58 protein-coding genes and 2 pseudogenes (1 of these 60 running past the window's edge) are annotated in these 57,110 nt (G+C 57.6%); 43 read left to right on the top strand and 17 right to left on the bottom strand.

Annotated features, from left to right (window positions below):
* A protein-coding gene (locus BN1135_RS17550) for a DUF4760 domain-containing protein (protein WP_042023284.1) crosses the window boundary here: on the top strand, positions 1-15 show its 3' portion. The gene continues 621 nt to the left of window position 1, outside the view; the window shows 15 of its 636 coding nt (coding positions 622-636); the start codon falls outside the window, past its left edge; it ends in the stop codon at positions 13-15.
* 112 nt (positions 16-127) lie between these two features.
* Here BN1135_RS17550 and BN1135_RS22500 read toward each other — a convergent pair.
* The 4 genes and pseudogenes from BN1135_RS22500 to BN1135_RS17535 form a co-directional block, all read right to left on the bottom strand.
* Positions 128-321 (bottom strand): annotated as a pseudogene (locus tag BN1135_RS22500) (hypothetical protein); the annotation flags it as partial.
* A gap of 362 nt (positions 322-683) precedes the next feature.
* Entirely contained in the window at positions 684-992 is a 309-nt protein-coding gene (locus BN1135_RS17545; RefSeq protein ID WP_042023281.1) for a helix-turn-helix domain-containing protein, read from the bottom strand.
* Between the two features lie 213 nt (positions 993-1,205).
* On the bottom strand, positions 1,206-2,213 hold the full coding sequence (locus tag BN1135_RS17540) for a phage portal protein (protein ID WP_042023279.1): 1,008 nt from the start codon (positions 2,211-2,213) through the stop codon (positions 1,206-1,208).
* On the bottom strand, positions 2,213-3,979 hold the full coding sequence (locus BN1135_RS17535) for a terminase ATPase subunit family protein (RefSeq protein ID WP_042023277.1): 1,767 nt from the start codon (positions 3,977-3,979) through the stop codon (positions 2,213-2,215). Before BN1135_RS17535 ends, BN1135_RS17540 begins: the two co-directional genes overlap by 1 nt.
* A 149-nt stretch (positions 3,980-4,128) precedes the next feature.
* Between BN1135_RS17535 and BN1135_RS17530 the strand changes: the two genes are divergently transcribed.
* The 29 genes from BN1135_RS17530 (at position 4,129) to BN1135_RS17405 (ending at position 24,660) form a co-directional block, all read left to right on the top strand.
* A complete protein-coding gene (locus tag BN1135_RS17530) occupies positions 4,129-4,953 on the top strand; it encodes a GPO family capsid scaffolding protein (RefSeq protein ID WP_042023274.1) in 825 nt (274 codons plus the stop codon).
* A gap of 12 nt (positions 4,954-4,965) precedes the next feature.
* Positions 4,966-6,000 (top strand): phage major capsid protein, P2 family, encoded by a 1,035-nt coding sequence (locus tag BN1135_RS17525; RefSeq protein ID WP_042023272.1) that lies wholly within the window; start codon positions 4,966-4,968, stop codon positions 5,998-6,000.
* A gap of 9 nt (positions 6,001-6,009) precedes the next feature.
* A complete protein-coding gene (gene gpM / locus BN1135_RS17520) occupies positions 6,010-6,795 on the top strand; it encodes a phage terminase small subunit (protein WP_042023270.1) in 786 nt (261 codons plus the stop codon).
* 109 nt (positions 6,796-6,904) lie between these two features.
* Positions 6,905-7,381 carry a head completion/stabilization protein gene (locus tag BN1135_RS17515; RefSeq protein ID WP_042023268.1) on the top strand — a complete coding sequence of 159 codons (477 nt, stop codon included), beginning with the start codon at positions 6,905-6,907 and terminating at the stop codon, positions 7,379-7,381.
* Entirely contained in the window at positions 7,381-7,584 is a 204-nt protein-coding gene (locus BN1135_RS17510) for a tail protein X (protein ID WP_042023266.1), read from the top strand. The genes BN1135_RS17515 and BN1135_RS17510 overlap by 1 nt, the downstream gene beginning before the upstream one ends.
* Before the next feature lie 28 nt (positions 7,585-7,612).
* Positions 7,613-7,843 (top strand): TraR/DksA C4-type zinc finger protein, encoded by a 231-nt coding sequence (locus BN1135_RS17505; RefSeq protein ID WP_042023264.1) that lies wholly within the window; start codon positions 7,613-7,615, stop codon positions 7,841-7,843.
* 9 nt (positions 7,844-7,852) lie between these two features.
* The gene (locus tag BN1135_RS17500; RefSeq protein WP_042023263.1) at positions 7,853-8,224 is read left to right on the top strand and encodes a putative holin; all 372 of its coding nucleotides are present in this window, start codon (positions 7,853-7,855) and stop codon (positions 8,222-8,224) included.
* Positions 8,221-8,580: a phage holin family protein gene (locus BN1135_RS17495; RefSeq protein ID WP_223290156.1), complete on the top strand. Its 360-nt coding sequence runs from the start codon at positions 8,221-8,223 to the stop codon at positions 8,578-8,580. The genes BN1135_RS17500 and BN1135_RS17495 overlap by 4 nt, the downstream gene beginning before the upstream one ends.
* Positions 8,577-9,398 (top strand): N-acetylmuramidase domain-containing protein, encoded by an 822-nt coding sequence (locus BN1135_RS17490; RefSeq protein ID WP_042023261.1) that lies wholly within the window; start codon positions 8,577-8,579, stop codon positions 9,396-9,398. Before BN1135_RS17495 ends, BN1135_RS17490 begins: the two co-directional genes overlap by 4 nt.
* Positions 9,388-9,873 carry an Rz-like lysis system protein LysB gene (gene lysB, locus BN1135_RS17485; protein ID WP_042023257.1) on the top strand — a complete coding sequence of 162 codons (486 nt, stop codon included), beginning with the start codon at positions 9,388-9,390 and terminating at the stop codon, positions 9,871-9,873. Before BN1135_RS17490 ends, lysB begins: the two co-directional genes overlap by 11 nt.
* Positions 9,758-10,012, top strand: a complete 255-nt coding sequence (gene lysC, locus BN1135_RS22495; protein ID WP_223290159.1) for an Rz1-like lysis system protein LysC — start codon at positions 9,758-9,760, stop codon at positions 10,010-10,012. The genes lysB and lysC overlap by 116 nt, the downstream gene beginning before the upstream one ends.
* Positions 9,987-10,457, top strand: a complete 471-nt coding sequence (locus BN1135_RS17480; RefSeq protein WP_042023256.1) for a phage tail protein — start codon at positions 9,987-9,989, stop codon at positions 10,455-10,457. The genes lysC and BN1135_RS17480 overlap by 26 nt, the downstream gene beginning before the upstream one ends.
* Entirely contained in the window at positions 10,439-10,906 is a 468-nt protein-coding gene (locus tag BN1135_RS17475) for a phage virion morphogenesis protein (protein ID WP_042023253.1), read from the top strand. The genes BN1135_RS17480 and BN1135_RS17475 overlap by 19 nt, the downstream gene beginning before the upstream one ends.
* A 54-nt stretch (positions 10,907-10,960) precedes the next feature.
* On the top strand, positions 10,961-11,746 hold the full coding sequence (locus tag BN1135_RS22240; RefSeq protein ID WP_139245197.1) for a hypothetical protein: 786 nt from the start codon (positions 10,961-10,963) through the stop codon (positions 11,744-11,746).
* A 68-nt stretch (positions 11,747-11,814) separates the two neighbouring features.
* Positions 11,815-12,738: a DUF2971 domain-containing protein gene (locus BN1135_RS21780; protein WP_175479113.1), complete on the top strand. Its 924-nt coding sequence runs from the start codon at positions 11,815-11,817 to the stop codon at positions 12,736-12,738.
* 131 nt (positions 12,739-12,869) lie between these two features.
* Positions 12,870-13,442, top strand: coding sequence for a phage baseplate assembly protein V (locus tag BN1135_RS17470; RefSeq protein WP_042023250.1), 573 nt, complete (start codon positions 12,870-12,872; stop codon positions 13,440-13,442).
* Entirely contained in the window at positions 13,439-13,810 is a 372-nt protein-coding gene (locus tag BN1135_RS17465; RefSeq protein WP_042023247.1) for a GPW/gp25 family protein, read from the top strand. The genes BN1135_RS17470 and BN1135_RS17465 overlap by 4 nt, the downstream gene beginning before the upstream one ends.
* On the top strand, positions 13,807-14,688 hold the full coding sequence (locus BN1135_RS17460) for a baseplate assembly protein (RefSeq protein WP_042023245.1): 882 nt from the start codon (positions 13,807-13,809) through the stop codon (positions 14,686-14,688). Before BN1135_RS17465 ends, BN1135_RS17460 begins: the two co-directional genes overlap by 4 nt.
* A 10-nt stretch (positions 14,689-14,698) precedes the next feature.
* Positions 14,699-15,100 (top strand): hypothetical protein, encoded by a 402-nt coding sequence (locus BN1135_RS17455; protein WP_042023243.1) that lies wholly within the window; start codon positions 14,699-14,701, stop codon positions 15,098-15,100.
* Positions 15,100-16,515, top strand: coding sequence for a phage tail protein I (locus BN1135_RS21230; protein ID WP_052443856.1), 1,416 nt, complete (start codon positions 15,100-15,102; stop codon positions 16,513-16,515). The genes BN1135_RS17455 and BN1135_RS21230 overlap by 1 nt, the downstream gene beginning before the upstream one ends.
* A 1-nt stretch (position 16,516) precedes the next feature.
* Positions 16,517-17,728 (top strand): gp53-like domain-containing protein, encoded by a 1,212-nt coding sequence (locus BN1135_RS17445; RefSeq protein ID WP_223290155.1) that lies wholly within the window; start codon positions 16,517-16,519, stop codon positions 17,726-17,728.
* Between the two features lie 12 nt (positions 17,729-17,740).
* Complete coding sequence (locus BN1135_RS17440) at positions 17,741-18,145, top strand: tail fiber assembly protein (RefSeq protein ID WP_042023242.1); 405 nt, start codon at positions 17,741-17,743, stop codon at positions 18,143-18,145.
* 200 nt (positions 18,146-18,345) lie between these two features.
* Positions 18,346-19,524, top strand: a complete 1,179-nt coding sequence (locus BN1135_RS17435) for a phage tail sheath protein (RefSeq protein WP_042023240.1) — start codon at positions 18,346-18,348, stop codon at positions 19,522-19,524.
* A 9-nt stretch (positions 19,525-19,533) separates the two neighbouring features.
* Positions 19,534-20,052, top strand: coding sequence for a phage major tail tube protein (locus tag BN1135_RS17430; RefSeq protein WP_042023238.1), 519 nt, complete (start codon positions 19,534-19,536; stop codon positions 20,050-20,052).
* Positions 20,053-20,115: 63 nt separating this feature from the next.
* A complete protein-coding gene (locus BN1135_RS17425; RefSeq protein ID WP_042023237.1) occupies positions 20,116-20,400 on the top strand; it encodes a phage tail assembly protein in 285 nt (94 codons plus the stop codon).
* 8 nt (positions 20,401-20,408) lie between these two features.
* On the top strand, positions 20,409-20,540 hold the full coding sequence (locus BN1135_RS21775) for a GpE family phage tail protein (RefSeq protein WP_042023236.1): 132 nt from the start codon (positions 20,409-20,411) through the stop codon (positions 20,538-20,540).
* Positions 20,537-22,996 (top strand): phage tail tape measure protein, encoded by a 2,460-nt coding sequence (locus tag BN1135_RS17415; protein WP_042023235.1) that lies wholly within the window; start codon positions 20,537-20,539, stop codon positions 22,994-22,996. The genes BN1135_RS21775 and BN1135_RS17415 overlap by 4 nt, the downstream gene beginning before the upstream one ends.
* A 12-nt stretch (positions 22,997-23,008) precedes the next feature.
* A complete protein-coding gene (locus BN1135_RS17410) occupies positions 23,009-23,500 on the top strand; it encodes a phage tail protein (protein ID WP_042023233.1) in 492 nt (163 codons plus the stop codon).
* A complete protein-coding gene (locus BN1135_RS17405) occupies positions 23,500-24,660 on the top strand; it encodes a phage late control D family protein (protein WP_042023230.1) in 1,161 nt (386 codons plus the stop codon). Before BN1135_RS17410 ends, BN1135_RS17405 begins: the two co-directional genes overlap by 1 nt.
* Positions 24,661-24,784: 124 nt before the next feature.
* Here the strand turns inward: BN1135_RS17405 and rplT are convergent, their stop codons facing one another.
* The 8 genes and pseudogenes from rplT to apbC form a co-directional block, all read right to left on the bottom strand.
* A complete protein-coding gene (gene rplT, locus BN1135_RS17400; protein ID WP_005300683.1) occupies positions 24,785-25,141 on the bottom strand; it encodes a 50S ribosomal protein L20 in 357 nt (118 codons plus the stop codon).
* A gap of 15 nt (positions 25,142-25,156) precedes the next feature.
* The gene (rpmI, locus tag BN1135_RS17395) at positions 25,157-25,354 is read right to left on the bottom strand and encodes a 50S ribosomal protein L35 (protein ID WP_005315535.1); all 198 of its coding nucleotides are present in this window, start codon (positions 25,352-25,354) and stop codon (positions 25,157-25,159) included.
* An 84-nt stretch (positions 25,355-25,438) separates the two neighbouring features.
* Positions 25,439-25,969, bottom strand: a complete 531-nt coding sequence (gene infC / locus BN1135_RS17390; RefSeq protein WP_244830660.1) for a translation initiation factor IF-3 — start codon at positions 25,967-25,969, stop codon at positions 25,439-25,441.
* 21 nt (positions 25,970-25,990) lie between these two features.
* Positions 25,991-27,919 (bottom strand): threonine--tRNA ligase, encoded by a 1,929-nt coding sequence (thrS, locus tag BN1135_RS17385; protein ID WP_042023223.1) that lies wholly within the window; start codon positions 27,917-27,919, stop codon positions 25,991-25,993.
* A 550-nt stretch (positions 27,920-28,469) separates the two neighbouring features.
* Positions 28,470-29,939: an inorganic phosphate transporter gene (locus BN1135_RS17380; protein WP_042023222.1), complete on the bottom strand. Its 1,470-nt coding sequence runs from the start codon at positions 29,937-29,939 to the stop codon at positions 28,470-28,472.
* 377 nt (positions 29,940-30,316) lie between these two features.
* On the bottom strand, positions 30,317-30,898 hold the full coding sequence (gene dcd, locus BN1135_RS17375) for a dCTP deaminase (RefSeq protein WP_042023221.1): 582 nt from the start codon (positions 30,896-30,898) through the stop codon (positions 30,317-30,319).
* 63 nt (positions 30,899-30,961) lie between these two features.
* Positions 30,962-31,606, bottom strand: coding sequence for a uridine kinase (gene udk / locus BN1135_RS17370; RefSeq protein ID WP_005352133.1), 645 nt, complete (start codon positions 31,604-31,606; stop codon positions 30,962-30,964).
* Between the two features lie 110 nt (positions 31,607-31,716).
* Positions 31,717-32,805 (bottom strand): annotated as a pseudogene (gene apbC, locus BN1135_RS17365) (iron-sulfur cluster carrier protein ApbC); the annotation flags it as partial.
* Between the two features lie 181 nt (positions 32,806-32,986).
* Between apbC and metG the strand changes: the two are divergent.
* Positions 32,987-35,017, top strand: a complete 2,031-nt coding sequence (gene metG, locus BN1135_RS17360) for a methionine--tRNA ligase (protein ID WP_042023216.1) — start codon at positions 32,987-32,989, stop codon at positions 35,015-35,017.
* A 124-nt stretch (positions 35,018-35,141) separates the two neighbouring features.
* Here metG and BN1135_RS17355 read toward each other — a convergent pair whose 3' ends face one another.
* Together BN1135_RS17355 and BN1135_RS17350 are read right to left on the bottom strand one after the other, a co-directional pair.
* On the bottom strand, positions 35,142-35,414 hold the full coding sequence (locus BN1135_RS17355) for an acylphosphatase (protein WP_042023214.1): 273 nt from the start codon (positions 35,412-35,414) through the stop codon (positions 35,142-35,144).
* A gap of 366 nt (positions 35,415-35,780) precedes the next feature.
* Positions 35,781-37,349: a flagellin N-terminal helical domain-containing protein gene (locus BN1135_RS17350; RefSeq protein ID WP_042023212.1), complete on the bottom strand. Its 1,569-nt coding sequence runs from the start codon at positions 37,347-37,349 to the stop codon at positions 35,781-35,783.
* 293 nt (positions 37,350-37,642) lie between these two features.
* Between BN1135_RS17350 and BN1135_RS17345 the strand changes: the two genes are divergently transcribed.
* Both BN1135_RS17345 and BN1135_RS17340 read left to right on the top strand, forming a co-directional pair.
* On the top strand, positions 37,643-38,836 hold the full coding sequence (locus BN1135_RS17345; RefSeq protein ID WP_042023211.1) for a class I SAM-dependent methyltransferase: 1,194 nt from the start codon (positions 37,643-37,645) through the stop codon (positions 38,834-38,836).
* 378 nt (positions 38,837-39,214) lie between these two features.
* Complete coding sequence (locus BN1135_RS17340) at positions 39,215-40,399, top strand: acyltransferase family protein (protein WP_042023209.1); 1,185 nt, start codon at positions 39,215-39,217, stop codon at positions 40,397-40,399.
* Between the two features lie 34 nt (positions 40,400-40,433).
* On the opposite strand, the gene BN1135_RS17335 is transcribed toward BN1135_RS17340, so the two are convergent.
* The gene (locus tag BN1135_RS17335) at positions 40,434-40,862 is read right to left on the bottom strand and encodes a GNAT family N-acetyltransferase (RefSeq protein WP_042023208.1); all 429 of its coding nucleotides are present in this window, start codon (positions 40,860-40,862) and stop codon (positions 40,434-40,436) included.
* Between the two features lie 395 nt (positions 40,863-41,257).
* On the opposite strand from BN1135_RS17335, the gene selD reads away from it, so the two are divergent.
* The 3 genes from selD to BN1135_RS17320 are packed head-to-tail and all read left to right on the top strand — an operon-like array spanning position 41,258 to position 44,100.
* Positions 41,258-42,295 (top strand): selenide, water dikinase SelD, encoded by a 1,038-nt coding sequence (gene selD, locus BN1135_RS17330; protein ID WP_042023206.1) that lies wholly within the window; start codon positions 41,258-41,260, stop codon positions 42,293-42,295.
* 13 nt (positions 42,296-42,308) lie between these two features.
* The gene (gene mnmH, locus BN1135_RS17325) at positions 42,309-43,424 is read left to right on the top strand and encodes a tRNA 2-selenouridine(34) synthase MnmH (RefSeq protein WP_042023204.1); all 1,116 of its coding nucleotides are present in this window, start codon (positions 42,309-42,311) and stop codon (positions 43,422-43,424) included.
* Positions 43,425-43,455: 31 nt separating this feature from the next.
* The gene (locus tag BN1135_RS17320; RefSeq protein WP_042023202.1) at positions 43,456-44,100 is read left to right on the top strand and encodes an MBL fold metallo-hydrolase; all 645 of its coding nucleotides are present in this window, start codon (positions 43,456-43,458) and stop codon (positions 44,098-44,100) included.
* A 97-nt stretch (positions 44,101-44,197) separates the two neighbouring features.
* On the opposite strand, the gene BN1135_RS17315 is transcribed toward BN1135_RS17320, so the two are convergent.
* Entirely contained in the window at positions 44,198-44,794 is a 597-nt protein-coding gene (locus BN1135_RS17315) for a tetratricopeptide repeat protein (protein WP_042023200.1), read from the bottom strand.
* Positions 44,795-44,968: 174 nt separating this feature from the next.
* Here BN1135_RS17315 and BN1135_RS17310 point away from each other — a divergent pair, with 174 nt between their 5' ends.
* Complete coding sequence (locus BN1135_RS17310; protein ID WP_042023198.1) at positions 44,969-46,024, top strand: PA0069 family radical SAM protein; 1,056 nt, start codon at positions 44,969-44,971, stop codon at positions 46,022-46,024.
* A gap of 559 nt (positions 46,025-46,583) precedes the next feature.
* Complete coding sequence (locus tag BN1135_RS17305; protein ID WP_042023195.1) at positions 46,584-47,981, top strand: alpha-amylase family protein; 1,398 nt, start codon at positions 46,584-46,586, stop codon at positions 47,979-47,981.
* A 119-nt stretch (positions 47,982-48,100) separates the two neighbouring features.
* Here BN1135_RS17305 and gyrA read toward each other — a convergent pair whose 3' ends face one another.
* On the bottom strand, positions 48,101-50,884 hold the full coding sequence (gene gyrA, locus BN1135_RS17300; protein WP_042023193.1) for a DNA topoisomerase (ATP-hydrolyzing) subunit A: 2,784 nt from the start codon (positions 50,882-50,884) through the stop codon (positions 48,101-48,103).
* Between the two features lie 200 nt (positions 50,885-51,084).
* Between gyrA and ubiG the strand changes: the two genes are divergently transcribed.
* The 5 genes from ubiG to yfaE all read left to right on the top strand — a co-directional run bounded on the left by ubiG (position 51,085) and on the right by yfaE (position 57,019).
* Positions 51,085-51,801: a bifunctional 2-polyprenyl-6-hydroxyphenol methylase/3-demethylubiquinol 3-O-methyltransferase UbiG gene (gene ubiG, locus BN1135_RS17295; RefSeq protein WP_042023190.1), complete on the top strand. Its 717-nt coding sequence runs from the start codon at positions 51,085-51,087 to the stop codon at positions 51,799-51,801.
* Complete coding sequence (locus BN1135_RS17290) at positions 51,801-52,496, top strand: HAD family hydrolase (RefSeq protein WP_042023189.1); 696 nt, start codon at positions 51,801-51,803, stop codon at positions 52,494-52,496. Before ubiG ends, BN1135_RS17290 begins: the two co-directional genes overlap by 1 nt.
* Before the next feature lie 645 nt (positions 52,497-53,141).
* Complete coding sequence (gene nrdA, locus BN1135_RS17285; RefSeq protein ID WP_042023186.1) at positions 53,142-55,409, top strand: class 1a ribonucleoside-diphosphate reductase subunit alpha; 2,268 nt, start codon at positions 53,142-53,144, stop codon at positions 55,407-55,409.
* A gap of 82 nt (positions 55,410-55,491) precedes the next feature.
* On the top strand, positions 55,492-56,625 hold the full coding sequence (nrdB, locus tag BN1135_RS17280) for a class Ia ribonucleoside-diphosphate reductase subunit beta (protein WP_042023182.1): 1,134 nt from the start codon (positions 55,492-55,494) through the stop codon (positions 56,623-56,625).
* A gap of 73 nt (positions 56,626-56,698) precedes the next feature.
* Positions 56,699-57,019, top strand: coding sequence for a class I ribonucleotide reductase maintenance protein YfaE (gene yfaE, locus BN1135_RS17275; protein ID WP_042023181.1), 321 nt, complete (start codon positions 56,699-56,701; stop codon positions 57,017-57,019).
* The last annotated feature ends 91 nt before the right edge of the window (positions 57,020-57,110 follow it).

Genomic DNA, 57,110 nt, shown 5'->3' with positions numbered 1-57,110 from the left:
CCGATTGGAGTGTAAGGTTACATAACAAGGCCATTAAGTCGGATTCGTACCAGTTGGCTCGGTTCCGCTTCGCTATACTACACATGTTAGCCAACTGCTACTCACCGCTTATGGCGGCGTTAGGTCTCTACGAAATCACACGAGCAATGTATGACGATGTCGAGTGAATAGGGAAAACAACTGGGGGCGCGATTGCGCCCCCAAACTGCCGCCCCTCTGGCGTCAGCGATCCCATCAAACTGAGCACCAGTTGGTTCGCCGTCTTGGCTGACGGCTCAGTGTGTGGGCAAACGACAAGACGGCCACCCCGCTATTACCACACCTAACTGTGTTCTCCCCTTCGCGCCTGAAAGGATCTGACGGAAAGTGAAGGATCGCAGAAAGGATCCAGCGTCCCGCGTGCGGCCAGTGCTGGCGCGGGGAGCCGATACCCTCCCCCAGTCTTTCACCTGCATGGTTTTCAACACATAAAGCGCGCAGGCGAGGCGGGGTCCCGATTGCGCGCTGTGGATGCTGGCAGGGGTCGGCAGGCTGCGCCTGCTGCTCTGGGTGAGCGTGAAAGGATCTGCGAAGGGGTCAGCGTGGCTCGCGTCGTCAACGTAACAGCGGGCCGCCGATGCGCTTATACGAGGGCAACAAAAAGCCCGCACGGGGCGGGCTGATTGTTCATATCGCAGTTGGTACTAGAGAACGGCGGCAATGCCATTGCGGTCGATAAGCTTGAGCAGCCTCAACGCAGCGCCATGGGGCTGTGATTTACCTTGCTCCCACTTCTTCACGCTTTCCGCGCTCATGTTGAGGGCCACGGCCAGCACTCCCTGGCTGATCCCCTGCTTGGCCCGCAGCTCTTTGATCTGTCTAGCACTCATGACCTCAAGCTGATCTTGCATGGCGAGGGCATCTATCTTGCGCATGGTGAGCACATCAACAGTGCCAGTCTCATGGAGTCGCTGTGCCATCTTCTGCATCTTCTGAAGTCGGGGGTCACTCATCTTTCACCTCTCTTAACAAACCACGCTTGATATCGATGCTTCGCTGCGCTGCATTGGCAGCCAAAAAACTCTGGCCTAGCAAACTTATGAAGTCATCAAAATCATCCGTCACAAACACATGCATCAGCTGAGGTGTAGTGGTCTAATAATCCCACAGTTTGGTGAGTGATCTAAATGACTTCCGCCAGGCAGCAAACAAAACTCGTGGGCAGGCTAAGGCTGGGATTCGGTACCGGCGGCCAGCTTGTAGGGATTGAAGCGAATGATCTCCTCACCCGCCCACTCGTTAAACTGCAGCAACCCTGCCTTGAGGCTGTCCACCTCGTTCACATCAAACACCTGGGCCGCCTTGGTGGCATCCCCAAACCCGCCAGTGTTGTTCGGTACCACCCCCATCAGTTGCGGCGGTACCCGATGGGCCGCCAGCTGATCATCCCGGCTTACCCCCTTGATGGAAAGAAAATCATCCTTGGCCGCAATCTCGGCCACTGGGATCAGCTTCACCGAATCCGCCTTGCCGCCTGGGGTGTAGAGCAGCAGGTTGCGGAAGTTGCCCGGCCCCTTGCTGTTTTGTAGCGCCGTCTTGAGCGCGGTGATGTCGCCCTCGTTCTGTAGGGCATCGCTAATATGCAGGATGAACCCCGCATGACTGCCATTCTCGTAGTAGCGACGGCGAAACAGGGTGGCCGACTCGTTGAGCAGCGCCGAGTTCAGGCTGGCCACATAGTCGGGGATGCCGTAAATCTCCTGATTAACGTCCGCCTCCATCACATGGCCCACCTCACCGGCGGGCAACTCCACCTCATGCCCTAGCCTCGGCACCCACCAATAGCGATCCAGGTCGAGGGATCTGTGGGTGTACTTGGCAGGCATCTGGTCATAGCGCAGGGAGCCGCCCAACCGGTTGCGCACCCGCTGCAGGTGGGCGTTGCCGAAGATCTCGTAGTCCATCACCAGTCCGGTGAAGGCCGCCAGGCTCAATTTCGGATGGGGGATGAAGCAGCCGCGCAAGATGTTGCGCTTCACCTGGATGGCCGAGGCGTGATGCACCGCCGCCCGATAGACCCGCGCCAGCCCGTGCAGGCTCAGGGGATGCTCATACCAGCGGCCGTTGTGCATCGACTCCAGATAATCGAATACCTCCCGCTGGGACAACACCGGGATCGCATCTCCAAATGTAAACGCCTGCACATCGGCAGGCGAATTGATCTGCTCACTCATCAGTAAATCTCCATAAAGCCGGAATTGGTGCCGGTCTGCCCCTCAAGGGGCTCGTGTAACAGAGCTTGCATGGTTGCCCAGGCAATATCGGCGTGGCTGGTCTCATCAGAGCGGCTGGCCTCGAAGGTGGGCAGCTTGCCGCTGTAGGTCACGGCGCGGCGGATGCTCATAAACGCCTGGGCCAAGTCGGTCCAGCCGCTGTCAAACTCCAGCCGCCCCTTGTTCATCACATCTTGCGCCTTCATCACCATCCGCATCTTCACGTTGGGGTTGTACTGGATGGCGGTGACTGCAGGGAAAAACTGCTTCACCAGCTGATAAACCCCCTCCCCGATCCCGGTGGTGTCGATGCCGATATAGGCCACGTTGTAGCGATCGCAGATAGCGCGGATAGACTTGGCCTGGGCATCAAAGTCCATCCCCTGCCAGCGGTGGCGTTCCAGAATGCGAAACTTGCCGCCGCGTACCAGTGGCGGGGCCAGCACCGCGCAACCTGCGCTGTCGCCCTTGCCGCCCTTGGCCGGGTCATAGCCGACCCACACCGCCCGGTTGGCCAGCGGCCGCAAGGTGTGGGGCTTGTAGTCCTCCCACACCAGCCAGCTGTCGACCATGCAACGCTGCAGCGTCGCCAGCGGGAACAGGCTCTCGGTGTCATCCATGAACTCGCACATCAACAGGTTGCGAAAATCATCCTCGGAATACTCACCGCGCAGCTGATCCAGGTCGAACAGATTGCAGCCGCCGCGTACCGCATCTTCCACGGTGACGATCTGCCGCCATTGACCATCGGCGCACAGCTTGCCGGCAGACAAATTGGCGTGGCTCAGGTCAATCTCGACCCGGTCGGCCTTGGCCTTGCCACGGTTAAAGTGGGCACCAGACCAGAAGTCATAGGCGGGATGGGTCAGGCTGGAAGGTGTGGAGATGTAGGTCTGGCGCCACTTCTTGTGCATCGCCATGCCGGACGCCACCTTGCGAAACTCCGGGAAGCCGTGGATCCAGAAATACTCGTCCATGTAGATATTGCCGTGATAACTCTGGGCTGTGCGGGCGTTGGTACCGAGAAAGTAAAGGTGCGCCCCGTTCGGCAGCACCATGGGGTCACCTTTGAGCTCAACCCCCTCCTCCTTGGCAAACTGGATGATGTACTGCTTGAACATGTGGGCCTGCGCCTTGCTGGCCGACAGGAAAATCTGGTTTCGCCCGGTCACCAGGGCATCAATGAAGGCCTCGAAGGCAAAGAAGTAGGTCGCCCCGATCTGGCGCGACTTGAGCAGGTCGCGGATCCGGTACTCCTGCCCGGCCTGATACCAGACCCGCTGGTAATCGAACATGGTCGACTCGAACCGCTCGATGAGCCGTTCTTGCTGCTCGGGCTCCACCACGTTGCGCTCGGGGGCCTTCTTCGGTCCCTTGTTGCGGTTGGCCACTTTCGGGTTGAGGTCAGCCTCGTTACCACCGTTGCTGTACTTGTTGACCCGGGCGATCCGCTCCAGTTGGCGGCCCAGCAGGTCAATCTCCTTAAAATCGCCGCCGCTCTTGGTCTCCTTCATCACCAGCTGGATCATGCGCGCCTCGATGGCGCTGTCCACCCGGTCTATCGGTTTGATGTCCTCCCAGCCGTCACGCTTCTTCCAGGTCGAGACGGTACCCTCCGGCGTTTGCAGCAACTCGGCAATGGTGCGCAGCGGGTAGCCCTGAAAGAACAGGTGCATGGCCTGCCGTCTGGGGTCGATGTGGGGAAAAACTAAGGGTGCTGTTGTCATGGCGCCAGTCTACCCAGCCGCTGCCACCCCAAACGCCCCGCCGCCAGTGTGTAGCGCTGCTACACACTGGCCCCAGATTGCACGATCCCGCCGCTCGCCCAGACCATAACCGCGACATCACTACCCAATCATCAAAGGGATCCCAGCACATGCCTAAGTCCAAATTTTTCCGTGTTGCGGTTGAGGGGGGCACCACCGACGGCCGCGCCATCACCCGCGACTGGATTGAAACCATGGCCCTGCGCTACAACCAGGCCACCTATGGCGCACGGGTCAATATGGAGCATATCCGGGGCATCGACCCCAACGGCCTGTTCAAGATGTACGGCGACATCACCGCCGCCAAGACCGAAGAGGTCACCATCGAGGGGGAGCAGCGGCTGGCCCTGTTCGTGCAGATTGACCCGACGCCTGAGCTGATCGCGCTGAACAAAAAGCGCCAGAAGGTTTACACCTCCATCGAGATCCACCCCAACCTGAACGAAAAAGGGGCCTACATGATGGGGCTGGCCGTGACAGACAGCCCGGCAAGCCTTGGCACCGAAATGCTGCAGTTCTGCAGCAAGGCCACAGTCAACCCGCTGGCCGACCGCAAATACCATCCGGAGTGCCTGTTTACCGAAGCCCTCGAAACCATCATCGAATTTGAAGATGAGCAGGAGAAAGGCCCGGGCCTGCTTGAACGCATCACCTCCCTGTTCACCAACCACAAACAGCAAGCCAACGCCGATTTCAGCGATGTGCATCAGGCCGTTGAGGCCGTGGCCAAAGAGGTGACCAGCATCGATGCCGCCTTGCAGGAAAAGCTGAACCAGCAGGAAACCACCCTCACCGAGCTGACCGGCAAGCTGAATGCCACCGCCAAAGCCCTGGCCGACCTGACCACCCAGCTCGAACGCCAGGAAGATTTCAGCCACAAGCGCGATCCCGCCACCGGTGGCGATGGCACCACCACTGACTCCACCGACTGCTAAGGACCCGACCCCATGCGTAACGACACCCGATTGAAGTTCAATCTCTTCACCCAGAAAATCCGCGAGCTCAACGGCATCCCGGATGAAACCAAGAAATTCACCGTCACCGCCTCGGTTGAGCAAACCCTGGAAACCCGCGTGCAGGAGTCCAGCGCCTTCCTGTCGATGATCAATGTGGTCGGCGTGCCAGAGCAGGAAGGGGAAAAACTGGGGCTTGGTATCAACACCACCATCGCCGGTACCACTGACACCACCAAGGGGGATCGCCAAGCTGTCGATCCGACCGACCTGACCGGCAACAGCTACCGCTGCGAACAGACCAACTTCGATACCGTGCTGCGCTACGCCAAGATCGATGCCTGGGCCAAGTTCAAGGACTTCCAGACCCGTATCCGCGACGCCATCCTGCATCGTCAGGCCCTCGACCGCATCATGATCGGCTTTAATGGGGTCAGCCGCGCCGCCACCTCCAACCGGGTGACCAACCCGCTGTTGCAAGACGTCAACAAGGGCTGGCTGCAGAAGATCCGTGAAGACAAGCCGGAGAACGTGCTCGATGAGGTCAAGGCTGGCTCCGGCGTCGTCAAGGTTGGCTCCGGCATCACCACCGCTGAGGGATACAACAACCTCGATGCCCTGGTGATGGATATGACCGAGCTACTGGGCCCGACCTACCGCGACGACACCGAACTGGTGGCCATCGTCGGTCGCAAGTTGCTGCACGATAAATACTTCCCCATGGTCAACAAAGACCAGGTACCGAGCGAGAAGATGGCCGCCGATGTCATCATCAGCCAGAAACGGATGGGCGGCTTGCCTGCCGTACGCGTGCCGAGCTTCCCAGACAACGCCATCCTGATCACCCGGCTGGATAACCTCTCCATCTACTGGCAGGAGGGCACCCGCCGCCGCACCATCCTCGACAACGCCAAGCGCGACCAGATCGAGAACTACGAATCGGTGAATGAAGCGTACGTGGTCGAAGACTACGAAGGCGCCGCGCTGGCCGAACACATCCAGCTGGTTGAACCGGCTGCGGCCGCATAAGGGGGAAACATGACAAGCCCCGCACTGCACAACAAGCAACGCAAACTGGCCGCCCAGCAAGGGGCGGCCAATCCCGAGCAGGATCGCGCCGCCGCCAACCAGTACGAACTCCAGCTGATGCAGCTGGCCGAGCACCGCCGCACCCTCAAGGGCATTCAGAGCATCGAACGCAAGATCGACGCCAAGCGCAACATGCTGGCCGTCTATAAACCGTGGATTGATGGCCTGCTGGCCGCTGATCGCGGCGGTCAAGACGATGTGATGGTAACCATCATGCTCTGGCACCTCGACACCGGCGATCTGGCAGGCGCCCTTCCGATGGCTGACTACGTGATCCGCCACGGCCTCAATACCCCGGACCAGTACGAACGCACCGCCCCTACCCTCATCGCCGAAGAAGTGGCCGAGACCGCCATCAAGCTGCAAGAGGCAGGCAATGGCCCGACCCTGCAACTGCTCAGCAGCTACATGAACATGCTGGCTGACTGCGACATCTTCGACCAGGTGCGCGCCAAGCTGCACAAGGCGGTGGGCCGCGCCTGTTACGCCGAAGGACTCAAGGAGCAAGCGGCTGATCATTACCGCCGGGCCATCGAATTGCACGACAAGGTGGGCATCAAGCGAGAGCTGGAAGATCTGGCACGCGAAATCAAAAAGGAGAACGCAGCCAAAACCGCCGCCGGCCAGCCCAACAACGAACCGGCACCGCCGTCGGGTCCTGAACCCACGCCCGAACCAGAACTAAAGCCATCCATCCCCGAACAGCCAGCCCCCGCCGACGGCGAGGCCAGCTAACAGAGCGTACCCCGCACCCTGGGCGGCTCGGGCCTGACGAATGCCACCGGCATACCAGACGGCCCGACCACCGCCCAACAAGCGGCCCCACCTCAAAGTCAGGAGCACCATGAGCACCGGATTTTTAGCCACCAACCCGACCCCGCCCGCCGCAGAAGAAGGCGATATCACCAGCGCCCCCTTCTGGCCCGCGATCTCGCTGGCCGACTTGCGCGAGACCGTCCGGCTTGATGGCACAGTCACAACTGCCCGCCTCACCCATGCGGTGATCGATGCCATCACCAGCGTCAACCAGGATCTGGCCCTGTGGCGCACCGCCAGAGAAAGCGAAGGCCACGCCACCCTGGCCGCAGTTCCTGCAGAGCCCATCAATGGCGGATCGGTATACCTGCACAGCTACCGCCGCGCCATCTACGCCATGACCCGCGCCAACCTGCTCGAGCGCTACGCCGACTACAGCGCTACCGGCGATGGGGTCAAAGGGGCCGAGGCCAAAATCATCAGCTCTGATGACCTCTACCGCGACGCCCGCTTTGCCATTCGCGACATTCTCGGCACCACCCACACCACGGTGGAGCTGATCTGATGCAACTGCGCAGCCAACAGGGCGACACCCTCGATCTCATCCTGTTTCGGCACTACGGCTACACCGCAGGCATCACCGAGCAAGTGCTCAACCTCAACCCCGGTCTGGCGGCGCTCGGCCCCATCCTGCCAACCGGTACCTTCATCCACATGCCAGCGGCCCCGACTCAGGCCGAACAGCCGCTGATCCAGCTATGGGACTGACCGTAATGCGAGAAAAGAGAACACCGACATGAGCCGACTCGACGACGAACTCGAACGACTGGCCGAGATCAGCGATCAACAAATCGCTGCCCGCATCCACGCCGCCCGTATTAGCGGCACGGGCCCCCACTACTGCACCGACTGCGACGACCCGATCCCGCAGGAACGCCGCGAAGCGATCCGGGGCTGCGAACGCTGCGCCGACTGCCAGACCATTCACGAATTCCAGACCTCCCGCCACTACGGCAGCAAACGATAGGAGCGCACGATGCCAGAACCGATATCGACCTTCACTGCAACCAGCACCCTTGCCGGGCTGGCTATGTTGTTTACCTTGCCTGGCTTGGATCCCGCCATGGTTCTCGGTGCATTTACCGGGGCCATCGTGTTTGCCGCCACCGCAGAAGAAAAGGGGGTCCTGCGCAATATCACCCTTCTCATTGCCTCATTTATTACCGGCCTACTGCTGACCGATATGGCTGCAGATCTCTTGGCCAACATCCTGCCTGTCAGCATCAACGTCAGCAAAGCCGTGGGGGCGCTGATCGCTTCATCAATGACGGTGCGCCTGCTGCAAACCGTTATCCGCAATCAAGACCGTCTCTTGGACGGCCTGTTCAACAAGAGGAACAAGCCATGAACTTGATACCAACTGACCCCACCTACGCCCTTATCTACACCTGTTTTTACGCCCTGATCTGCACCGCCATCTTCCTGCGTGTGATGTTCTTTAACCGTCGAGGTGGCGAATATAAAGCACTGCCCGCCTGGTTGGCTTGGGTGCTCTGCGTGGCCTCCGGCTCAGTGCCATTGCGCTTGCTCGTCGGCGGCGTGCCGATCCCTGATCTATCCAGCGTCGTGCTGGCCGTCTTCTTACTCAGCGCCCTCATCAAAACCCGTGGCTCGGTCTTTCACCTGCTGCCACATCGCAAGTCCGCTGCAGCGGCGACCAAAGCGATCAGCACCCGTGACCTATGCAGGAGATTTCAACCATGACCCTGAAAAAAGGTGATACCGGCACCGCCGTGGCCGACCTGCAACGCCGCCTCACCGCCAGCGGTTATCCGGTCGCGGTCGATGGCTGGTTTGGCGATGCCACCGAACGGGCGCTGATCAACTTCCAGCGGGATTACATGATCACCGCCATCGGTCAGGCTGGCCCCCGCACCCTCGCCGCCCTGCTCGGCAGCGAGCGTGGTAACCAGCTGACCGTCAACCACATGCAGGCAGGGGCTGATCTGCTCGCCGTGCCGCTGGCCACCATGGCCACCGTCGCCCAGGTCGAAAGCATCGGCGAAGGCTTCACCCAGGCTCAGCGCCCTGTGGTGCTGTTCGAGCGGCATGTGTTCTACAAGCAGCTCACCAAACACCTGAGCAAGGCGAAGGCAGACCAGCTGGCCGCCAATTACCCCAACCTGGTCAACCCCAAACGTGGCGGCTATACGGGCGGCGCTGCCGAGTGGGAACGGCTGCAACTGGCCATCAGCCTGCATCGGGATGCCGCCATCGAGTCGGCCAGCTGGGGCATGTTCCAGATCATGGGCTACCACTGGCAGCCGCTGGGTTTTGCCTCGGCGTGCGACTGGCAGGCAGCCATGCAGCGCAGCGAGGTCGAGCACCTCACCGCCTTGTGCCGCTTCATCCAGCAAGACCCAGCCATGCACAAGGCCATGCAGGGTCGGAAATGGGCCGACTTCGCCCGCAGCTACAACGGCCCAGCCTACAAAGACAACGACTACGACACCAAGCTGGCCAAGGCATACGACCACTTTGCCAAGGTTTACCCAGTGCAGGAGGTAGCAAGTGCTGCTTAATCTACTGCGCTCCCCCCTCAGCTGGTTACTGCTGGCCTTGGCCATCGCCTGTACTGTCGCAATGGCGGGCTGGGGCTGGGCGGCTACCTCGGCAGCAACCGCCAAGGGTAAGGTCACCACCCTGCAAAGTGACCTCAAGGCCGCAGATGACAAGGCCAAAGAGGCCGCGCGGCGGGAACAGGGCAAAGACAGCACGATCAACACCCTGAAAACCGAACTGGATACCCAGGCAACCGCCGCGGCCAAACTGCAGGGCCAGCTCGACCAGCTGGCTCAGTCAGCCGCCACCCGTGCCGACACCATCAAGAGGCTCAAACGTGAAAATGCTGAACTTCGGATGTGGGCTGATCGCCCTCTGCCTGATCCTGTTATCAGGCTGCTCCAGCGCCCCGCCATCACCGGTGCCGCAGACTATCAGGCTTATCTGTCAGGGCCTGACCCCCTGCCAGCTACCGGCGGCCAGCCCAACCAATAACGGCGACTTGCTCGACCAGCTAACCCAAGCCGAAACAGCCTGGGCCAGTTGCGCCGCCAAGGTCGATAGCCTCATCACCTGCCAGCAAAGGCATCAACAACAAGGGAGCCAAGATGGAAAAGCCAAAACAGATCCGTGAGGTGCTGACCAACTGCGTCCAACACCTCAAGACCAACCCGGACAAACTGCACCTCTTCATCGCCCCGGGTAACGTCGAAAGCACCGGTGCCAGTTCACTCTCGTTCGAGTGGCAATACCCGCTGACTATCGGTGTCGAAGACTTTGCTGGCCACCCGGATCAGATCATGGTGCCGCTGCTGGCATGGCTGCGCCAACACCAGCCTGAGCTGATGACCAACGATGAAAAGCGCAAAGATGGCATCACTTTCGAGGCCGAATACCTCGCCAACGACCTGATCGACCTCATCATCACCGTCAAGCTGACTGAGCGGGTCCGGGTGTGGCAAAACGAGCAGGGTATTGGCTGGGAGCACCTGCCAGAGCCGCCGGAAGACCCTTATGACGGCATCACCTGGGAATTGTTCATCAACGGAGAATATCAGCCATGGCCACCGACGAACTGAGCCGCCTGACCAGCTGGGCCGATGGCCTGCTGGCCAGCATGACACCGGCCGCCCGCCGCCAACTGATGGGGGAAATTGCCCGGAACCTGCGTGCAAGTCAGAGCAAACGGATCAGGGCCAACATCCAGCCAGATGGCAGCCCCATGACCCCGCGCAAGCCGCTCAAGAAGCTGGCGAAAAAGCGCGGCACTACCCGCCGCAAGATGTTTCAGCATCTGGTAAGCCCCCGTTGGCTCAAGGCAACCAGCACCGAACATCAAGCCGTGGTCGAGTTTGTCGGCTCGGCCAACCGCCTCGCCACCATTCACCAATACGGCCTCAAAGACCGCATCAAGGGCCGTGAAATCAGCTATCCAGCGCGGGAACTGTTGGGGCTGGAAACCAAGGAGCTCGAGAAGATGGAAGAGATTCTGCTGGAGTTCATGCTCCCAAGTTTTCATTCGCCATAGTATCGGTACAATAGCGGACAAGTTTGAAGCTTGATTGTTCTAACGTAGGGATACATGAAAAAGAAAAAAGAGATCAACTGGGTACGCTGGCGCTGGTTAAGGCAACACCTGAAACAGGCGCGTAAGTCACCCATGCCTGACGAGCCCAAAACTAACATCACTAATTTTTTGACCACTACATTCTCAGCCATTCCACTTATCACAGCGGCAATATACCTATCAGGCATGGCATATCACTATGGTGAATGTCTTGTTTATGGATTGGATATTGTCGAGTTTCCATGGCCTGCCGATATTACCCTTTCTATGGGTTATTTACAGTTAATGAAGGCCTTTCAGTGCTATATTCACCTCATACTAAGTCTGTTTTTTGGTAGTTTGATACTGATTGTTGTGCTATTTGTTAGCGTACGTCTAAGGCTCCGATGCTCTTGGTTTTGGCACGGGGTAAAATCAAAACATTTTCCAAAAATGCGACGACATTTACGTGTCATAGCACATGTACCCGCTCCAAGATTATTTTTAGCATTAGCATGGCTGAAACTTATTTATGACCGTTTTGCTATTCTAGCGGTACCAACTTTGATAGTTCTGCTACCCGTATTGTTCAGCTTTCAACAGGGAATGAATTTCGCAGAGAAAAAAGTAGGCCTGTTAGAAAATGGCCAATTGACGTTAGAACAAGGCTATACACTCTCACCACTACTAGGGGATACACCACATATTCGTTTGATGTGTAACACAGTCTATTGTGCTTATCGACTCAAAGGAAATAAAGTCAAGCTTGTCCGTCATGAGCAATCTGAACTAGTGCAATGGCTTGTTCCAAGCGAGCCATAAAAATATTCGACCTTAACAATAAAAACAACAAAAATTTGTTATCACATCAATCTTCTGGAAAACTTACAATGACAAAACTATATAAATATTTATCTCCTGACATTTTAGAGCATGCGACATCACGCAAAGATCATGTCAGTGTAAAGTGCTCATACCCCAAGGATTATAATGACCCATATGAATTATCACTTGCCATAGACATAGAAGAAGACTCTAGCCTTCTTGCTTTTTATTTGGATACAGTAGAACAAATATCTCAGCGACCTACATCATGTTTTTCTAAGTCGCCAATTGTCACCCCTATGTGGGCACACTATGCAAATAATGCATCAGGGTTTGTTATAGAGTTTGATGAAACTAAACTTAAAGAAACCATTGCCGACTTAGCTATTGATGACATCCAGTACATGGATACCCCATCACCTGATATTTCTAGCTGGCTGCATATGGCTTTTGGTACATGCAAACCAAGACACGCAATGCAGTTTTATAATTGCGTTAATTACTACGCATACTTTTCTAAACAATCTTGCTGGGCATATGAACAAGAGCGACGAATGGTTTTAGAGGAGAGCCACATTACGTCTATTGCAGGCAACATGCTTCTATTTATACCCAAAGAATGTGTAAGCGCAATAATATTAGGACCTAAAGCAGAACCAAACCTGATAAAGAAATGCTTGGAAATAACAAAAGATTTGGGTTGCAATATTTATAGAATGGTCATAGGAAAAAGTGCTGTGACTCCATTCTTTATGGACGAAAGAGAAAACACATTCATTTTTGATGGGAAAGAAATAACGACTAGTGAGAACACATGTGAAAATTGCCTTGCGCCAATATCAATAGAACAAGAAAAATGCTCTTGGTGTAAAATTGACAGAGATGATTTTCATGAGGCAGCCAGGAGAAATCCATTAAGAATGCTCGCAAGCATGGGTGCATTAGGTGATTATATAGAATCATTTGGCAGAATTGGAAAAAACAAGTAGTAATGCGATTCCAGATTTTAACCAATCTCTATTGGTATTTTTTGTAGCCAAATAAAATAATGTTAGTGTGCTAAACCACAGCACACTTCCACTCCCTAGCCTTTTATGCCATTGCCCAAAACAATGGCCCCATGCAACCGACCCCAACCGAACTCAAACGCCTGATCGACAACCTGATCCGCATTGGCACCGTCACCGCCGTGCGCTCAGGGGAATGTCGCGTCAAAACCGGCGACATCACCACCAACTGGCGGCCCTACACCACAGACAGGGCCGGGGCTAACCGCACCCGCCACCGCCTGAGCTTGGGCGAACAGGTGATTTTGCTCTCGGTCAGCGGCGATACGCGCAATGCCTATATCGTCGGCCGCCTCAATGCTGACCAGTTCCCCGAGCCGCTGGCCGAGGATGACAACCCGGATCTCGACCGCACCGAATACGCCGATGGCGCCGTCATCGAGTACAACCCAAAAACCGGGGCGCTCAACACCACCGGCATCAAGTCCGCCACTATCTCGGCCTCGGTCACCGTCAAGCTGATCACCCCGCTGGTCGAATGCACCAAGGCGCTCAAGGTTGGTACCACTATCAGCGCGGGGGGCAAGATTACCGCCCCCACCGCAACTATCGGCGGCATAGAAGTCACGACCCACAAACACAAAGACACCATGCCGGGCAACGGCACATCAGGGGACCCTGTATGAACTGGCTCGGCATGAATGCAGACAATGGCCGCGCCATCAGCGCCACCGACCACATCATCCAGTCGGTGCGCGACATCCTGCTCACCCCGGTGGGTTCGCGGGTAATGCGCCGCGACTACGGCAGCGAACTCTTTTACCTCATCGACATGCCCCAGCATCAGGCCACCCGCCTGCGCCTGATGGCCGCCACCGTGCAGGCCCTTATCAACTGGGAACCCCGCATCACAATCACCCGTGTCGATGTACTGGGCGGCGGCATGGATGGCGCCTTAACCATCGAGCTCACTTGGCAGCGCAAAGATGGCGGCGCGCCCGACTCCAAAACAGAAAGCGCCACCATCACCATCCCCACAGGAGCCGCCCAGTGAGCAATGTAGACCTGACCCAGCTCCCGCCACCGTCAGTGGAGGAAACGCTCTCCTTCGAGGCAATCCTGGCCGAGCGCAAAGCCACATTGATCAGCTACTACCCGGCAGACCAGCAGGCCGCCATCGCCGCCACCCTCGAACTGGAATCCGAACCGCTCAACAAGCTGTTGCAAGAGAACGCCTATCGGGAAGTGATATTGCGGGCCCGCATCAACGATGCCGCCAAGCAGACCCTGCTCGCGTTTGCCAGCGGGTCCACCCTTGACCATCTGGCCGGTGAATATGAAATCGAGCGCCTGCTGGTCACTCCGGGCGATCCATCAGCAACCCCGCCCATCGAGCCGGTGTATGAATCAGATGACCGCCTGCGCATGCGCTGCCAAATGGCCTATGAAGGCATGGCCACGGCGGGCCCGGTCAATGCCTACAAGTTTCACGCCCTCTCGGCCAGTGCCGAGGTGGCCGATGTCGCCGTCGATAGCCCCACCCCAGGCACTGTCAGAGTGACCATCCTCTCACCGGCGGGCCAGCCGAGCGCTGACACCCTCAATCTGGTCGAGCAGGCGCTATCTGCCGAAGACGTGCGCCCGCTCTGCGATCTGGTGGCGGTCGAACCGGCCCAGATCAAGCCTTATGCCGTCGATGCCACTCTCAACGCTATCGGCTTGGGTAAAGAACAGGCAATTGCCGCAGCGAAAGATGCCATGGCAAAAACGGCCGCCGCTTATTACCGGGTCGGGGCCACCGTCCCGCTTTCCGCCATCTATGCCGCCCTGCACCAGCCGGGTATCGATAGCGTCACCCTGCGCGCGCCGCTGACCGATGTCACCTGCAGCGCGCAGCAGGCCGCCAAACTCACCACCATCCACATCGACTAAGGACAACACCATGGCAAACGCCCTCTATGACAAAGGCCGCGAGAAGTTTCTCACCGGCGCCATCAATGCCAGTGCCGACACCCTCAAGTGCGCTCTGCTCAAGAGTACCTATTCCCCCACCCTGGCCAGCGACGAGTTTTTCAGCACGCTGTCCGCTCACGTAGTCGGCACCCCGCAAACCTTGGCCAGCAAGACCGTCACCGGTGGCGTATTCGATGCCGCCGACGTCACCTTCCTCGCCGTTCCCACCGCCACCGTGACGTATTGCGCCATCTACAAAGACACCAGCAACGCCGCAACCAGCCCGCTGATCGCCCTGTTCGACACGGCGGCAGGTCTGCCTGTCAGCACCAACGGCGGCGACATCATCATCGCTTGGGATAGCGGCCCCAATAAGATCTTCAAACTCTGATGGCAACCATCTATCCCATCTGGCGCGGGTCACTGACCTACCACGACGGCACCCTGTCATTTGACGGGGCGGCTATCTATCGGGGCACCCAACAGGGTGAAGATGACCCCGCGCCAGATGCCATTGCTGGGGTCAGTGTCGGCCTGACAGTGGCAGGGATAGAAGAAGGCAAAGCAGGGCTGGCATCGCTCACTCAGCGCGCGAAGCCAACCGGGATAAACCAGTTTGCAGCCGGGGCCAACAAACTGACCAGCCGCGCCAAGGCCCTCGCTATCAGCGATGGCGCACAGGGTGATCCAGCAACAACCACCCAGGCCACTGTTGCAACAATGGGCGACCTGCTCGCCATGGGGGCGGCGGACATGTCAATACAGATCACCCTTGCCGGGCTTGATGCAGGGATTATCGGCACCGCAGGGATAAGAACTCGGCTCGGTACCGGCGGGTTACAGCCTGATGCCATCGAGGCGCCGACCATTCAACAGTTGCTGGCACCTGCTGGGCTCGATCTCGGCGCGCTGGGCAGCCACAAGGCCAAGGTGCGCCAGACCATCGGCGATCTGTCTGATGGCCAACAAGGTGACCCGCGTCTAATGACCAAGCTGGCGCTGGCGGCAACGGCCTTTACCGGTGCGATGGGCACACCGATCGCCAAGTACGCCCAGATCATCTACCCGATGGCGCCAGCCTTGCCAGCCGCCACCCTGCCAGCCCTGACCATCATCCTGGCGTACAGTGCGCTGGCTGCGCCGCTGCTATCGCCAATCACCACCACCGCGCGCCTTGGTACGCGCGGGATAGACGCAGGGGCATTCGGCTCAACAAAGGTGCACCGCCTGCCCCTGCCGTTACCCGTCACCCGGGATCTGCTGCCACCCTCGGTCACCAGGCTGGAACACTTGGCCGCCGCGACACTGGCCAGCAACCTGACGCCAGAGCTGATCACCTCCACCCGCTTTGCAGATACCTGCCCTGCTCCATTGCTGCCATGGCTGGCATGGGCCCGCTCGGTGGACTGGTGGGAACTGGCGGAATCAGAAGACCAACAGCGGGCGCTGATCAAAGCCTCCTATCGGCTACATCAGCGCAAGGGAACCCCGTGGGCCATCAAGGAAGCGCTCAACGTACTGGGCTTTGGTGACAGCACAATCATCGAGCGAGCCACCGGCCGCCGCTATGACGGCACCCTCAGCTACAACGGCAACGAACCCCACGGGGATCCAACCCGCTGGGCGGTCTATCGGGTCATTCTGACCCGCCCGGTCACCACCGAGCAGGCCAACCGCATCAAGCGCCTGCTGGCAGAGATGGCGCCCGCCCGCTGCCACCTTTCAGCACTCGATTACACCAGCGCGCCCGTTACCTACAACGGCGCCGCAACCTACAACGGCAACTACAACCACGGAGCCTCATGATATGGCGAATTTACAAGAGGTCGTCAGCTGGGAGGCTGGCATCTACCAACTCGAAACAGGGGATCCGGTACTGGGTGGCCCGGGCGGCGTCTCCAACAAACAGGGACAAGCGCTGGCCAACCGCACCGCCTACCTGAAAAGGCACATGGATGACCTTGAGGGAGGCAATACAGCTGCCGGCAAGGCCAACAAGCTCAGCACCGCCCGCACTATCGCCCTGGCTGGCGATGTCACCGGTCAGGCGTCATTTGACGGCAGTGGCAATATCAGCATCACAGCCACCTATAAAAACTCGGGGGTGGTGGCGGGCACCTATCGCTCGGTCACTGTCGATGCCAAGGGCAACATCACCGCAGGCAGCAACCCCACCACTCTGGCAGGCTATGGCATCACCGATGCGGTACCAAACTCGCAAAAAGGCGCCAACAACGGGGTGGCGACCCTGGATGGCGGCGGCAAGGTGCCAGTCAGTCAAATCCCAGCCACTGCCATCGTCGACACCTTCGTCGTCGGCTCACAAGCAGCCATGCTGGCCCTGACTGCCGAAATGGGTGATGTGGCTGTGCGTACCGATCTGAACAAGTCGTTCATTTTGCGGGTAACCGGTGCATCCACCCTGGCCAACTGGCAAGAACTGCTCACCCCGACAGACTCGGTGCAATCGGTGGATGGCATGACCGGTGCAGTGACCATCGCCACCGCCAGCGAAGCCGTGAAAGGTAAGGCGCAGATCGCCACCCAGGCAGAGGTGAATACCGGTACCGATGACACCAAGTTCGTCACTGCCAAGAAGCTGATGGCATGGGTCAAGCAGGCATCAGAAACCGTACTCGGCATGATGAAGGTGGCCACCCAGGATCAAACCGATGCAGGGGCATCAGATGATGTAGTTATTACACCAAAAAAACTTAGATGGGGTGCGTCATTTTCAAAAATTGGTAACACTTGCTATATCGCGCTGCCTTCATGGATAGGCAGCTTTATAATTCAGTTTGGAAAAAAAGAAGTTGTCGCAAATAGTGCGCAAGTGACATTCCCTATCGCATTCCCGACGGCTGTTGGAGCAGTAATTCCAATCAAACAATCAGCATCGGCTGGTGTTTTTATTACTCCTGATAATATTGGCTTAGCTAGTTTTACCGCATATGGATGGAGCACAGTAAATACGCCATCATCTGTCAATACATTTTGGTGGTTTGCCATTGGATATTAATGAGGTTCAGTGATGTTATATTCAAAGTCAAAAAATGGTTTTTATAACCAAGCAGTTCATAGCGGATCAATTCCAGCCGACGCTGTAGAAATCAGTGATTTACTATATCACGAGCTATTAATGGCTCAGGAAGCTGGCGCCATCATTACGTCAGACGAAAATGGATGCCCTATCGCCGTCAATGAGGAACTGGATCAGGTAGATGTTGCATTCAACAAACTGAATTCTCTCCAAGCAATAGCAGTGGCTCAGATTGAACTAATCAAACCCGCTGTAGATGGCGGCTACGCCAAGCCGGAGCATACTCAGCTGCTGGCGGACTGGCAGCGCTACCGCTACGAACTGACTCAGGTGCCGGCACAACCCGGCTGGCCTGAATCATCCCAGTGGCCAACCGAACCGGAGAAGGTCATCTAACCAAGCCACAACACCCCGCCCAATGCGGGGTGTTTCGTTACTGCCGCCGTCCGTCACGTTGTCACCGCTGGGCCATTGTGTAACGCCGAAACACAATGGCCGCCACTCGCCTGCCATCCCCTGCCCCTGCATCCTGACCCTGCTCACATCACATGCATTACCTACGCAAAGAATGCTCCGTCCGGACAACAGGAGAACCTATGGCACTGGACCAATTTCACCACGGCGTGCGCGTCGTCGAAGCGACCGAGGGCACCCGCACCATCCGCACCGTCGCCACGGCGGTGATCGGCATGGTTTGCACCAGCGAAGACGCCGACGCCACCTATTTCCCCCTCGACAAGCCTGTACTGATCGCCAACCTGCCAGCGGCCATCGCCAAGGCAGGCAGCGAGGGAAACCTCAAAAAATCCCTGCAAACCATCTATGACACCGTCAACACCATCGTCATCGTCGTGCGCGTGGCCAAGGGTGCCGACGCCGCAGCCCTGACCAGCAACATCATCGGCACCATCAAGCCCGATGGCAGCTATACCGGCCTCAAGGCGCTGGAACGGGCCGCCCCGGTCACCACCGTCAAGCCACGCATCCTCTGCGTGCCGGATAACTGCACCCTGCCGGTGTCCACTGCGCTGGCGGGCATGGCAAAAAAACTGCGCGCCTTTGCCTACGTGCCAACCATCGCCGAGACCGTTGAAGCCGCGCTGGCCTACCGTGACAACTTCTCCAGCCGCGAGCTAATGGTGATCCATGCCGACTGGACAGCGTGGGACGTAGCAGCCAATGCCAGCGTCAAGCTCGATGCCTGCCTCAAGGCCGCCGCCATGCGGGCGCTCATCGACAAAGAGATTGGCTGGCACAAGACCCTGTCGAACGTCGGTGTGACCGGGGTTGATGGCATGACCAAAGCCCTGTTCTGGGATCTGCAAGACCCCGACACCGAGGTCGGCCTGCTCAACGCCAACGAAGTCACCGGCCTGATCCAGTCCAGCGGGTTCCGCTACTGGGGCAACCGCACCTGTTCCGATGATCCCCTGTTCGCCTTCGAGAACTACACCCGCACCGCCCAGATCCTGGCAGACACCATGGCCGACGCGCACATGTGGGCCAACGACAAACCGATGCATCCTTCCCTGGTCAAAGACATCGTCGAAGGGGTCAACGCAAAGGGGCGTGAGCTGGTGAACGGCGGTTACTTGCTCGGGTTTGACTGCTGGTACAACGAGGAGCTCAACGACAAGGACACCCTCAAGGCAGGCAAGCTGCGCATTGATTACAACTACACCCCGGTGCCGCCGCTCGAAGACCTCGGTTTCATCCAGCGCATCACCGATTACTACCTCATCGACTTCGGCGCCCGCGTCGCGGCCGCAGCATAAGGAGCCAACATGGCACTGCCACGCAAACTCAAACGCCTGAACGTCTTTCTCAATGGCGATAACTGGGTCGGTGAAGCGGAAGATTTCACCCCGGCCAAACTGTCACGCAAGTTTGAAGCCTATCGCGGCGGCGGCATGGGCGGTGCCGTCAACATCGACATGGGGCTTGATGACAGCGCCCTCGATGTCTCGTTCACCTTTGGCGGCTACGGCGATCAACTCCTGCGCTGCATGGGTGAACCCAAGGCCGACGGCACCAGCCTGCGCTTTGCCGGATCAACCCAGCGTGATGACTCCGGCGAAGTGATGGCCGTCGAAATCGTCTGTCGTGGCCGCTTTAAAGAGCTCGATCGCGGCACCCTCAAGGCCGGTGACAACACCCAGGCCAAGGTCAGCATGGTCAACACCTACTACAAAGAGACCGTTAACGGTCAGGTGATGCATGAGATTGACCTCATCAACATGATCGAAATCGGCCCAGATGGCGTCGACCGCATGGCCGAGCACCGCAAAGCCATCGGCCTCTAACCCATTCACCCATCCAACGGGCGGCCAACAGCCGCCCTCACTACATCACCAGGAACCAACACCATGGAAAACAAAACCGTTACCCTCGACCAAGCCATCCAGCGCGGCGAAACCACCATCACCGAGATCCAGCTGCGCAAGCCCAAAGCGGGCGAAATGCGCGGCCTCAACATGGCCGATGTCCTGCAGATGGATGTCAACGCGCTCACCAAGCTGCTGCCACGCATCACCACCCCGATCCTGACAGAAGTAGAGATCGGCAACATGGACCCGGCTGACCTGCTGCAGCTGGGCAGTGAGGTGGCCGGTTTTTTGATGCGGAAGAAAATGGGTTACCTGGCTGCGTAGATGACCTGATGGCCGATCTGGCCATCATCGCCCACTGGCCGCCGTCCGACATGGCGGCCATGGAGCTCAGCGAGCTGATGGGCTGGCACCAACGCCTCGTTGAGACTCACAACCGCATCAACGGGGCAGAAGAACAATGAACCCTCTCAAACTGCAAATCCTGCTCGGGGCGGTCGACAAGCTCACCGCCCCCCTCAAAGCAGTCAGCGGCCAAAGCCGCCTCACCGCCAAAGACCTGGTCGACACGAAAAAGCGTATCAAGGAACTGGAAACCCAAAGCGGCCAGATTGACGGCTATCGCACCCTCGGCCAACAGATTGGCGCAACCCGCGCCCAGCTAACAGCTGCCCAGCGTGACGCCCAACAGATGGCTCAGCAGTTCGCTAAGGTCGAACAACCGACCAAAGCCATGACCCGCGCCATGGAGCAAGCCAAGCAGAAGGTGCGCGACCTCTCACAGCAAGAGCGGGAAATGGTCGCCCGTCACGGCAGCCTGAAACGAGCCATGGGTGAGGCAGGCATCAACACCAAACAACTTGGCCAGCACCAACGCCTGCTCAAGACCGACCTTGCTGCAACCAACACCCAACTCGACCAGCAGCGGGCCAAGTTGGGTCAACTGGCTGACCAGCAAAAGCGTCTGAATCAGGTCAAAGCCAACTACCGTCAGACCCAAGAACTACGCGGCCAGATCGCGGGCCACGGGGCCACCGCCATTGCAGCCGGCACCGCTATCGGCATGCCGGTTTACAGCGCCATCAAAGACTATTCCAGCTTTGAAGATGCCATGAAGGGGGTGGCCAAGCAGGTGGATGGCGCCCGAACAGATTCAGGTGAACTGACCTCCATCTACTACGACATGGCCAAAGAGATAAAAACCATTTCAGAGGAGATCCCCCAGCTCAATGGCGCGATCGACATCGCCGCCCTGGTCGAGGGTGCCGCCCGCATGGGGGTGCAAGGTCAGGATAACTTGCTCAAGTTCGCCAGAACGTCAGCCAAGGCGGCCACCGCGTTTGAGCTGCCGGCAGGCCAGCTCGCCGAAGACATGGGCAAGATTGCCAACCTCTACAAGATCCCCATCAGCAACATCGAACAGCTCGGCGATGCCATCAACTTCCTCGACGACAACGCCCAGTCCAAGGGGGCTGACATCATCGACGTGCTGCAACGTTTGGGTGGCGTCGCCGACAAACTCGATTACCGGAAGGCCGCCGCACTGGGATCTGCCTTCCTCAGTCTGGGGGCCGCCCCAGAAACTGCGGCCAGCGCCTCAAACGCTATGGTGCGCGAACTATCCATCGCGACGATGCAGAGCAAGCGCTTCCAGACAGGCATGGCTGCACTAGGCATGAAATCGGCTGATGTAGAAAAAGCCATGGCGACCGATGCCATGGGCACCATCACCAAGGTGCTGGAGAAAATCAAGAAGCTAAAAACAGAAGACCAACTCAGGGTCACCACCCAGATATTCGGCAAGGAATACGGCAAAGATGCAGCCAAGCTATCCAACAACCTGGATGAACTCTATCGCCAGTTGAAGCTAGTTAACGGAGAGAAAGCAAAGGGGTCGATGCAACGTGAGTCTGACATCGACAAAGACTCGCTCTCATCCCAATGGCTGATCTTGCTGGCCGGTATAACAAACGTGAAGGCAGACCTTGGCGAGCTGTTGCGCGGCTCCCTAATGGACATCATCAAGTTCACCAAAGAGATCGTTGCTGGTACCCGTAACTGGGTTGAAGCAAACCCCGAGCTGGCCAATACCTTGGTCAAGATTGCAGCGGTGACATCCGTCATCGCTATTGCACTCGGTGTGCTATCGCTGAGCATCGCGGCCCTGCTTGGTCCAATGGCTATCATGAAGCTCATCTTGGGTGTTCTGGGGGTGACATTTGGCGGCATGCTGGGGGCAATAACCGCAATCCTTGCGCCATTAGCGGCCCTGGCTGCATTGGGTATTGCCATCATCAAGTTCTGGCAACCCATCAGCGCATTTTTCAGCGGGCTATGGCAGGGCATCATGACTGGGCTTGCTCCCGTCTTTGAAGCCTTTAAGCCATTTGCACCACTGCTCGATGGCATAGGCAGTGGAGTAAAGGCGCTATCTGGCTGGTTTGGTGATCTGCTTGAACCGATCAAGTTCTCAAAAGAAACGCTGGAAGGGTTCGGCAGCGCTGGTCAGTTTGTCGGCCGCATCCTGGGCGAAGCCTTCAATCTGGCACTGACCCCGCTCAAAGCATTCCTGAAAGGGATCGAATGGCTGCTCGAATCGCTGGGGATTCTAGAAGCCAAGAAGCTGCCGAGCTTCCAGCTGGAAGCACCAACAGCGTCGACACCGGGTTACCTCAACGGCAACTACGGCCAGCCAGCACTCGCTGGCGGTTACAGCTACGGCCCTCGCATCGTGCAGACCGCAAAGCCTGTTACCGCAAGAGGGGCAGCGTCAACCACCCAGATCAATGCCCCCATCAACATCGTTCAGCAACCAGGGCAATCAGCCACCGATGTGGCGCAAGAAGTGCGCCGCGAACTGGATCGACGTGAACGTCAAGGCGCTGCCAATGGCCGCGCCTCCCTGACCGACCGCAACTAAGGAGCAACCACCATGATGATGACCCTGGGCTGGTTCGTGTTTATGCGCTCGACCGTGGCCCCGCAATCCCAACAAGACGAACGCGCATGGCGCCACCCCGGCAATAACCGGGTCGGTGCCCGCCCCTCATATCAGTACCTTGGGCCAGATGACGAACTCAGCACCCTGAGCGGGGTGCTCTATCCAGAGCTCACAGGCGGGCCAGTCTCCCTCGATATGCTCAATAGCATGGGCGACAGCGGCCAAGCCTTCCCCTTAATCCAGGGCGATGGCGTGATGCGCGGCTCGTTCGTAATAGAGGGGATCAGCACCACCCGCAGCGAGTTCTTCCAAGATGGCAGCGCCAGAAAAATCGAGTTCAGCATTAAGCTCAAGCGGGTCGATGACAACGACAGCTCCCTCGGCAACACCCTGCTCGGCCGCACTGCGGGCAACCTGCTCGGTCGCTTAGGGTTAGGCACGCTGCTGAACACCGTGGGCGGCAAACTCGGGGGGCTGCTCTGATGGGGGCATTCGACCAGTTTGGTACCCGCTTGGCTGAAAACCTTGGTATCACCAGCCAGCTGGATGCCCTGCGTCAACAGCATCCGACCCCCACCTATCAGGTGCGGGTAGATGGCAACGATGTCTCGGGCACCCTGCGCCCGCGCCTGATGCACATGACCATCACCGATAACCGGGGTTTTTCTGCCGACACCATCGAAATCGCCCTCGATGACAGCGACGGCAAACTGGCCATGCCGCGCCGTGGGGCCACCCTGCAAGCCAGCATCGGTTGGCAAGGCGGTGCCCTGGTCGATAAAGGCACCTTCAAAATTGACGAGGTGGAGCATGGCGGGGCCCCCGACGTGCTCACCATCCGGGGCAAATCGGCAGATCTGCGCGGTAGCATGAACAAACTGCGCGAGCACAGCTGGCACTTTGAAACCATCGGCGCCATCGTGGAACAGCTGGCCGCCCGCTATGGCCTGACCCCGAGCGTCGGCGAAGCCTTCAAGGGGATGATGATCGACCACATTGACCAGACCAACGAGAGCGATCTGGCCTTTCTCACCCGCTTGGCGACCGAGCAAGATGCAATTGCCACCGTCAAATCTGGCCGCCTGATGTTCATCAAAGCGGGCAACGGCACCACCGCCAGTGGCAGGCCACTGCCCGCCATCACCATCACCCGCCAGGACGGCGATCAGCACCAGTTCTCGGTGGCCGACCGCGACGCATACACCGGTGTCACCGCCTACTGGCAAGACAACAAGGCCGCCGAGAAGAAGAAAATCGAGGTGAAGCGCAAGCGGAAGACCAAACCGAAAGAGGAACGGCCATTACCACCGGGAGTGGTGATCAACAAGAAGGAGCACGAGCTGCTGGTTGGCGACAGTGAGAACGTCAAGGAACTGCGCCACGTTTACACCAGCCAGAGCAACGCCATGCGGGCAGCCCGGGCTGAGTGGGAAAAGCTGCAGCGCGGCGTGGCCGAGTTTCAGATCACCCTGGCCAAAGGTCGCCCCGAACTCTACCCGGAACAACCCGCCACGGTCAGGGGCTTCAAACCACAAATCGACGAGGCCGACTGGCTACTGACCCAGGTGGTGCACGACCTCACCGATCAGGGATACACCAACCGCCTGCAACTCGAAGTGAAGCTGGAAGAACTGCCGGAGTGACCACATAGAGAAAAAGCGTGGACAGAATGTGGGCATGAGAAAGAGAAATATGAGGTAAAACAGTGGGTTATAGATACAAAAAAGGAGGCCTGAGCCTCCTTTTAACTTTTATAACAGAACCGGATTAAACCAGAGCTGCTTTAGCTTTTTCAACCAGGGCGGTGAAAGCCAGCTTGTCGTGAACAGCGATATCGGACAGGATCTTACGATCGATTTCGATAGACGCTTTCTTCAGACCGTTGATCAGACGGCTGTAAGACAGACCATTCTGACGGGCTGCAGCGTTGATACGCGCAATCCACAGCTGACGGAACTGACGCTTTTTCTGGCGACGGTCACGATAGGCATACTGACCAGCTTTAGTTACCGCTTGTACCGCTACGCGGTAAACACGGGAACGGGCGCCGTAGTAACCTTTGGCGGCTTTCATTACTTTTTTGTGACGAGCTCGAGCAGTCACACCACGTTTAACTCTTGGCATTTTTTACATCCCCCCTTATGCGTACGGCAGACAAGCGACAACACGTTTGTGGTCGGCAGCGGAAACCATGAACTTAGGTCCCAGCTTGCGCTTACGCTTGCTGCTCTTCTTGGTCAGGATGTGACGCAGGTGGTTATGCTTGCACTTAAAGCGACCCGAGCCGGTCTTTTTGAAGCGCTTTGCAGCACCCCGGTTGGTTTTCATCTTCGGCATTTTATACTCCGCATTGTGAGTGACAACAAAATCGCAAGGCGAACCGACTCACGGGCGAACCCGTGAGTCAATTTCTTGTGGGCCTTAAGATTTCTTCTTAGGTGCGAGGACCATCACAGCTTGACGGCCTTCGACTTTCGGGAACGACTCGACTACGGCCAACTCTTCCAGATCGTTCTTGACGCGCTCCAGAACCTTGATACCAAGATCCTGGTGTGCCATTTCACGACCACGGAAGCGCAGGGTGACCTTAGCCTTGTCCCCGTCTTCTAGAAAGCGAACCAGGTTGCGTAGTTTTACCTGATAGTCGCCTTCGTCAGTACCAGGACGGAATTTGATTTCCTTAACCTGGACGACTTTCTGCTTTTTCTTCTGTTCTTTGGTTGTTTTGCTCTTTTCGTAGAGGAATTTACCGTAATCCATGATCCGGCAAACGGGCGGCTCAGCATTTGGACTGATCTCGACCAGATCAACTCCGGCCTCTGCGGCCAAGTTCAGTGCTTCCTGAATGGTGGTGACGCCAATGGCTTCACCATCCAAACCAGTCAGACGAACTTCTTTCAGACGGATCTCTTCATTGATCCGGTGAGCGCGGGCTTGCGGTTGCTTGCCCAGTTTTTTTCCGCCTTTTATAGCTTATTCCTCCACTTTCTTTTGTCCGCGGGTCTGAACTTCCTGGGTCAACAGAGCGATGAACTCTTCAACAGGATAAGTGCCCAGGTCAGCCCCTTTACGAGTCCGTACTGCAATCTTACCGGCTTCAACTTCTTTATCGCCGCAGACCAGCATGAAAGGTACTCGCTTCAAAGTATGCTCGCGGATTTTAAAGCCAATCTTCTCATTTCTCAAGTCCGCTTTTGCGCGAATACCCGCATCATTCAATGATTTGGCTACTTTCACCGCATAATCGGCCTGATTATCCGTGATATTCATGACCACAGCCTGAGTCGGCGCCAACCAGGTTGGAAACAGACCAGCATATTCTTCAGTCAGAATACCGATGAAACGCTCGATAGAACCCAAAATGGCCCGATGGATCATCACAGGTACGTGGCGCTCGTTGTTTTCGCCAACATAAGTGGCGCCCAGACGACCGGGGAGAGCAAAATCGAGCTGTACGGTACCACATTGCCACGCACGATCAAGGCAATCATGCAGGGTAAATTCAATCTTGGGACCGTAGAAGGCCCCCTCGCCCGGCTGCAGATCGTATTTCAGACCATTGAGATCCAGCGCTTCGGCCAGTGCGGCCTCGGCACGATCCCAAGCCTCATCTGAACCGATACGCTGTTCGGGACGGGTGGAGAGCTTGACCACGATGTTCTCGAAGCCAAAGGTACCGTAGACGTCATAGACCATACGAATACAGCCGGAGACCTCTTCCATGATCTGCTCTTCGGTACAGAAGATATGAGCGTCATCCTGAGTGAAGCCGCGCACCCGCATCAGACCGTGCAGCGAACCGGACGGTTCATTGCGGTGGCAAGAGCCAAACTCGGCCATCCGCAGCGGCAGATCGCGGTAGGACTTCAGACCCTGGTTGAAGATCTGGACGTGACCCGGGCAGTTCATCGGCTTGATGGCGTACTCGCGGTTCTCGGACTGGGTGGTGAACATGGCCTGGGCATACTTCTCCCAGTGACCTGAACGCTCCCACAGGACGCGGTCCATCATGAAGGGACCCTTCACTTCCTGATAGTCATACTCTTTAAGCTTGCCGCGGATAAAGGTTTCTAGCTCACGGAAGATGGTCCAGCCATCGTTGTGCCAGAACACCATGCCGGGCGCCTCTTCCTGCATGTGATACAGGTCGAGTTGCTTGCCGATCTTGCGGTGATCACGCTTGGATGCTTCTTCCAATCGTTGCAGATAAGCCTTGAGCTGCTTCTTGTCGGCCCAGGCAGTGCCGTAAATACGCTGCAACATTTTGTTGTTGGAGTCGCCACGCCAGTAGGCGCCAGACATTTTTTGCAACTTGAAGTGGTGGCAGTGACGCATGTTAGGCACGTGCGGGCCACGACACATATCCACGTACTCTTCGTGATGATAGAGACCAGGCTGGTCATCACGGGCAATATTCTGATCCAGGATCTCGACTTTATAAATCTCACCACGGGCATCAAACACATCACGTGCTTCCTGCCAGGAGACTTTTTTCTTGATGACGTCGTAATCCTTGGCTACCAGCGCCAGCATGCGCTCTTCCAGGGCAGCCAGATCTTCATCGGTCAGGGTGCGGTCAAGATCAACGTCGTAGTAAAAACCGTTGTCAATGACAGGACCGATGGCCATCTTGGTCTGGGGCCAGAGTTGCTTGATAGCATGACCCAGCAAGTGGGCACAGGAGTGGCGCAGGATGTCCAGACCTTCTTCGTCTTTGGCGGTGATGATGGCCAGCGCAGCATCGGCTTCGATCAGCTCGCACGCATCCACCAGTTCACCGTTTACCCGACCGGCAATGCACGCCTTGGCGAGACCGGGACCGATGTCCGCGGCCACATCCATCACGGAAACAGAGTGGGCAAATTGACGTTGGCTGCCGTCAGGCAGAGTAATGATTGGCATTATAGGTTTCCTTATACAGTGGTGACCCGTACCAAAGGCCACATGTAGTCGCGATAATTCCTTTAAAATCAAGCTCTTCACTCTAGTGTTTCACCATAAACCAAACGGTTGGTACACAGAGCGGTACACACATCAGTTTGTGCGTCATGCTGTCAGTTTCAGGATCCGGCGTGGATTGTATCAAACATGCGATATCAAACAAATTGTTAAACATCGTACATCTTAAAACCACTCGCTCGGCTTGGCCCCCTGCCCCACCGGATACCATGGGCTGTAGCGATGGAGATCCTGTCACGCGCAGGGTGTGGCCATAAAAAAGTAGGCAATCATCACGTTGAGCGCTGCATACCATCGCCAGCAGGTAAACGGACATCACTGTAGGTTGAAACTATGGATGGTGCGATCCCATGACGCAGCGACCCACGACTGAATAACTGTCCGGGTTGACACAGGATGCTCCCGTGTTACGGAAGGGAAACGAATATCAAGCCGGTTGGCATAGTGATAAAAAAAGGGCCCGTAGGCCCTTTAGCAAAATCAGTGGTCAAGCTCAGCTAAACAGATGGTGACTGATGATAAACAAGCCACCGGAGAGCAGCATCGTCATCGGCAAAGTCAGTACCCAAGCCATCAGGATGGTCTTGATGGTTTGGCTCTGCAGGCCGGATTTGTTGGCAATCATGGTACCAGCCACCGCCGAGGAGAGGATATGGGTGGTGGATACCGGCATGCCGGTCAAACTAGCCACACCGATAGAAGTAGCCGCAGTGATCTGGGCTGCGATGCCCTGGCTGTAGGTCATGCCAGTGGTACCGATCTTCTCGCCCACGGTATGGACGATACGACGCCAGCCCACCATGGTACCGCAACCCAGCGCCAGCGCGATGGAAACGATAACCCAAGTTGGTGCATATTCCGCTGTTGCGGTCAGGTCTTTGCGCCACTTGGCCAAGTCGGTCAGCTCTTTGGCTGGCAGTGGCAACTTGGCAACCTTACGCGCGGTATCATCGATACACAGCAGCAAACGGCGCACTTCACGACGATCGGTAAGATTGAGCTCCTGATAAGTCCGAACGGCACCCAGGCGAGCATCCAGTGTCGCCATTGCCTGTAGCACACCATCCGCAGAGCAGTGGGTCATCAGCTCTTCCTGGGCCGTTGCTGGCGCAGAGAAGTTGATCACCTCCCCCAAAGAGGCCTGGTTACGCTGATAGATCTCCATGATCCGTTGGTTGGCATCCTGGGTCCGGTCCAGATCATAAGAGCGGCTGTTCATGTCCAGCGCGAAATAGGCTGGCGCCATGCAGATCAGCACCAGCATCACCAGACCGATGCCCTTCTGGCCATCGTTGGAGCCGTGCACGAAGCTGACGCCCATGGCCGAGGCCACCAGGGTCAGACGTGCCCAGAACGGCGGGTGTTTCTTGCCATCCACCAGCTGACGCTCTTCCGGCGTTTTGTGGATCTTGTTGCTGGTCCAGATGCGCTTCATCGCCAGCAGTAGCAGCGCCGCGATGATGAAACCGATGGTGGGAGAGATGATGAGGGAAAGCATGATGTCAATCGCTTTGCCCACGTTGATCCCTTCTGTCACCGGTTGATGGGTGATCCAGGCATAGGCACCGCCTACCCCCAGAATGGAACCGATCAATGTATGTGAACTGGAGGCCGGGATCCCGAAGAACCAAGTGCCCAAGTTCCACACGATGGCGGAGAACAGCAAGGAGAATACCATGATCAACCCTTGGGTGGAGTCCATCCCAAGCAGCAGGTCGATGGGCAGCAGATGGACAATGGCATAGGCCACACCCAGACCGCCGAACATGACGCCCAAAAAGTTAAAGATCCCCGATGCGACTACCGCCAGGTGAGCCGGCATCGCCTTGGTATAGATAACCGTTGCTACCGCGTTGGCGGTATCGTGAAAGCCGTTGATAAATTCATAGGCAAGCACAAAAAAAACAGCCAATACCAAACCGATTGACCACCACAAACCCAAACCACTAAACATTTCAAACATAAAAACAAGCCTGTTTATGAGTTGCGGCGGATTATGCCAGATGGCGGCCAACACCATAGCCACCATTGAAATATTTCAGCCATAAAAAAAAAGAGCTTTTTGGAAAAAAATATCCTAGCTCCAGCCCTCATGCGGCTTGCCATTGATTAATTAAAGCCATCAATGATTGCGGGAAAGGGCAAAAATAGCTGACAATTAAGCCAATAATTTCATTTTTATGACACTTTTATGACAGAAAAATGGGAAACAGTGGTGATAAAACGACCCGGCCCCGCCAATCTCATCCGACCAGCTCCACAAATCCCATATCCGTTTGATTCCAGATGTAAAAAGGGAGCACCTTGTGCTCCCTTGAATCGTTGCTGTGTGGCCGGTTATCAGTCCTGATTGATGCGGCTGGCAACCGCGCCCTGCTGACTCTTGTACTTGGCATTTTCCCGCTTGTTATAAGGGCGAGCGGCCGCACCAGAGAGCATTTCGAAGTTCAGGGCACCGATCTTCATCTTGGGGCGCAGCGCCAGCGGCAATCTGCCGCCATTGTAGAACTCCAGCACGATGCGGCCAGACCAGCCCGGATCGATCCGGTGCGCGGTCACATGCACCATCAAACCAAGACGGGCCAATGAAGAGCGACCATCGAGCCAACCGACGATATCGGCAGGCAGGGTAACCGACTCATAGGTTACGGCTAGCGCCAACTGACCCGGATGAAGATAGAAGGCTTCGCCGTCGGGAATGTGGATCTCGTCACTCATCACCCGCTCGATGGCATCGGCCATTTCGCCGCTCGGGCCACTCAGATCGATATAAGGAGCGGTATGATCGCGAAACACCCGAAATTCGTTACCCAGCAGCACATCGACACTGACGCCACTGATCCGCTCAACGCCGGGTCTTGGCTCAATGACGATCTTGCCTTCATCAAGATGACGTTCAATATCGGTATCACACAGACGCATTGGGCGACTCTCCTGACAAAATGTTCATTTAAAAAAGCCGGGCATCACCCGGCTTGTTTCGCTTTAACCAATCAACATGTGGCGAATGCGCGCCTTGAGCATGTCAATAGCGATGCGATTCTTGCCACCACGGGGCACGATCACATCAGCATACTGCTTGGACGGCTCGATAAACTGCAGGAACATCGGACGCACCGTCTTCTGATACTGCTTGAGCACGGAGTCCATGGTACGGCCTCGCTCTTGCACGTCACGCACCAGACGGCGCAGCAGGCAGATGTCGAGGGGGGTATCCATAAAGATGGAGGCGTCCATCAGATCCCGCAAACGACTGTCGGTCAGCAACAGGATCCCTTCCAGAATGATCACCCGGCGCGGTGCAAACGGAGTGACTTCATTCATTCGGGTGTGTTCGGTATAGGAGTATTGAGGAATGGCGACCGCATCACCTTTAACCAGCTGGCTCAAGTGCTGCACCAGCAGATCGTGATCGAGCGCATTGGGGTGGTCGTAGTTGGTTTTGACCCGTTCTTCCATGGTCAGGTGGGTCTGATCACGGTAGTAGCAATCTTCGGTGATCACACCAATCTGACCTGCGCCCAGTTCGGCCACCAGCTCTTCATAAATGGTCTGGGCGATAAGACTTTTGCCTGACGCAGATGCGCCCGCAATACCGATGATCACACACGAATGTTGAGTATCAGACATGACGAATACCTAAAAGAGAAGAGCAGTGGGGATGGTTTAAACCGATCCATTATATAAAAAAGGGTGGGCAATGCCCACCCTCAATTCCCTTTCAAGTGACCGATAGCCGATTATTCATCCAGCGCCATGGCATAGAGGGGGGTCGCAATCGGTTTTGCGCTGAAAAAGAGTTCGGCACCTACTCTGCGAGCCAGCTTCAAATAGGCCTTAGCCAGGCTCCCTTCCGGTGCGCCGAACACGGTCGGGCAGCCATCATCCATGTGTTGGCGGATATCGATGTGCAGCGGCAACTGGCCAAGCAGCGCCACTTGGTACTGCTCTGCCATCTTCTGACCACCACCGGTACCGAACAGCGGCTCATGGTGGCCGCAGGCACTGCAGACGTGGTAACTCATGTTCTCGATGATGCCGAGCACCGGCACATTGACCTTGTTGAACATGGCGATCCCCTTGCGGGCATCGGCCAGTGCCACATCTTGCGGGGTGGTAACAATGACCGCTGCCGAGGTGGGCACCTGCTGGGCCATGGTGAGTTGAATATCACCAGTGCCTGGCGGCATGTCCACCACCAGATAATCCACCTCACCCCAACGGGTTTCGCCGAGGATCTGCGCCAGCGCCTTGCTCGCCATGGGGCCACGCCAGATGGTGGCATCCTGCTCGGAGACCAGATAACCGATGCTGTTGCTCTTGAGGCCGCAGGCCATCACCGGCTCCATCAGCTTGCCGTCACGGCTGCTGGGGCGCTCCTTGACCGTACCCATCATGGTGGGAATGGAAGGGCCATAGATATCGGCATCGAGAATGGCGACCCGCGCCCCCTCTTTTTGCAGCGCCAGTGCCAAATTGACCGCCGTTGTGGATTTGCCCACCCCCCCCTTACCGGAAGCGACCACGATAATGTTGCGAATGCCCTGCACCGCCGCCAGCCCCTGCGCTCTGGGCATACTGGCGACATCAATAGAAAGCTGCCAGTCAATACGGGAAACACCGGTGGCGCTACGCAGCCTGGCATCGAAGTTTTCTTTGAGCTGATCGAGCAGCGACAAAGCGGCAAACGGCAATACCAGCCGGATGGTCAGCCCCTGACCCTGATTGATGATCTCACGAACGAATCCGGCATCGACCAGATCCTTGTGCCAGCCTGCTGGCTTAAATTCGGCGAGGATCTGTTTTACTGAATCAATCACCATTAACTCCTCATTATCTTGTCTTTCTCTTGAGGTGAACGGTTACCGCACATAAATCAGTGGCTTGCCTGCAAGAGCGATGACAGCTGCTAGCAAGGTTGGCACCGCCACAACCCTAGGCAGGCTACCCCCAATTCGGGTAACATGCACGGCACTGTATCATCCCAACAAGCACATCAAGAACGACTATATGGCAACTGATCCTCGTACAATGCTGGTAACCTGCGCCCTTCCCTATGCCAATGGCTCCATCCACCTTGGCCACATGCTGGAACACATCCAGGCCGACATCTGGGTTCGTTATCAGCGAATGCGCGGTCATCAGGTGCACTTCATCTGTGCCGATGATGCCCACGGCACCCCGATCATGCTCAAAGCACAACAGCTGGGGATCACCCCGGAAGAGATGATTGCGGCCGTATCCAAAGAGCACCAGACCGATTTCGCCGGTTTCAATATCAGCTTTGACAACTACCACTCCACCCACAGCGATGAGAACCGCGAGCTGGCGGAGCTGATCTACGGCCGTCTGAAAGCCGGTGGTTTCATCAAAAACCGCACCATAACCCAGCTGTTCGATCCGGAAAAATCCATGTTCCTGCCGGACCGTTTCGTCAAGGGCACCTGCCCCAAGTGCAAGTCCCCGGAGCAATACGGCGACAACTGTGACAGCTGCGGTGCCACCTACAGCCCGACCGAGCTTATCGATCCGAAATCTGCCGTTTCCGGTGCTACCCCGGTGATGAAAGACTCCGAGCACTTCTTCTTCGATCTGCCGCAGTTTGCAGACATGCTCAAGGCCTGGACCAACTCCGGCGCCCTGCAAGAAGAGATGGCCAACAAGCTGGGCGAGTGGTTCGAGACCGGTTTGCAACAGTGGGACATCACCCGTGACGCCCCCTACTTCGGCTTCGAGATCCCGGATGCGCCGGGCAAATACTTCTATGTCTGGCTCGATGCCCCTATCGGTTACATGGGTTCGTTCAAGAATCTGTGCAACAAGCGTGACGATCTGGATTTTGACAGCTACTGGAAAGCGGACTCCAGTGCCGAGCTCTACCACTTCATCGGTAAAGATATCGTCTACTTCCACTCCCTGTTCTGGCCAGCCATGCTGGAAGGCGCGGGTTTCCGCAAGCCGACTAAGGTGTGTGTGCACGGTTATGTCACCGTCAACGGTGCCAAGATGTCCAAATCCAAGGGCACCTTTATCAAGGCATCTACCTACCTGAACCACCTGGATCCGGAGTGCTTGCGTTACTACTACGCAGCCAAGCTTAACAGCCGCATCGACGATCTGGACCTGAACCTCGATGACTTTGTGGCACGGGTCAACGCCGACGTGGTCAACAAGCTGGTCAACCTCGCCTCCCGCAACGCCGGCTTTATCGCCAAGCGTTTCGACGGCAAGCTGGCTGCCACCTGCGCCGAGCCCGAGCTCTACGCCGAATTCGCCAATGCGCGTACCACCATTGCCGAGGCGTACGAGAGCCGTGAATTCAGCCGCGCCATCCGCGAAATCATGGCGCTGGCCGACAAGGCCAACCGCTATGTAGATGACAAGGCACCCTGGGTACTTGCCAAGCAGGAAGGGGCTGATGCACAGCTGCAGGAAGTCTGCTCCGTTGGTATCAACCTGTTCCGGGTGCTGATGGCCTACCTCAAGCCGGTGATGCCGCTGTTGGCCGAACGTGCCGAAGCCTTCCTGGGTGAAACCCTCTCCTGGGATGGCGTGGCCCAGCCACTGACCAACCACCAGCTGGCTCCGTTCAAGGCGCTGTTCTCCCGCATCGAGCCGGCCAAGGTCGAAGCCATGGTGGAAGCCTCCAAGGAAGATCTGGCCAAAGAGCAGGCACCGAAAGTGGCTGGCCCGCTGGCAGACGATCCCATCAGCGAAACCATCGCCTATGACGACTTTGCCAAGATTGACCTGCGGGTGGCGCTGATCGTCAAAGCCGAAGCGGTGCCGGAAGCGGAGAAGCTGCTCAAGCTGCAGCTGGATATCGGTGGCGAGACCCGTCAGGTGTTTGCCGGCATCAAATCCGCCTACAATCCCGAAGATCTGGAAGGCAAGCTGACCGTGATGGTGGCCAACCTGGCACCGCGCAAGATGCGCTTTGGCATGTCCGAAGGGATGGTGCTGGCCGCAGGCCCGGGCGGCAAGGATCTCTGGATCCTGGAACCGCAGGAAGGCGCCCAACCGGGGATGCGCGTTAAGTAACGCCACCGGCGACGCTCACCGCGATAAACCAAAGAGAGGCCCGTTGGCCTCTCTTTGCATAGTCCCCTAGCCACAAACCACACTCCCGCCCTCTGCAAGCCTACCGACACCTCATCTCGCCAGCTCAGTTGGTGTGAAAGCCCTGGCCAGTGGGTGGCAGCGCCGCTTGATACTCCATACGGGTCACTCTGGCGGTGCGCGGGCCGTGCTCCAACCAGCCCAGCATCATCTGTATCCCTTGCGCGGGGCCGCTGATGAGGATCTCCACCGAGCCATCCTCCAGGTTGTAGGCGTGCCCCCGCAAACCCAGTTGCAGTGCCCGCTCACGAGTGAAATAGCGAAATCCCACCCCCTGCACCTGCCCCCACACCCGAATGACAAACGATTGCTCTCCCATTTCTCGCACCTTCTACTGAAGAAAAAATTCCCACGACGATAGTGAGCGCGGCACGCCCTGTTCTGCAGGATGCAGCTCCATTATGAAAGAAGTTAAATTCCGGTGGGTTGACCGCTATCTCATTCACCTCACCATCAGTGAAAAATGCCATGTCGCGCTCTGGTTACCCCTCTTTATCATCACCGTTCTCCGCGGGGACATGCGGACCGCCAGCGCCTAAGTGGCCGGTACTCAGAGAGATTAAACGCTGACCTGTGAAGCCAATAGAATCCAGCACAAAGAGATGAGGCACCCAATGGGTGGCCTCATCTTTATTGATCGTGACAATGGATGGCGACCAATCGCTATACCGGCTGGCAGCCCCGCTCAGGATTGCAGCAAACTCAGGGCCGCATTGGGGCGACTGTTTGCCTGACTCAAAATAGATGAACTCGCTTGCTGCAATATTTGGGTACTGACCAGGCGGGCCGATTCGACAGCCATATCGGCATCCCGGATCCGCGAACGGGCAGCACTGAGGTTCTCATTGGCATTGGCCAAATTACGTACGATCCCATCCAGCGCATTAGCCTGAGCACCAAGTTGCGAACGCTGAACCCCCAGCTGTTTCATGCCCGTATCCAGTGTTTTGATCGCTCTGTTGGCGTTGTCATCACTCAGAACATCAATGTTATCAACGGTATATTTCTTCTTGTCTGATTGATAAAAACCCAGTGCATTCAAGCTCGCTCCCTGCATATCAATATTGGAGTACATGTCACCGGATGAGCGCAGTTCCATCTGACCGATATACGTCGTGGGGGTAACATCGGGCAGCAGAGCGCTCAGAGAAGAATTGCTGATCACCGGAGGCGCCGGTGGTGCGGGCGGCGGAGGGGGCGTTGTGCCATTGGCCAGCGCAAGGCTGTTGCCCTGAACGCTATGCATGGTCAATGCATTGCTGGCGGGATTGCTGTTGTTGGAGGCACTCACATAAAAACCCAGACCTGCCGATTGCGCAGTATTGTTGATACGCCGAACCACCTCCTTCATCAAATCGCTGTTTTCGGGCGTAGGATTGACCGGATCCCATCCGGTCATATCAATGCCTGTGGTCAAATCCACAGAGTGGCCCGCCACATCGATATAGGAGGGTAATGCGGATAAATCCACGGCAGAGGCGACTGAAAATGGCAGTTGTTGTGCTTGTACCGGCCCCTGATTATTGGGAAAGGTGGTGCCATTAATATCTGCCACGAACGCTTCCAAGGTTGAATAATCCTTGTCAAAGGTGACGCCATTAAGGGTGATTGGCTGAGATGAAAGCTTGAGATCAGCAATATCATACGCCCCTGGCTTGCTGCCTGCGGGACTGCGCGCTCGCCACTCCATCTCCCCCAGATTTTTGGTCTGGGCATTGAGATCGGTAACGACGGTATTCTGTCCTGCATAGGCACCGACTGAGAAGATGCCTTTATAACTTCCCGTCAGCAGATCCTGTCCGGCAAACCGGGTGTCTGTGGCAATCCGGTCAATCTCCAACTGCAGTTGCTTGAATTCAGCATTCAGGGCCACGCGATCCTCTGCCGTGTTGGCACCGCTTCCCGCCTGCAGTGCCAACGTGCGCATCCGCTGCATCAGGTTCACCGACTCATCGAGCGCACCATCCGCCACGTTGATCACCGAGATCCCATCGTTGGCATTGCGGATAGCCGTATTGGTCCCGTTCACTTCACTGGCGAGACGATTGCTGATCTGCAAGCCGGCCGCATCATCGGCGGCACTGTTGATGCGCAAGCCGGATGAGAGTCGTCGATATACCGAGTCCAGCGTGTTGGATGATTGACCCAGATGGCGAGAAGCGTTGAGAGCAGAAATATTGGTAGCGATGGAGAGGGACATGGACAGCTCGATACAGGAAAGATTCAAAATGGTCTTCCCCACTATCGACATCATCAAATGACTCTTTAGAGAAAATTCCCCACAAAAAAGATAAAAACGCTAACTTGATTATATTTTGCGCATACAAAAACACGCATTGAACAAAAAATAAGCACAACCAACCAAAGCATATAAAATAAGCAGCGTGAAACGCCAACATCAAGATTCTGCAAATCCTGCAGATAGAACACCCGGTCGTTGTCCCGGCGTACAGTGCGTCACTCCGCCATATACCAGCAAAGGCTGGCTTAGCCGCCCTATTGCACATAGAATGTGGCCCCTTTTCTTTCTACCATCGGCAAACATCCATGAGCGTATTCATCTATCTCGTCAAAGGTCGCGAAAAATCCCTGCTGCGCCGTCACCCCTGGATCTTCTCCAAGGGGATTGAGCGGGTGGAAGGTAATCCTGTTGACGGCGATACCGTCGAGATTTACGCCAACGATGGCAAGTGGCTTGCCCGTGGTGCCTGGTCAAGCAGCTCCCAGATCCGTGCCCGGGTCTGGACCTTCGACAAGAATGAGACCGTTGATCTCGACTTCTTTATTCGTCGCCTCAAATATGCGCAGGAGTCTCGCGATCCGCTGATCAAGCGTCAGGGGCTCACCGGCTATCGCCTGTGCGCCGCTGAGTCCGATGGCCTGCCGGGTCTGACCATCGACCGTTATGCCGATTTTCTGGTGTGCCAGATCCTCTCCGCCGGTGCCGAGTTCCAGCGCGAGCTGATCACCCAGGCGCTGCGTACCCTCTACCCCGAGTGCAACATCTATGAGCGTTCCGACGTAGCAGTACGTAAAAAAGAGGGGCTGAAAGAGCGTACCGGTGTCATCTATGGCGAAGCCCCGACCGAACCGGTGGTGATCGAAGAGAACGACGGCGTGAAGATCCTGGTGGATATTCGCAACGGCCACAAAACCGGCTTCTATCTGGATCAGCGCGACAACCGTCAGGCTGTCTCCAAGTACACCGAAGGCAAACGTGTCCTTAACTGCTTCAGCTACACCGGTGGTTTTGGCATTTATGCCCTCAAGGGTGGTGCCAAAGAGGTGGTCAACGTCGATCTCTCCCAGAATGCACTGGATATCGCTCGCCAGAACGCCGAGCTGAACGGGCTCGATATCAGCAACACCCAGTTTGTCCGTCACGATGTGTTCAAGCTGCTGCGTGAATACCGCGAGAAGGGCGAGAAGTTCGATGTCATCGTGCTGGATCCGCCCAAGTTTGCCGAGAGCAAGGCCCAGCTGCTGGGTGCCTGCCGTGGTTATAAGGACATCAACATGCTGGCGTTCCAGCTGCTGGCGCCGGGTGGCGTGCTGCTGACCTACTCCTGCTCCGGCCTGATGGAGCAGAGCCTGTTCCAGAAGATCGTTGCCGATGCGGCGCTCGATGCCGGTCGCGATGCCCAGATCCTGGAGCTACTCTCCCAGGCGTCCGATCACCCCATCGGTACCGCCTATCCAGAAGGCTTCTACCTCAAGGGTCTGGTGGTACGCGCCCGCTGATCGGCAACCACCCTCCCCTTGTGATCAATCAGGCCCCTTGCGGGCCTGATTTTTTTGGCGTAATGACGTATAGGCCTGAGCCTGACTCTCACCCCCATCCCTATTACCCCTCTCTGCACTCTTCTCTTTCCGCTTTCCCTGTCCTCCTCTTTCCTTGTCGCCCCCTTTCCCTGCCGGTTCTCCACTTTTTCTCTGTTTAAATTTCTTTGCACAATAACTGCACATTTATGATTTAAATCACATCCGTATGACTCTCTTTTTTGTAGTGTGATCCCGCCTGCGGCAGCCAAGCCGGGGTAGCCGTCCGTCAGGATTGATGGGCGGCACAACAACAAAAATCGATGTCAGGCCAAGCTGAACATCACAAGGGATCCCTTTATGAATCAATCATTGCCGCTGTTAACGCCGCTGCGGGGTATCGCTGCCCTGATGGTGGTGCTGTTCCATGCCCGATTATTGCTCTTTCCCCAGTGGATGGAGTCGATCGCAGGCCACACCCAACTCATCGAGAACGGCTACCTCTGGGTCGATCTGTTCTTTATTTTGAGCGGCGTGGTGCTGGCCCATGTCTACGGAGAGGCCTTCAGCCACAGGCCCCGCACCATCGGCTATGGCCGCTTCCTCTGGCTGAGGCTGACCCGCGTCTACCCCCTCTACCTGGTGACCCTGCTGCTGCTGGTCGGCTGGGAGCTTTACAAGGCGCAGCACGGGGTGGGCTTCTATGCTGGCCCGCTGTTCAAGATGTGGGAGTGGGAAGGGATGCCCCCCTTCGGCTCACCCTTCACCCCGGCTGACGCGCTGCCCAGCGCCTTCCTGCTGCTCCAGGTGGTGACCGATCACGGGCTGACCTGGAACTTCGCCGCCTGGTCCCTGAGCGTTGAGTGGATAAGCTACCTGCTGTTCCCACTGCTGATCCCGCTAGCGGTGACCCGCAGCCGCTGGAGCCATCTCGCGCCGCTGTTGGCGCTGACGGTACTGGCCTTTATCGTGCACAGTCGCGGCACCCTGGATGTCACCAGCGGGGCACTGGCTGTGGGGCGCGGGGTGAGTGAATTTGTACTCGGCCTCTGGCTGCTGCCGAGGGTCAAAGCCGCGCAACCCTTGCCCATGATGCAGCGGGATCTGCCGCTGCTGATCGCCTTTGTGCTGCCCTTCGTGCTGATGCAGTTCACCATGACGCCGCAGCTGACCCTGCTGCTGATCGGCTCCTACGTGCTGCTGATCTGGATTGCTGCCGCCCAGCGGGAGCGCCAGAGTCCGCTGCTGAGCCTCTTGGATAACCGCTTCACCAACTGGCTGGGGGATCTCTCCTACTCCATCTATCTACTCCATGCGCTGGTACTGCTCACCGGATGCGAACTGATCCACTATCTGGCGCCCGGGCTCACCGAATGGTGGTATGCCCAGACCAACCCGCTGTTGGGAGTGGTGGCGACCCTGCTGATGCTGGCAGTGCTGATCGGGCTCTCTTCTTTAAGTTACAACCTGCTGGAGCGCCCCCTGCAACGGCGCCTGCGCCGCTGGGGCAAGTCACGGCAACCGGCGCTGGAGCAAGCCGGATAAGTTAACCCCGCCCTGTCTGGATGAGTTGACGGTCTTATGCCAACTCATCCAGTACCAGCTCATCCAGACTGCTCATCACCCAGGCGCTCGGGTGTTGGCTAAATCCGAGCTTGGGGTAATACTCCACCGCCTGGGGCGCGGCCAGCAGGATCAGCTTGCAGCCCGGCTGCAATTGCAAAAACGTCTCGCGAACCAGCGCTTTGCCAATCCCCTGCCCCTGCACTGACTCGGCCACCGCCAGATCCGAGAGGTAGCAACAAAAACAAAAATCGGTCACCGAGCGGGCCACCCCGACCAGGGTCTCGTCCTGCCAGGCGGTGATCAGCAGATTGGCGTGATCCAGCATGCCCTGCAGGGTGGCCGGATGGTCCAGCGGCCGTCTCGCCCCCAGCGAGGTTTGCGCCAGCAGCGCCGCAAACTGCGCCGTGGTAATGGGGTGGTTAACCAAAAATGTGGTGGTCACGAAGCTCTCCTCCTATTGCGCAGTGGTTGCAGGCGCTATTGCTCTCAATTGACGTTCTCTTTGCTGCATCTGTACTGCAATCAATCAGTGCGCGGCGGATCCAGACCGATGACGCGCAAGTGCGGGCAATTCCCTGCTGTTTATGTGAATTCCTGTTCGAACCCCAAGGGGCAAATGTGGCATAATGCGCCGTCCTGTGGCCCTTGGCGGGGCTGCGCTGGCGCACCTTGTCGCCCTCTTGTTCCCCGTCCGGCCTGGCGGCCTTCCATAACTGCCAGTCATCGCTGCCGCTGTTGGCACCGAGGCCACCCATATTTGCGGCTTCTTGTCTTCCAATCTACAAGGCCGCCCATTGACCAAGACGGCTCCACAGAGCCTCTGCATAAGGGGTAAGTATGTCTTCCATTCGTCTGACCCAATACAGCCACGGCGCTGGCTGCGGCTGCAAAATTTCTCCCAAGGTACTCGACACCATTCTCAAGAGCCAGATCCCGGGTTTCAACGACCCGACTCTGGTGGTTGGCAACAGCAGCAAGGATGACGCAGCCGTGGTCGATATCGGCAACGGTCAGGGCATTGTTTCCACCACCGACTTCTTCATGCCCATCGTCGACGATCCCTTTACCTTTGGCCGCATTGCCGCCACCAACGCCATCAGCGACATCTACGCCATGGGCGGCAAGCCCATCGTCGCCATCGCCATTCTCGGTTGGCCCATCAATACCCTGCCCGCCGAAGTGGCCCAGCAGGTGATCGACGGTGGCCGTCAGGTGTGCCACGAAGCGGGCATCTCGCTGGCGGGTGGCCACAGCATCGACGCTCCCGAGCCCATCTTCGGCCTCGCGGTAACCGGTATCGTGCCTCTGGATGCCATCAAGCAGAACGACACCGCCAAGGTGGGTGACACCCTCTATCTGACCAAGCCGATCGGCATCGGCATCCTCACCACCGCCCAGAAGAAGAGCAAACTCAAGCCGGAACACGAGCAGCTCGCCCCCAATGCCATGTGCACCCTCAACAAGATTGGCCAGCGTTTTGCCGAGCTGCCGGGGGTTCACGCCATGACCGACGTCACTGGTTTTGGTCTGGCCGGTCACCTGCTGGAGATGTGCGAAGGCTCCAAAGTCAGCGCCCGTCTCGACTTCAAGGCGCTACCGCTGCTGGACGAGGTGGACTACTACCTCTCCGAGGGCTGCGTACCGGGCGGCACCCTGCGTAACCATGACTCCTACGGCCACAAGCTGGATGCCATGGATGATCGCACCCGCAACATCATGTGCGATCCGCAAACCAGCGGTGGCCTGCTGGTCGCCGTGGGCAAGGAGAGCGAAGCCGAGCTACTCGCCATCGCGCGGGAAGCGGGCCTGACGCTCTCGCCCATCGGCCAGATCAAGCCCCTTGAGGGCACCCGCTTTATCGAGATTGTTCAATGAGTGAGATAGCCCAATGAGTGAATTGCCGCTGGCCACCGACTACGCCCAGATTTTTTTAGGCGATGTGCCCTTGATTGATGTGCGCGCCCCCATCGAGTTCAAGGAGGGGGCCTTCCCCTGCTCGACCAGCCTGCCGCTGATGACCGACGATGAACGCGCCCAGGTGGGGACATGCTTCAAGAAGCAAGGGCAGGATGCCGCCATTGCGCTGGGTCACAAGCTGGTGGGGGGTGCGGTACGCGCCGAGCGAGTCGAAGGCTGGCTGGCGCAGTTGCGCCAGCAGCCCGAGGCATTGCTCTATTGCTTTCGCGGCGGCCTGCGCTCACAAACCGTTCAACAGTGGCTGGCTGAAGCGGGGGTCACCCGCCCCCGCGTCGCCGGTGGCTATAAGGAGCTGCGCCGCTTTTTGATCGAGACCCAGGACAAGGCCTCCGTCGAGTGCCGCTGGACTGTGTTGACCGGCATGACCGGCTCCGGCAAGACCCATATGCTGGACCATGTGGCTCAAGCGCTCGATCTGGAAGGGCACGCCCACCACCGGGGCTCGTCGTTTGGTCAACTGCCCGGTGGCCAGCCCAGCAACATCAACTTTGAAAACAACATGGCCATCGAGCTGCTCAAGCGCCGCCATCAGGGCGAACACGCCTTTGTGGTGGAGGATGAGAGCCGCCTGATCGGTCGCTGCTGCCTGCCTATCTCCCTCCATGAGGCCATGAGTCAGGCACCGCTGGTGGTGGTGGATGTGCCAAAGGAAGATCGTGCCGAGCAGATCCGCGAAGATTACGTGCACGATCTCTGGCTGCGCTATCAAGAGATGTATGGCCAGGAAGAAGGATGGCCGCTGTTTGCCGCCTATCTCACCGATGCGTTGGCTCGCCTCAAGCGCCGCCTCGGCGATCAGGCCCACCGCGAGCTGGATGCCCTGATGCAGACCGCCCTCGCCGAGCAGGCCAACAGCGGCTCTACCGAGCTGCATCTGGCCTGGATCACCCTGCTGCTGACCCGCTACTACGACCCCATGTATCTCTACCAGCTTGGCAACAAGCAGGAACGCATCGTGTTCCGGGGTGACAAGCAAGCCTGTCTCGACTACTTCGCCGAGCAGCACGCCAACGCGCAACAGGGCTGACCCCGTCGCCTTTCCAACAAGAGGACCCCACATGTTGAAATTCGAGGTGATCCCGGTCACCCAGTTCGCCCAGAACTGCTCCCTCATCTGGTGTGACGAGACCCACCAGGCGGCGCTGATCGACCCGGGTGGCGAAGCGGACAAACTGCTGGCTGCCATCGCCAAGCGCGGGCTGACCCTGACCCACATCCTGCTGACCCACGGTCATCTGGATCATGTGGGTGCGGCGGCTGAGCTTAGGGAGAAAACCGGCGTCACCATCACCGGCCCCCACAAGGAAGATGCCTTCTGGCTCGACATGCTGCCCCAGCAGAGCCAGATGTTCGGCTTCGTCCATACCCCTGCCTTTAGCCCCGACCAATGGCTGGTACAGGGTGACAAGGTACACGTTGGCCAGTGCGAGCTGGAGGTCTACTTCTGCCCCGGCCACACCCCGGGCCATATCGTGCTGCTGAGCCAGGCTGAAAAACTCGCCTGGGTTGGCGACGTGCTGTTTGCCGGTAGCATCGGCCGCACCGACTTCCCCCGTGGGGATCACGGTACGCTGATCAAGTCGATCACCGAGACCCTGTTGCCGCTGGGTGACAAGATCGTCTTTATCCCGGGCCACGGCCCCAGCTCCACCTTCGGTTGTGAGAAGGTGAGCAACCCCTATCTGACCCAACCTATCTGGTGATCAAAAAAGGCAGCGGTCACCAGCCGCTGCCTTTATTTTCCACTCCTTTTTCCTCAGCACTTCAATTCAGCATTGCACGCGTCTGCGGTAAAGGTGGCTAAGAGGTCATGTCACCGAGCAGTGGCTGCCAGTTGAAGTCGAAGGTACTGCTCCCCTCCTCGGCCAGCGCCAGCTCTTGCAGCACCTGAAGCGCCAGCTTGTTGCCCTTTTGCGCCGCCTGATAGAGCCACTGTTTCGCCTGGGGCAAATCGACTCTGCCGCTCGCCCCCATCAGATGAAGCACACCGACTTTCAGCATGGCAGGTACATCACCGTTACGGGCGGCCTGCTCCATCCAGTGAAAGGCTTCTCGCAGATCCCGCTTTAACCCGACGCCGCGCAGATAGAGCTCTGCCAGCCGATATTGACCAAAAGCATCCCCCGCCTGCGCCGACTGGCGATAGAGGCTGATGGCCCGCTGCATATCCTGCTCGCTCCCCTGCCCCACCTCATGGCTCCAGCCCATGAGTGCCTGTGCCCGTGGTTGCCCCTGCGCCGCCAGTGGTGACCAGATCCGGGTCGCCTCCTCAAAGTGACCGGTGCGCCAGGCACGGTTGGCAGACGCCAGCTCCTGCTCGGTGGAGAGCGGTATCAAACGCCAGATAACCAAGGCAAGCAGACCGATAAACAGCCAACGGGAAGTGGTGGGTCTCATGATGATTTCCGTGATCCAGTTCTCATTTCGTCTATGTAAACGAAATGTAGCTCTGCGATCAAGCAACAGATCCCGGTGACATACCCTTTTTACGCCACACCGATAGTCAATCGTTGTCATTTCTCCGTCGCACTTGCAAAATAACTGTATGTATAACCAGTGCAGGTGCGCACCATGGCAGGACGAGGCAGCCCCCACAATATCGATCACCGTTTTAGCGGCCCCCTTGTCGAGGCGGTCGATGATGGCTGGGCATCCGAGGAGTGGGAGTCAGCCTTCAACACCTTGGCGCCCCAGACTGAGGTACGAGAGATCGATGCACGCAGCATCATCAGCTACAACAGCTCGCCGGATGTTCCCTTTGGTCGCTCCATCAACCCCTATCAGGGGTGCGAACATGGCTGTATCTACTGCTATGCCAGACCCAGTCACGCCTATCTGGAGCTCTCCCCCGGCCTCGATTTCGAGAGCAAGCTGTTTGCCAAACGCAATGCTGCCGATCTGCTGCGCCGGGAGTTTACCAAACCGGCCTATCAGCCACAGACCATCGTCATTGGCGCCAATACCGATCCCTACCAACCCATCGAGCAGCGATATCGCCTCACTCGCCAGCTATTGGAGGTAATGCTGGCCCACCGCCATCCGGTCGGCCTCATTACCAAGAGCGCCATGATCTTGCGCGACCTCGATCTGTTGACCGAGCTGGCCAGCGAGGGACTGTGTCAGGTGATGGTGTCGGTGACGACCTTGAACGAAACCCTGCGGCGACAGCTGGAACCCCGCGCCAGCACGGGCGCAGGCCGCTTGAAAGTGATCGAGAAGCTCGCCAGCGCTGGCGTGCAGGTGGGGGTGCTGGCTGCCCCCATGATCCCGCGGCTCAATGAGCCGGAGCTGGAGCAGATCATCAAATCGGCGGCAGAGGCAGGTGCCAGCTGCGCCGATTACATCCTGCTGCGGCTCCCTCACGAGCTGGCGCCGCTATTTGTTGACTGGCTCGATACCCACTATCCCGGTCAGAAGGAGGCAATTCTGAATCAACTGCGAGCCAGCCGGGGCGGCGGGCTCAACAGTGTGGCCTTTGGTTCGCGGATGCGTGGTGAGGGGCACTTTGCCGATCTGCTGGCCCAGCGCTTTCGCCTTATCAGCAAACGCCTTGGCCTTGGCAAACGCCATATTCAGCTCAGGCAGGATGGTTTTATCCGCCCCGGGGAGCAGCTGTCGCTCTTCTAACCCCGCCTGTTTGAGGCAAGCGGTATCCCTTGCCTGTCAACAGCCTTGCCATATCGCGTAATAGCACTCGGGAAAGCCGCGTTTCCCGAGTAGACAGGCATTCGCGAGACGATGGTGTTTCCTGAGAACAGCAACGCCAGAGCTTAACCCCGTCGATCCTCCCGCCGCTGTTGCACCATTTCAACCGGCAGCCGCGAGGGTTCATGGGCCACTTGGTGCTCATCTTCCCCATACTGCGGAACCTCTGACTCGCCCCATACCCGGCTCCACCAAATTTCCCATGTGATCCAACTGGTCATATGCAGCTCCTGACGGTGACGGTGATGGCAACAGCGCACCACTCGCTCGGCAGGATAGCGGCTGGGGATGACAGGGAAATGACAAAGAATCACTGGTGAAGCGGCAACTGACCGTGGTGGGGAAAAGCAGCAACAGCTCACACATTCGGCGAAATCATCCTGAAAGCGGTCACAAATCCGCAGGTTGTGGATTGCAGCCCACCCTGTTCCCGCCAAAGCTGGCTTGCCCATTCAGGCATGTATAAAACAGGGACACAATAATGAAACACACAGCGGGAATATGGGCGATCGCAGGCATACTGATCGCTCCCTTGGCGCACGCCGACGTCATACTGCACGCCTTCAACTGGCAGTACAGTGAAGTGACGGCCAAAGCCGACCTTATCAAGTCGGCCGGTTACAAACAGGTGCTGATCTCACCGCCACTGAAATCCTCGGGCAACGAGTGGTGGGCCCGTTACCAGCCGCAGGATCTGCGCCTAGTCGACTCCCCTCTTGGCAACAAGCAGGATCTCGAGCAGCTGATCGCCGCCATGAAGGCGCGGGACATCGCTGTCTATGCCGACGTGGTGCTCAACCACATGGCCAACGAAAGCTGGAAGCGCCAGGACCTCAACTACCCCGGCAACGAATTGCTCCGCCAATACGCCGCCAACCCGGCCTATTTCGAGCGCCAGAAGCTGTTTGGCGATCTGGGGCAAAACCTGCTGGCCGCCGCCGATTTTCATCCCGAAGGGTGCATCAGCGACTGGAGCGATCCGGGCCATGTCCAGTACTGGCGGCTCTGTGGCGGTGCCGGTGACAAGGGACTGCCGGATCTTGATCCAAACAACTGGGTGGTGAGCCAGCAGCAGGCCTATCTCAAGGCGCTCAAGGGGATGGGGATCACGGGCTTTCGAGTCGATGCGGTCAAACACATGAGCGATTACCAGATCAATGCCGTGTTCACCCCCGAGATCAAACAGGGGATGCATGTCTTTGGCGAGGTGATCACCACAGGAGGCGCTGGCAGCACCGATTACGAGCGCTTCCTCAAACCCTATCTCGACAGCAGCGGTCAGGGTGCCTATGACTTTCCGCTGTTTGCCTCCCTGCGCGGGGCGTTGGGGTATGGCGGCAGCATGAACCTGCTGGCGGATCCGGGGGCCTATGGTCAGGCGCTGGCGGGCAGCCGCGCCGTCACCTTTGCCGTGACCCACGACATCCCCACCAACGATGGTTTCCGCTATCAGATCCTTAGCCAAACTGACGAGAAGCTGGCCTATGCCTATCTACTCGGCCGCGACGGCGGTTCGCCGCTGGTCTACTCGGATCACGGCGAAACCCAAGCCAAGGATGGACTTCGCTGGCAGGATTACTACCAGCGCGCCGATCTCAAGGGGATGATCCGCTTCCACAATACAGTGCAGGGTCAGCCGATGCAGCTGGTCGGCAGTGGCGACTGCTTCGTGCTGTTCAAACGGGGCAAGCAGGGGCTGGTCGGCATCAACAAGTGCGACTATGAGCAGGAGTACTGGCTCGATACCGCCAAGTTCGAGATGAACTGGTATCGCAACTACCGGGACGTGCTCGACCAAGGCGCCGTGGTCAAGGTGCAGAGCCAGTGGGTACGGGTCGCCATTCCCGCCCGCAGCGCCAGAATGTGGCTGCAGGAGTGATCAGGCCAGCACCCTGCCGTGCTATCAGCTGACCGCCATAAAAAGCAGACAAATAAAAAGAGCGACCACCAGGGTCGCTCTTTTCGCTCAGGTCGTTTGACCAGGAAATCAGGGGTCGATTACTCGTCCCCAGCTTCCTCAGCATCGGCCGAGCCGACTTCTGGCGCGATATCAGTGCCTTCAGACACCTCACCGTCAACCGCCACTACGTCGTTCTCGTCCTCATCGCTCTCGGCGATGCGCTGCAGGCCCACCACGGTCTCGTCTTCACCGGTACGGATCAGACGGACACCGCCGGTGTTACGGCCGATGATGCTCACTTCAGCAACACGGGTACGCACCAGGGTGCCGCCGTTGGTGATCAGCATGATCTGGTCGGTATCGTCGACCTGGATCGCATCGATCACCTTGCCGTTACGCTCGTCCACCTTGATGGAGCGAACGCCCTGGGTACCACGGCTCTTGGTCGGGTACTCGGTCAGCGCGGTACGCTTGCCGTAACCGTTCTCGGTGGCGGTCAGAATGGCACCCTCGCCACGGGGGACGATCAGGGAAACCACCTTGTCACCGTTGAGCAGACGGATACCACGAACACCACCGGCAGTGCGACCCATCGGGCGTACGCCCTTGAAGGTGCCCTTGCTTTCGGTGTTGTCGTTGCCTTCGCCGGCATCGTCGTCGTTGCCAGCGTCGTCGTTGCCAGTGTCAATGGCGCTATCGTCATCGGCCTCAACATCATCGCTGACATCCGCATCGGCGGCATCTGCACGACCACTGCCTTCCGCGAAGCGAACCACCTTGCCCGCATCGGAGAACAACATGATCTCGTTGCTGCCATCGGTGATATCGACCCCGATCAGCTCATCGCCCTCTTTGAGGTTGATGGCACGGATCCCTGAGGAGAGCGGACGGCTGAACGCAGACAGGCTGGTCTTCTTCACGGTACCGTCAGCGGTGGCGAAGAACACATACTTGTCGTCAGCATACTCTTTGACCGGCAGAATGGCGGTGATGCGCTCACCCTCTTCCAGCGGCAGCAAGTTGATGATCGGACGGCCACGGGCGCCACGGGACGCCTCCGGCAGCTGATACACCTCAAGCCAATAGACCTTGCCACGGGTGGAGAAGCACAGAATGGTGTCGTGGGTGTTGGCCACCAGCAGACGCTCCACAAAGTCCTCTTCCTTGATCCGGGTAGCCGACTTGCCACGACCACCGCGGCGCTGGGCCTCGTAGTCGGTGATCGGCTGATACTTCACATAACCCTGGTGAGACAGGGTCACCACCACGTCTTCCGGGGTGATCAGATCCTTGGTATTGAGCTCGATGCTAGAGAAGTTGATCTCTGTGCGACGCTCGTCGCCATACTGCTCGCGCACCGCCAGCAGTTCATCGCGGATCACTTCCATCAGCCGTACCGGGCTTGCCAGAATGAACAGCAGCTCAGCGATCAGATCCAGCAGAGATTGATACTCTTCCAGGATCTTGCCGTGCTCGAGACCGGTCAACTTGTGCAGACGCAGGTCAAGGATGGCCTGAGCTTGCTGTTCGGTCAGGAAGTAACTTCCTTCGCGAATGCCGAACTCTGGCTCCAGCCACTCCGGACGAGCCGCGTCGTCGCCTGCTTTTTCCAGCATGGCGGCTACGTTGCCAAGATCCCATCCCCGAGCTACAAGCTTGGCTTTGGCGTCGGCAGCGGTGTCGGAGTGACGTATCAGCTCGATGATCGGGTCAATGTTGGCCAGTGCGACCGCCAGACCTTCCAGGATGTGCGCCCGATCCCGCGCTTTGCGCAGTTCGAACACGGTCCGGCGAGTCACCACTTCACGGCGGTGCAGCAGGAACGCATCCAGAATATCTTTAAGGTTCATCAACTTGGGCTGATTGTTATCAAGCGCCACCATGTTGATACCAAAGGTGGTCTGCAACTGGGTGTGCTTGTAGAGATTGTTCAGCACAATCTCGCCAGACTCGCCGCGTTTGATCTCGATAACGATGCGCATGCCGTCCTTGTCGGACTCATCACGCAGGGCACTGATGCCCTCAACCTTCTTCTCTTTGACCAACTCGGCGATCTTCTCGATCAACCGCGCTTTGTTCACCTGATAAGGCAGCTCGTGAACGATGATGGTCTCGCGATGGGTCTTGTCGTCCACCTCCACTTCGGCCTTGGCCCGCACATAGACAGAGCCACGACCGGTACGGTAGGCCTGCACTATGCCGGCACGACCGTTGATGATAGCGCCGGTGGGGAAATCAGGCCCGGTGATGTAGGTCATCAACTCATCGATGGTGAGATTGCCATTCTCAATCAGCGCCAGACAGCCATTGACTATCTCGGTGAGGTTGTGAGGCGGAATGTTGGTCGCCATGCCCACCGCAATACCGGAGGAGCCGTTGACCAGCAAGTTGGGCACCTTGGTCGGCATGACCGCCGGGATCATCTCGGTGCCGTCATAGTTCGGCACCCAATCCACGGTCTCTTTGTCCAGATCAGCCAGCAACTCGTGGGAGATGCGAGCCATCCGCACTTCGGTATAACGCATCGCCGCGGCGCTATCGCCGTCGACGGAACCGAAGTTGCCCTGACCATCGACCAGCATGTAACGCATGGAGAAATCCTGCGCCATCCGGACAATGGTGTCATACACAGCGCTATCGCCGTGCGGGTGATATTTACCAATTACGTCACCGACCACACGGGCCGATTTTTTATAGGGCTTGTTCCAGTCGTTCCCCAACTCGTTCATAGCAAACAGAACGCGGCGGTGAACCGGTTTCAAGCCATCACGCACATCCGGCAGAGCTCGTCCTACGATCACGCTCATGGCGTAATCAAGATAGGAACTCTTGAGCTCTTCTTCGATGTTGATCGGCGTGATCTCTCTGGCCAGATCGCTCATAGAAAGCCTTATCCCTAATTAGTTGTTCTTTGGCTTAAACAGCGCGACATGGTAACACAGCGAGCAAAATATCTTAAGCCACAAATCCGGGCAGAAACTCGGGCTGGTTTGACCAAGTCCGTTGGTTATAATGCCCGCCAGGACAATAGATTGCGCCCACGTTTTGCGACCTGCGCGCCCTGCCACAGGATCAATGAAAAATGAACAGTGATGCCAATGTCGATCTGACAGAAATCGCCAAATTTGAAGCCATCGCCTCCCGCTGGTGGGACATGGAAGGGGAATTCAAACCCCTGCATCAACTCAATCCGGTGCGCCTTGACTGGATCACTGACAAAAGTGGCGGCCTGTTTGGCAAGCGCATCCTCGACATCGGGTGTGGTGGCGGCATTCTTTCCGAGAGCATGGCCCGTCGTGGCGCCAAGGTGACTGGCATCGACATGGGCAAGGAGCCGCTCGGAGTGGCCCGTCTGCACGCCCTTGAACAGGGGGTCGAGCTCGAGTATCAGCAGATGACCGCCGAACAGCATGCCAGTGAGTCGCCGGGTCAGTATGACGTGGTCACCTGCATGGAGATGCTGGAACATGTGCCGGACCCGGCCTCCGTGCTGCGCGCCATCGCTACTCTGGTACGTCCCGGTGGCCGGGTGTTTGTTTCGACCATCAACCGCAACCCGAAAGCCTATCTGATGATGATCATCGGGGCCGAATACCTGATGAAGATGGTGCCCAAGGGGACTCACGATCACAAAAAATTCATCACCCCTGCCGAACTCTGTCGCATGGGAGAAGCGGCGGGGCTGTTGGTGCGGGATATGAGCGGTGTTCACTTCGCCCCCCTCAGCAACCAGTTCAAGCTCGGCAAGAACGTCGATGTCAACTATATGGTGGAGTTTGTCCGCCCGGAGCACGGTTGATGAGCGCCCCTCACCCCATGCCCCTTCGCTGCGTGCTGTTCGATCTCGACGGCACCCTGCTCGACACGGCCCCCGATCTGGGGGCTGCGGTCAACCATGTGCTGGTAAGCGAAGGCTTTGCCCCGCTCTCTGACGCCATCATCCGCCAGACCACTTCCAACGGGGCGCTCGGGCTGCTCAAAGCCGGTCTTGGCAATGAGCTGCTCGAAGAGCTGGGCAGCCAACGGCTTCGCACCGCCCTGCTCGATTACTACGCTGCCAACCTCTGCGTCGGCACCCGCCCCTACGAAGGAATGGTGGATCTTATCGAGTGGCTGGATGAAAAACAGCTGCCCTGGGGCATAGTCACCAACAAGCCGGGCTTTCTCACCGAGCCGCTGCTGGCAGCGCTGCCGGAACTTGCCAGCTGTGGAGTGACGGTCAGTGCCGATACCCTGCCGGTGCGCAAGCCCGACCCCGCCCCCATGTACTTTGCCTGCGACAAGCTGGGAATTGAGGCGGCACACTGCCTCTATGTGGGGGATCATGTGCGGGACATCGAAGCGGGCCGTAATGCCGGCATGCGTACCGCCGTGGCCGGTTGGGGTTATCTTGGTGATGACGAGGATCCCGCCGAGTGGGGGGCGGATCTGCAATTCGACACAGTGCAGGCCCTGCATCACTGGCTGCGCTATGAGTTGACGACCAGAGCCTGATGAGCCGGCCAAGGGTGGTTATGTCGCCAACCACCCTTTTTACTCACGGTGCAATGGGCTGTCATCTGGTCACGCCATCATCTTGTCACGTTATCATCTGGTCACGACGTCGTCGCGGTGAGCGTATTGATGGATGGCGCATACAGCTTTATCGATGATGGGTACTCATACGAGGAATTTTCGAATGTTGCATAGCCATCATGAATATTGCAGATACAGTACACATCTTGTGGCCGACTTCGCTACGTCAATGCCACAACTGGACAGCTTTTGACCCTTGTTGCACAAGGGATAATCAGCACAGGTTTGCTAGTAAAAAGACCCTCTTTTCGCAAGCAAAAAAACTTATTTAAATTTTCCATCTTCGCTCGGGAGACTTGCATTTAGCGGAGCGGACGAATGAAAACCCGCTCACTGTGAGCGGTCACTAACACAGAGCCCAAGACTCACAATTTATCCACAGCAAGCAGGTTATCCACACATTGCAATGAGCGGCCGACCTCACTATCTTGTAGCTCGAAATCAAAATAACACTACATCTTGTGATTCATCGCACAATCTCTACCCAACTCCCGTACACTGCCGGGGCGTGGGAAGTAGCATTGTGCGATGGTTTTTCGGGAATCAACTGAAGGTCATCAGCCAATGAATTTGTTTGTGACGAAGCGTAACGGACACAAAGAACCCATCGATCTGGATAAAATTCACCGCGTGCTGGACTGGGCCGCCGAAGGGCTCGACAACGTGTCGGTCTCTCAGGTAGAGCTCAAATCCCACATCCAGTTCTATGACGGTATCCGTACCGCCGACATTCACGAAACCATCATCAAGGCGACGGCAGACCTCATCTCCGAGCAGACCCCGGACTACCAGTACATGGCAGCCCGTCTGGCCATCTTCCACCTGCGCAAGAAGGCCTATGGCCAGTTCGAACCGCCCCACCTCTACCAGCACGTCGCCCGTCTGGTGGACATGGGCAAATATGACAAGCACCTGCTGGAAGACTACAGCCAGGCCGAGTTCGATGAGTTGAACACCCATCTGGATCACTGGCGCGATATGGACTTCTCCTATGCGGCGGTCAAGCAGCTGGAAGGCAAGTATCTGGTGCAGAACCGCGTCACCGGCGAGATCTACGAGAGCCCGCAATTCCTCTACATCCTGGTAGCGGCCTGCCTCTTCTCCAAGTATCCGAAAGATACCCGTCTGGACTACATCAAGCGCTTCTATGATGCGGTCTCGACCTTCAAGATCTCCCTGCCGACCCCGATCATGAGCGGCGTGCGTACTCCAACCCGCCAGTTCAGCTCCTGCGTGCTGATCGAGTGTGATGACAGCCTGGATTCCATCAACGCCACCGCCAGCTCCATCGTGCGTTATGTTTCCCAGCGCGCCGGTATCGGCATCAACGCCGGTCGCATCCGTGGTCTGGGTAGCCCCATTCGTGGTGGCGAAGCCTTCCACACCGGTTGCATCCCCTTCTACAAATACTTCCAGACTGCGGTCAAATGCTGCTCCCAGGGCGGCGTGCGTGGCGGTGCGGCCACCCTGTTCTATCCGCTGTGGCACACCGAAGTAGAGAGCCTGCTGGTGCTGAAGAACAACCGCGGCGTGGAAGAGAACCGGGTCCGTCACATGGACTACGGGGTACAGATCAACAAGCTGATGTACCAGCGCCTGATCAAGGGTGGCGACATCACCCTGTTCTCCCCGTCCGATGCACCGGGTCTGTACGATGCCTTCTTCGCGGATCAGGACAAGTTTGAAGCGCTCTACGTCAAGTACGAGCAGGATCCGGCCATTCGCAAGAAGACCCTGAAAGCGGTGGACCTGTTCTCCCTGATGATGCAGGAGCGCGCCGGTACCGGTCGCATCTACATCCAGAACGTCGATCACTGCAACACCCACAGCCCGTTTGATCCGAGCGTGGCGCCTGTGCGTCAGTCCAACCTCTGCCTCGAGATTGCGCTGCCGACCAAGCCGCTTAACAACATCGACGACGAGAGCGGCGAGATTGCCCTGTGCACCCTCTCCGCCTTCAACCTGGGTACCATCGAGAAGCTGGAAGATCTGGAAGAGATGGCCGAGCTGGCGGTCCGGGCCCTTGATGCCCTGCTCGATTATCAGGACTACCCGATTGCCGCTGCCAAAAAGGGCAGCATGGGTCGTCGCACCTTGGGGATCGGCGTCATCAACTACGCCTACTACCTGGCCAAAAACGGTGCCCGTTACTCCGACGGCTCCGGTCTGGCGCTGACTCACCGCACCTTCGAGGCCATTCAGTACTACCTGCTGAAAGCCTCCGTGCAGCTGGCCCGCGAGTTCGGCCCCTGTCCGCTGTTTGGCGAGACCACCTACGCCCAGGGCATTTTGCCCATCGATACCTATAAAAAGGATCTGGATGTGCTGTGCAACGAGCCACTGCATCTGGATTGGGAATCCCTGCGTGAAGAGATTAAAATCGTGGGTCTGCGCAACTCCACCCTGACCGCCCTGATGCCGAGCGAGACCTCCAGCCAGATCTCCAACGCCACCAACGGCATCGAGCCGCCGCGCGGCCTGGTCTCGGTCAAGGCATCCAAAGACGGTATTCTCAAGCAGGTGGTGCCCGAGTATGATCGCCTGAAAGATCAGTACGAATTGCTCTGGAAGCAACCGAGCGTCGACGGCTATCTGCAGCTGGTCGGTATCATGCAGAAGTTTGTGGATCAGGCGATCTCCGCCAACACCAACTACGACCCGGCCCGTTTCGAAGGCAACAAGGTACCGATGAAGCAGTTGCTCAAAGATCTGCTGACCGCCTACAAATATGGCCTCAAGACCCTTTACTATCACAACACCCGTGATGGTGCGGATGATGCACAAGCCGACATACAAGATGACGGTTGCGCTGGCGGGGCTTGCAAAATCTAAGTCACGGCAAGATCTGATTAACCGGGCGGGAGCATGAAGCTCCCGCTCTCCCGTTTCATCACTTCAATAGATTCTGGTAATCATGGCCTATTCAACTTTCTGCCAAACCCAAAACGACCAGCTCAAAGAGCCGATGTTTTTTGGCCAATCGGTCAATGTGGCCCGTTATGATCAACAAAAACATGAAATCTTTGAACGGCTGATCGAAAAGCAGCTCTCCTTCTTCTGGCGTCCGGAAGAGGTCGATGTCTCCCACGACCGTATCGACTATCAGGCGTTGCCGCCCCACGAGCAGCACATTTTCATCTCCAACCTGAAATACCAGACCCTGCTGGATTCTATTCAGGGCCGCAGCCCGAACGTGGCACTGCTGCCGCTGGTCTCCATCCCGGAGCTGGAAACCTGGATTGAAACCTGGGCCTTCTCGGAGACCATTCACTCCCGCTCCTATACCCACATCATCCGCAATATCGTCAATAACCCGGGTCAGGTGTTTGACGATATCGTGGCCAACGAGCAGATTTTGAAGCGCGCTGGCTCTATCAGCTGCTTCTACGACGATCTGATCGAGTCGACCGCCCTCTATAACCTGCACGGTGCCGGCACCCATACAGTCGCAGGCCGCGAGGTGACCATCACCCTGCGTGAGCTCAAGAAGAAGCTCTACCTGTGCCTGATGAGCGTCAATGCACTGGAGGCGATCCGCTTCTACGTCAGCTTCGCCTGCTCCTTTGCCTTCGCCGAACGTGAACTGATGGAAGGCAACGCCAAGATCATCAAGATGATCGCGCGTGATGAAGCCCTGCACCTCACCGGCACCCAGCACATGCTGAACCTGATGCGCACCGGTCAGGATGACCCCGAGATGGCCGAGATTGCGGCTGAATGTGAGCAGGCTTGCTTCGAGATCTTCAAGGAAGCGGCGATCCAGGAGAAAGAGTGGGCTGAGTACCTGTTCCAGGACGGCTCCATGATCGGCCTGAACAAAGACATTCTCTGCCAGTACGTGGAGTACATCACGAACTTGCGCATGGCCGCCGTCAGCCTGCAACCGGCCTTTGCCGGGGCCAAGCAAAACCCGATCCCCTGGATCAACACCTGGTTGTCATCCGACAACGTCCAGGTCGCGCCGCAGGAAGTGGAAGTCAGCTCCTATCTGGTCGGTCAGATTGACAGCGAAATGCATGCCGATGATCTCGGTGACTTCGAGCTGTGAGTCAGCTACCTGATATGCTGGTCGGCCAGATTGACAGCGAAATGCATGCCGATGATCTCGGTGATTTCGAGCTGTGAGTGACGCCACCAACACGCTGACCACGGCCCTGCACACGGCGGCTGAACAGCACGCAGTCGTGGCGCCACGGGTACATACCCGGGATGGGGTGCTGCACGCCCATCCTGGTGAGAGCGTGTTGGAAACCCTGGAGCGCCACGGCCATCATGTGGAGTTCCAGTGCCGCAGCGGCTACTGTGGCGCCTGCCGCACGCCGCTGATTGCCGGCAAGGTACACTACCCTGCGGTGCCGCTCGCCTTTGTCTCTCAAGGCGAGTGCCTGCCCTGCTGCTGTAAACCGGTTGGAGCCATCCGACTGGATATCCAGAAGGGCTGAGACCGCCACAAGCTGGCAACTCGCACACAGTAAAAAGCCGCCGGAGCAATCCGGCGGCTTTTTTGTCTCTTCTGTCCCGTCCTGAATATGG

The sequence above is a fragment of the Aeromonas sobria genome, assembly GCF_000820145.1.
Classification (GTDB): domain Bacteria; phylum Pseudomonadota; class Gammaproteobacteria; order Enterobacterales; family Aeromonadaceae; genus Aeromonas; species Aeromonas sobria.
The sequence above is the reverse complement of the archived record's forward strand: the minus strand, read 5'-3'. Positions and strand labels throughout refer to the sequence as shown.

Bases quoted from the DNA above. Each gene is read 5' to 3' on its own strand.
- BN1135_RS17535 (WP_042023277.1), bottom strand. From the start codon at position 3,979: ATGACAACAGCACCCTTAGTTTTTCCCCACATCGACCCCAGACGGCAG.
- rplT (WP_005300683.1), bottom strand. From the start codon at position 25,141: ATGCCAAGAGTTAAACGTGGTGTGACTGCTCGAGCTCGTCACAAAAAA.
- BN1135_RS17495 (WP_223290156.1), top strand. From the start codon at position 8,221: ATGAACTTGATACCAACTGACCCCACCTACGCCCTTATCTACACCTGT.
- BN1135_RS17435 (WP_042023240.1), top strand. From the start codon at position 18,346: ATGGCACTGGACCAATTTCACCACGGCGTGCGCGTCGTCGAAGCGACC.
- BN1135_RS17525 (WP_042023272.1), top strand. From the start codon at position 4,966: ATGCGTAACGACACCCGATTGAAGTTCAATCTCTTCACCCAGAAAATC.
- ubiG (WP_042023190.1), top strand. From the start codon at position 51,085: ATGAACAGTGATGCCAATGTCGATCTGACAGAAATCGCCAAATTTGAA.
- BN1135_RS17465 (WP_042023247.1), top strand. From the start codon at position 13,439: ATGAACTGGCTCGGCATGAATGCAGACAATGGCCGCGCCATCAGCGCC.
- BN1135_RS17315 (WP_042023200.1), bottom strand. From the start codon at position 44,794: ATGAGACCCACCACTTCCCGTTGGCTGTTTATCGGTCTGCTTGCCTTG.
- udk (WP_005352133.1), bottom strand. From the start codon at position 31,606: ATGTCTGATACTCAACATTCGTGTGTGATCATCGGTATTGCGGGCGCA.
- BN1135_RS17350 (WP_042023212.1), bottom strand. From the start codon at position 37,349: ATGATGTCGATAGTGGGGAAGACCATTTTGAATCTTTCCTGTATCGAG.
- metG (WP_042023216.1), top strand. From the start codon at position 32,987: ATGGCAACTGATCCTCGTACAATGCTGGTAACCTGCGCCCTTCCCTAT.
- BN1135_RS21780 (WP_175479113.1), top strand. From the start codon at position 11,815: ATGACAAAACTATATAAATATTTATCTCCTGACATTTTAGAGCATGCG.
- BN1135_RS22240 (WP_139245197.1), top strand. From the start codon at position 10,961: ATGAAAAAGAAAAAAGAGATCAACTGGGTACGCTGGCGCTGGTTAAGG.
- BN1135_RS17320 (WP_042023202.1), top strand. From the start codon at position 43,456: ATGTTGAAATTCGAGGTGATCCCGGTCACCCAGTTCGCCCAGAACTGC.
- BN1135_RS17445 (WP_223290155.1), top strand. From the start codon at position 16,517: ATGGCGAATTTACAAGAGGTCGTCAGCTGGGAGGCTGGCATCTACCAA.
- mnmH (WP_042023204.1), top strand. From the start codon at position 42,309: ATGAGTGAATTGCCGCTGGCCACCGACTACGCCCAGATTTTTTTAGGC.
- gyrA (WP_042023193.1), bottom strand. From the start codon at position 50,884: ATGAGCGATCTGGCCAGAGAGATCACGCCGATCAACATCGAAGAAGAG.
- BN1135_RS17425 (WP_042023237.1), top strand. From the start codon at position 20,116: ATGGAAAACAAAACCGTTACCCTCGACCAAGCCATCCAGCGCGGCGAA.
- BN1135_RS17430 (WP_042023238.1), top strand. From the start codon at position 19,534: ATGGCACTGCCACGCAAACTCAAACGCCTGAACGTCTTTCTCAATGGC.
- BN1135_RS17540 (WP_042023279.1), bottom strand. From the start codon at position 2,213: ATGAGTGAGCAGATCAATTCGCCTGCCGATGTGCAGGCGTTTACATTT.
- BN1135_RS17470 (WP_042023250.1), top strand. From the start codon at position 12,870: ATGCAACCGACCCCAACCGAACTCAAACGCCTGATCGACAACCTGATC.
- BN1135_RS17480 (WP_042023256.1), top strand. From the start codon at position 9,987: ATGGAAAAGCCAAAACAGATCCGTGAGGTGCTGACCAACTGCGTCCAA.
- BN1135_RS17405 (WP_042023230.1), top strand. From the start codon at position 23,500: ATGGGGGCATTCGACCAGTTTGGTACCCGCTTGGCTGAAAACCTTGGT.
- gpM (WP_042023270.1), top strand. From the start codon at position 6,010: ATGACAAGCCCCGCACTGCACAACAAGCAACGCAAACTGGCCGCCCAG.
- selD (WP_042023206.1), top strand. From the start codon at position 41,258: ATGTCTTCCATTCGTCTGACCCAATACAGCCACGGCGCTGGCTGCGGC.
- BN1135_RS17380 (WP_042023222.1), bottom strand. From the start codon at position 29,939: ATGTTTGAAATGTTTAGTGGTTTGGGTTTGTGGTGGTCAATCGGTTTG.
- BN1135_RS17510 (WP_042023266.1), top strand. From the start codon at position 7,381: ATGCAACTGCGCAGCCAACAGGGCGACACCCTCGATCTCATCCTGTTT.
- BN1135_RS21775 (WP_042023236.1), top strand. From the start codon at position 20,409: ATGGCCGATCTGGCCATCATCGCCCACTGGCCGCCGTCCGACATGGCG.
- BN1135_RS17340 (WP_042023209.1), top strand. From the start codon at position 39,215: ATGAATCAATCATTGCCGCTGTTAACGCCGCTGCGGGGTATCGCTGCC.
- BN1135_RS17545 (WP_042023281.1), bottom strand. From the start codon at position 992: ATGAGTGACCCCCGACTTCAGAAGATGCAGAAGATGGCACAGCGACTC.
- BN1135_RS17415 (WP_042023235.1), top strand. From the start codon at position 20,537: ATGAACCCTCTCAAACTGCAAATCCTGCTCGGGGCGGTCGACAAGCTC.
- BN1135_RS17310 (WP_042023198.1), top strand. From the start codon at position 44,969: ATGGCAGGACGAGGCAGCCCCCACAATATCGATCACCGTTTTAGCGGC.
- BN1135_RS17345 (WP_042023211.1), top strand. From the start codon at position 37,643: ATGAGCGTATTCATCTATCTCGTCAAAGGTCGCGAAAAATCCCTGCTG.
- rpmI (WP_005315535.1), bottom strand. From the start codon at position 25,354: ATGCCGAAGATGAAAACCAACCGGGGTGCTGCAAAGCGCTTCAAAAAG.
- BN1135_RS17515 (WP_042023268.1), top strand. From the start codon at position 6,905: ATGAGCACCGGATTTTTAGCCACCAACCCGACCCCGCCCGCCGCAGAA.
- BN1135_RS17505 (WP_042023264.1), top strand. From the start codon at position 7,613: ATGAGCCGACTCGACGACGAACTCGAACGACTGGCCGAGATCAGCGAT.
- BN1135_RS17490 (WP_042023261.1), top strand. From the start codon at position 8,577: ATGACCCTGAAAAAAGGTGATACCGGCACCGCCGTGGCCGACCTGCAA.
- BN1135_RS17475 (WP_042023253.1), top strand. From the start codon at position 10,439: ATGGCCACCGACGAACTGAGCCGCCTGACCAGCTGGGCCGATGGCCTG.
- BN1135_RS17305 (WP_042023195.1), top strand. From the start codon at position 46,584: ATGAAACACACAGCGGGAATATGGGCGATCGCAGGCATACTGATCGCT.
- BN1135_RS17500 (WP_042023263.1), top strand. From the start codon at position 7,853: ATGCCAGAACCGATATCGACCTTCACTGCAACCAGCACCCTTGCCGGG.
- BN1135_RS17410 (WP_042023233.1), top strand. From the start codon at position 23,009: ATGATGATGACCCTGGGCTGGTTCGTGTTTATGCGCTCGACCGTGGCC.
- nrdB (WP_042023182.1), top strand. From the start codon at position 55,492: ATGGCCTATTCAACTTTCTGCCAAACCCAAAACGACCAGCTCAAAGAG.
- BN1135_RS17440 (WP_042023242.1), top strand. From the start codon at position 17,741: ATGTTATATTCAAAGTCAAAAAATGGTTTTTATAACCAAGCAGTTCAT.
- nrdA (WP_042023186.1), top strand. From the start codon at position 53,142: ATGAATTTGTTTGTGACGAAGCGTAACGGACACAAAGAACCCATCGAT.
- thrS (WP_042023223.1), bottom strand. From the start codon at position 27,919: ATGCCAATCATTACTCTGCCTGACGGCAGCCAACGTCAATTTGCCCAC.
- BN1135_RS17355 (WP_042023214.1), bottom strand. From the start codon at position 35,414: ATGGGAGAGCAATCGTTTGTCATTCGGGTGTGGGGGCAGGTGCAGGGG.
- BN1135_RS17530 (WP_042023274.1), top strand. From the start codon at position 4,129: ATGCCTAAGTCCAAATTTTTCCGTGTTGCGGTTGAGGGGGGCACCACC.
- BN1135_RS17455 (WP_042023243.1), top strand. From the start codon at position 14,699: ATGGCAAACGCCCTCTATGACAAAGGCCGCGAGAAGTTTCTCACCGGC.
- dcd (WP_042023221.1), bottom strand. From the start codon at position 30,898: ATGCGTCTGTGTGATACCGATATTGAACGTCATCTTGATGAAGGCAAG.
- BN1135_RS17290 (WP_042023189.1), top strand. From the start codon at position 51,801: ATGAGCGCCCCTCACCCCATGCCCCTTCGCTGCGTGCTGTTCGATCTC.
- BN1135_RS21230 (WP_052443856.1), top strand. From the start codon at position 15,100: ATGGCAACCATCTATCCCATCTGGCGCGGGTCACTGACCTACCACGAC.